Here is a 57,671-nt window from a genome sequence, read left to right as displayed (position 1 = left end):
TAAAGGTTACCTGAAAGTGTTAACGACTTTCTTTTTCGGGCAAAGACAACAGGAGCACCGATTGTAAGTCCTAGCATTGTTGCTGGCGCGATACCTGAAGATTCAATTGTTAAAATTTTAGTGATTATTTGATCTGAGTAGCGATTGGCGAATTCATCACCAATTTCTTTCATTAATAGTGGATCAATTTGATGATTTAAAAAGGAATCTACCTTTAAGACTGTGTCTGATAGAACCTTGCCTTCTTTAAGAATTTTGTCTTTTAATAGTTGCATGCTACAGTTTCCTCTCTTTATGTTTTTTATGATTAGATACAAAAAAACTCGAAAAACTTATTCCGCTATGAGGGAACAAGTCTTTCGAGTTGCGTTCGAAAGTTAATAGAATACGAAATAACCTATAGAACAACGGACATTCGTTTCTAAACATTGTTTCTCTCATAGTCGACTTATTTACGGTAAGTCGGTAGAAACTTGCGAGCCATATTCTCGCTATTATATGAGTGAATATAAAAGCTGTTGTTAACAGCGAAATGTTAAGTTTTCGTTAAGAATGTCCTCATTATAAACAGTGATGGATTTGTTTGCAATAACATACCAAATAATAAAACGATTCTAATTATTCGGAAATTAGCTATTTATTTAAAAAATATCAAGGTTAACGTTCGTGTTTATTTCCAATAACTATCATAATTCATATAGGATATCACAATAGTTGAGTTAATTTTTCTTTAAACTCCCCAAAAGTTTTTCCTTCCTTACCGAAGGCCCCCATACTTCTACAAACTAAGATATTCACATTACGACCATTCTTTAGGGGTAATTTCGCTATTACTCCACTATTTTCCAAAGTCTGAACTGACGCAGAGATGTTATCTACTTCAATATCTATCAATTGCTCCTTGTACTGCTCCAAAAAGAGTTTGTATGCTGCAGATCCCTGAATGACTAAAAATTCCGGTTCAAATTCATTGATTACTTCTTTGAAAATTTCAAACCCCCTCAAGTACAGAGGATCCTTCCCCTTTTTTAACTGCTTTAAATTTTCATTTTCTAGATTAAGACCGTTAAGACTTGAAAGGACGACCTGTTCTCTTAAATTTTCATTTACCCAGGAGGCAAAATGTAATGATCCCTTGTATTCTCGAGAGGCTTCAGCAATTTCATCTTGAAACAGATCACTGAATAAAGCTGAATCCACTAATGTTTCCGACAAAATTTGAGAATCAGATGCATCTACCTCCAACAATGGCTCTGGATTTGCTCCCACGAGTATTACCCTAGCTTTATATGGGTTGCCGAGTGTTTGAAAAGGTAAATATAAAATTTCCCCTGAATGTTCATCTATTATCCATCGCTCAATTTTTTTCAAAAAGCCCGCTGAAACTGCCATTTTCACTACTCCCTTTATCTTTCGTACTTTATCTATGTCCATTATAGCAAGGACAGCTTTCAAAAATAAAAAAAATCGGTAAAACTCATTATGCTGAATTTTACCGATTTAGTACTATCTATGTGTTTCAACATCGCACTCTTCTAAAGGTACAATTTTAGTTTTATGCTTGATTTTATAGCCTAACCATAGAGCGATAAAGAGTGGAATCCCAATATATGAAACGGCTACTCCATACCAATCGATTGAATCCAGAGAAAATGCTGTATAGTTTTGCCCAACAATTACAATGATACAGACGATTAACGCAAATAATGGCCCGAATGGATAAAATCTCGCTTTATATGGAAGCAGGTTAATATCATGCCCTTGTAACAAGTACGCTTTACGGAAACGATAATGACTGATTGCAATCCCAACCCATGCTATAAAGCCTGATAAACCGGATGCATTTAATAGCCACATATATACGACTCCATCACCAAAGAAGGACGACAAAAACGCAAGACATCCCACAGCCAATGTTGCAAGCAATGCATAGACTGGAATTCCTCGTTTAGACAGTTTCGCAAAGATTTTTGGCGCCTTGCCATCTACCGCCAGCTGCCAAAGCATACGAGATGATGCATAAAGTCCAGAGTTCCCTGCAGAAAGCATCGCCGTTAAAATAATGGCATTCATCACAGATGCAGCAACTGCAATTCCCAATTTATCAAATACTAAAGTAAACGGTGAAACCGCAATATCTTCAGATAATAATCTTGAATCTGTGTATGGAATTAATAAGCCAATTGCTAAAATAGCTAAAATGTAAAATAACAGAATACGCCAAAATACGGAGCGAACAGCTTTTGGGATGTTTTTCCCCGGGTCATCTGTTTCCCCTGCTGTAATCCCTAATAATTCTGTTCCTTGGAACGAAAAACCTGCTGCCAGGAAAATACCGAAAATCGCAAGGAATCCACCATTAAATGGAGCATCTCCTACAAAGAAGTTTTCAAATCCAATTGGATCATGCCCTCTTAAAATCCCGAAAATCATTAAGAAGGAAACAATGATAAAAATAACTACCGTTGCTACCTTAATCATCGCAAACCAATATTCACTTTCCCCATAGGCTTTTACAGATAATAGGTTAAATGTTAATACAACAACAATAAATAATACTGTCCAAATTGCGGAAGAGCTATCAGGGAACCAATATTTCATAATAAGCGATACTGCGGCAATTTCTGCGGCAATTGTGATTGCCCAGTTATACCAATAATTCCACCCCATTGCGAATCCAAAGGCAGGGTCTACGAATTTTGTTGCATATGTACTAAATGACCCTGATGTTGGCATGTGAGCTGCCATTTCCCCAAGACTTGTCATAAGGAAATAGACCATAATCCCAATTACTCCGTATGCAACAAGAGCACCACCTGGTCCAGCCTGTGCAATGGACGCACCACTAGCTAAAAATAAGCCTGTCCCGATTGTTCCGCCAAGAGAAATCATCGCAATATGACGACTTTTTAAGCCCCTTTTTAGCTCGGGTTGATTATTATTACTATTTTTGTCACTCATGCAAAAAAATCTCCTTTAAAATACACTCAGTTTTAGTATGTCCAATCTTTCCAACAGAAACATATACCCTGAAAAAATAAAAACCATCACAAATGCGATGGTATGTTAACTTAAATGTGTAAATGGACACTACTTTAGTGTTAGAAGTGCCTTGGAAGGTTACATGTTTTTATCTCCTAGATACTTATCAAAGAGCATAAAGTTAACACCTTATGGCATACGTTTTTCTATGAAAGTTTACCTGATTTTTTAAAATAAAAGCAGGCATACATACATCGAAGCCTATGTGATTTTATTGAAATCACCACTATCCCAAAGTTACATATAGATGTAAGATAGAAGTTGGTTTAAATAATAGTTTAACACGAAAAATTCTATTTTTTAATTTGTAGAATTTTCACATACATTAGATGGAGGAGAAAAATGACTACTACAAATGCCACTCATAAAAGTAAGAGGCTGCCCATTACATCCTCTACATTACTTTTCGTTATTGCGATTATTTTCTTAGCTAGCACACTTAGAACACCGTTAACAGGAGTAGGAGCTGTTATTTCTTCTATTCGCGATGGACTTGGAATTTCTAATGTCCTTGCAGGATTTTTGACTACCATACCTTTACTTGCATTTGCGGTCGTATCACCATTTGCACCGCGCATTTCTCGAAGAATTGGCATAGAAAAGACTTTATTTTATTCGGTTATTTTACTGACGATAGGAATTATTTTACGTTCACTTGGAACAACATCATTGTTAATTTTCGGAACGGCTTTAATTGGCGTTGCTATTTCTTTCGGCAATGTCTTAGTCCCAAGCTTTTTTAAACTAAAGTATCCATTACAAATTGGATTATTAACCGGTATTTACACAGTATCAATGAATATCTCGGCAGCAATAGCCGTTGGAATTAGTAATCCAATTGCCACAAATACTGCTTGGGGCTGGCAGGGTGCTCTTTGTGTATCGGTTATCTTAACCCTCATCACATTAGTCGTTTGGACGCCACTTCTACGTGGTGAGAAGGTGAATTTAGCTACACTTTCAAACAGTACAACTGATGTACCAGAGATAAAAATTTGGAAAAAGCCTTTAGCATGGGCTATCGCAATTTCAATGGGATTCCAGTCTCTATTATTTTATTGTTCCATCTCATGGGTGCCAGAAATTTTGGTTTCACAAGGCTATAGTGCAGACAAGGCTGGTTGGTTGACCTCCATGATGCAAATGGCTCAAATCCCAATGACGTTTCTTATTCCGATTATTGCCGAAAAGCTACGTTCTCAACGCCCAATCGTGTATATGTTTACAGCACTCTATATCATTGGTTTTAGTGGATTACTGTTAGGACTTACGGATTTTACTGCAGTTTGGATGATTTGCATTGGCTTAGCGGCGGGAGCCTCATTCGGGATAATTATGATGCTCTTTACACTTCGTACAAAGACTGCATACGAAGCAGCTCAAATTTCTGGATTTGCTCAATCAATCGGTTATTTGCTTGCTGCAGCTGGTCCTGTATTGTTCGGACTCTTACATGACACGACAGGAAGCTGGAACACACCGAATATTTTGTTTATCATATCCGCGATAATTTTATTCTTTACTGCCTTCGTAAGTGCTAAAGATCGGTATTTATAATTATTGAAGGTTTAAAAGCAAACATATGTACCCTTTTTGTGCTATAATATTATAAATTGTACGCAAAAGGGGTTTACCTTGTTGGGAAAGAACAAAGAAGAAAAAAAATCACGAATTCGATTAATTCCTATACTCGGACTGCTTTCTGTTGGTTATTTTGGCTGGCATTATACAGGGAACATGAATGGTGCCATTGTTGCAATGGTTGTTTTCCTTTTCCTGCTGCTCATTTTTAAAATTTGGCTAAGCACAAGAGGCTCTGCCCGTTTAAGAAGAGCGGGTATAAGAGAAATTGATGAAATGACAGGTGAAGAGTTTGAAGAATTCTTAGGTCACCTTTTTGATAAACGCGGCTATGACGTTTCCTATACGAAGGCTTCTGGAGATTATGGAGCTGATTTGATTTTAGAAGACCGTGACGATATTATCGCAGTTCAGGCAAAACGCTATTCTGGAAATGTTGGGGTAAAAGCCGTTCAGGAAATCATCGGTGCCCTCAAGATGTACGAGGCAACTCAGGGCTGGGTTGTGACAAACAGCTATTTCACTAGACAGGCCGAAAAACTGGCCGAGTCAAACGATGTCTATTTAATCGACCGCGATGAATTAATTGATATGATTTTGAAAAAACGCTAGTTCAAATCATGTGAATGCGGTATGCAAAAAGGAGCTTCTCGGTTTGGAGGAGCTCCTTTTGTTTATTTAAAAGGACTTTTTTGATAAAAGTAGTTCGGTTTTTTTATAAGGTTCTCAATCGGTTTGTGGAAAATATGTGTAGTCGCCGGGGAAACCGGTGGAATTAACCACGTCCAATTTCCTGTTACCTGACGCTCTGCATCTACCTCTTGTTGTTCAAATAGCTTGAACTGCTGTGCTGCCGTGTGATGATCGACAATACTAACCCCATCCTCTTTAAAGGAATGAAGGACAGCCAGATTTAACTCAACAAGAGCTCGGTCCTTCCAAAGTGTAATATTCGATTTTGTATCAAGCCCTATAATTTGCGCCACCGCTGGCAATAAATTATAACGATTTGTGTCCGCTAAATTCCGCGCTCCAATTTCAGTTCCCATATACCAGCCATTAAATGGTGCCGCATTATACTCTATCCCGCCGACGCTCAGCTTCATATTCGAAACCATTGGCACTCCATACCATTTTAGATTCAACTGTGACAGTTCCTCATAGTGTGGATGGCGGATTGCCACTTCTAGTATATGTTCTTTCGGTATTTCAAATAGTGTTGGCTCGTTCTGTCCCATTTGAATTACTAACGGCAATACATCAAAGGGTGTTCGCTCCCCTTTCCAACCAAGTTCCTCACATATTCGTGTAAGTTCTATAGAATCAGGGTCACCAATAATCCCTTTCTCAGTTTCATAGCCCGCATAGCGAATCAATTGATAATTCCAGATTCTAACTGAGTTCGGCTTAAAAACTGTGATGGTTGGGCGAATCTTACCGCCATTTGTTGCGAAAGCAATATGTCGTAAAAGTGCTTCATATATTTCATCGGCAGTTTCTAAATGACGCTCATCAAATACCTTTAGCGAATTCCAAAAAAGCCGCCCGATACATCGGTTACTATTTCGCCAAGCAACCCAAGCTCCAAAGGTTAATTCCTCAGTCGTTGGAGTGTACTCTCCCGTTTTTGCGACTTCATCTAATCGATCGCTCAGCCATTGATCAGGTAAAGCGTTTTCATTCTTATATAAAGTTAAAAACTCAATCGTTTCTTTTTGTTGTTTATCATTTTGCTCGTGTAATAATGTCATGGTTAGTTCCTCCATACCTCTATTCTATAGGAATGAAATTCGGGAACTCAACGAATTCGCTGTGGGATAAAAGATGTACTTTATATATATGACTAAGAATGGACAAAATTGAGGGATTAGTGTGAGGTGGTTGAGCTCAATTGGGATTGATTTTGGAATACTCAGAGTATGGTGGAGGTTTGATTTGCCTGGTTTAACTAAAATTATTACTAATATGGTTTTATTTTAAAATTGTATTAATGCTTGATTGTGGAATGCGTTTTGATTAGCTTTGTTCTTTTTGATGCGTTTCATCTCACTACTGAAACGCGACTCACTTCAATTTTACTCCTTTAATGAGTTTCATTTCGCTTATGAAACTCATTCCGATACAATTTTCCATCCCTTATGCGTTTCATTCCACCTATGAAACGCATCCCGATCCAATTTCCCATCCCTTACGCGTTTCATCCCATCTATGAAACGCATCCCACTACGATTCCCACTCCCTTACACATTTCATCTCACCCCATCCAAGCACTTCCCCAGCTAGAAATCCTGCAATAGGATACGTCGGAACGCTTCTTCAATTCCACAAAACTTCCACCCTATTTTCAAACAATCTAATTTCTTTCCAAATTTTATGTTTATCTTATATAATAATAGATAGAAAGAATGCCCGAGAAAAATAATTCCCCGCTATTTTCAATTAGAACATCCTATTTTCAATAAGAGTGATTTTTATCACATCACAATTAGCTACTATTGTATTAAAATGATTACAAATAACACTTGTAAATACGTACAGTCCAAATCACCATAATCATTCACAGTGTTGCGTCCGCTCGCTTTTCATACTCCATAGTTACCACCTAGCACTCTCAATTCTGCAAAATTTAAATATTACAAATTGTTCATTAAATATAAAGATTTCTTAAAAAGAATAATTATAATTTAGTAGAAATTATGATGTGGTTTTGATATACTCATTTTTGAAGAGTTTAATTTATTTTAGGAGGTACAAACATGACAAACAATAATCAACGTTTGACTACTACTACTGGTACTCCAGTTGTAAGCAATGACGATGCATTAACAGCTGGTCGTCGTGGCCCAATTTTATTACAAGACGTTTTCTTAATTGAGAAATTAGCAAACTTTAACCGTGAAGTTATCCCGGAACGTCGTATGCACGCTAAAGGTTCAGGTGCATTTGGTACTTTCACAGTAACTCATGACATTACTAAATATACAAAAGCAAAAATCTTCTCTGAAGTTGGTAAGAAAACAGAAATGTTCGCTCGTTTCTCTACAGTAGCTGGAGAACGTGGTGCAGCTGACGCAGAGCGCGATATCCGCGGATTTGCACTTAAATTTTACACTGAAGAAGGTAACTGGGATTTAGTTGGTAACAACACACCTGTATTCTTCTTCCGTGACCCATTACACTTCCCAGATTTAAACCACGTTGTTAAACGTGACCCAAAAACTAACATGCACAACGCTAATAGTAACTGGGATTTCTGGACTAGCCTACCTGAAGCATTACACCAAGTAACAATCGTAATGTCTGACCGTGGTATTCCAGACGGCTACCGTCATATGCACGGATTTGGTTCTCACACATACTCAATGATCAACGCTGAAAATGAGCGTGTATACGTGAAGTTCACTTTCCGTTCTGAACAAGGTATCAAAAACTTATCTGGTGAAGAAGCTGCACAAGTAATCGGTCAAGACCGTGAATCTTCTCAACGTGACCTATTCGATTCAATCGAAAAAGGCGATTTCCCTAAATGGAAAATGTACATCCAAGTGATGACTGAGGAACAAGCTCGCAATTCTAAAGATAACCCATTCGACTTAACTAAAGTTTGGTACAAATCTGAATACCCATTAATTCCAGTTGGTGAATTCGAGTTAAACAAAAATGCAGAAAACTACTTCGCTGATGTAGAGCAAGCAGCATTCGCTCCATCTAACGTAGTACCTGGTATTGGTTTCTCTCCTGACCGTATGTTACAAGCGCGTCTATTTGCTTACCAAGATGCAACTCGTTACCGTTTAGGTGTGAACCATTACCAAATTCCAGTTAACCAACCACGTTGCCCATTCATGGTTTACCACCGCGATGGTCAAGGCCGTGTTGACGGAAACAACGGTAGTGCTTTAACTTACTATCCAAATAGCTATAATGCATTACAAGCTCAACCACAATATAAAGAGCCTGCTTTAGCATTAGACGGTGGTGCTGACATCTACGACTTCCGCGAAGATGACAACAACTACTTCGAGCAACCAGGTAAATTATTCAACTTAATGTCTGCAGAGCAAAAAGAAGTTTTATTCCAAAACACTGCAGAAAACTTACAAGGTGTAGAAGAATTCATTCAACGCCGTCACATCTTACACTGCTACCTAGCTGACCCAGCTTACGGTGAAGGTGTTGCAAAAGCTCTTGGCTTAACTTTAGATGGTATGGACCTTTCAAACCCTTACTTAGCTACAGTAGGTCAATAATTGTAAATTAGATAAGCCTATTTGCTTGCTTGTCTACTTATCATTGATATCCAATCCAATAATAAAAGCTTCGTAATTTCAATGAATTACGAAGCTTTTTTATTTAACCAAATAGCACGTCTGAAAGATAAATTACAAAGGTTACTGTTAAGCAGCTGACAATGGTAGAAAATAATACTGTTTGTGCAGCAGTATTTGACTCTACATCATATTCAAGAGCCAAGCTTGAACTATTTCGAGAAGTTGGGAAAGCACTTGCTATTAAAAGGGACTGTGCAACTACCCCATCGATTTTTAGCAGATAAATAAAAAGCAAGGCAGCAAGCGGACCTACTATTAATCTTGTAAAACAGCTTATAAAAACGGTTCTATTCATCATGGTCTTTAATTCGATTTGAGAAAGCTGTGCACCTAGTGTTATTAAAGCGACTGCCACAAATCCACCCGCTATATGGTCAAGAGGGATTCTAAAGGTTTGTGGGATTTGAATATCGAAAACATTCAGTAGAACACCTAAAATCAGTGCATGGACAATTGGCATTTTCAAAAAGTCTTTGACAATCTCTGCACCGGATTTGGTAGCTGAAATTAAATTATACAAGCCATATGTATAAGTCGTTACATTTTGAAATATTACAAGTATCACTTGAATGGCTACACCTATTGGCTGAGTTGCAAATACCATTTGGGCAACAGGAATCCCATAGTTTCCTGAGTTTATAAGGACAACACTATTTTTGAAAACAGCTGACTCACTTGTCTCGAGTCCTAGTAGCTTGGCAATATAGTGACTTAAAATCATCTGGCTCCCTATAAATATTGTTATAAATAATGCTACCTGTCCAAGAACTGTCATTTCGATAGAAGTTTCATAGATATTAAGAAATACAGCTACCGGCATGAAGCAGTACGCAATCAACTGTGACATCGCTTTTAAATTAAATTGAAATTTCTTCTGTAATCCTGCACCAATTGCCAGTAATACTAAAATTGGTGCAACGATTTGGTAGAATATCATCGCTAGATAGGTCATCGTTCACTAAATCCTTTCTGTACATACGATCTAATATCCTTATTTTACCTCTTTACGGTTTAATATGAAATGTTTGAAAATATCCAAGCTGAATTTATTATAAGCGTGACAATTCAGCGAACAATGGACGAAACAATTGCCAGCACTTCTTTTGCTCTGTTACCATCAAGGTAAATACATTTAAACGAGGTTATCTATGAAATCACGCAATAAACGACATTTCTTTATATGCCTATTCATCTCTGTCCTATTTACGATTAGTTTAATAAGAACCTATTCAAATACTGGCGAATTACCGATTGGAAGCATCATATTTACAGCCGCTGTTTATATCGCAACGATTTTATCGGCCTTCACTTTAAAAGAGAAGCCGAAAAAGAAATAATAAAACGTCTAAAAAGGAGTCCCCTATCCCTCCTTATCTAGACGTTTTTTTCTTTAAAATGAGCATTTTAAAATTAACAAAATTAGGTAAATCGGATTTTTTCGTACAATAAAGCAAAATTATCTGATATATTTTGAGTATGATTTTTCTTTGGAAGGAAGATTGCTATGCTAAAAGTTGATGAACAACTACTGAATGCCACTAAAGGAATAATTGGAGAGCCCCTTGAAGATGCTATTTTGAATCTTACTCACAGTGAGGCATTTCATCATGAGATTTTTGGCGCATTACTTCCACTTGATTCAATATTAGTTACAAAAACTAGAGCCCAAAATCTCATTATTACATTAGCTCAAAAATACTGGGGAAATGTGGATTTATTTCTACATGCAACTCTACAGGAAACAAAGATTGATCTTGAAAATGCAAATGATCGCTTAGAAGCATATTTTTCATCAAATTCAGGAAAAAAAGCTATTCATGACTATATCACTATACATAATCGATTAGAATTCGAAAGCTTGATTGGGCTTGTTTTTGGGAAAGAGGTTAAGATCGCGAAATCAAAATCAGTTGGTGGCTTAAGACAAATTTACGTCTACCAGGTAGGCAATAAATACTTTGTACATACTATTCTTAATGATAATCATGAATTTTGGGATGTTTTATTTATCAAAAAAATTTACTCTCTTTTTATGCAAACGTCCTTAGCTACAATTCATAATGCCAATGAATTAATTAAGCATTTCAAATCATTATTAGAAAGCCATTTCACCTTAAATCAATCCGTTATTATTACCAATCATCTGATTTCGTTTCTAGATCAAGAAAATATTCGTTCCTATCATTTGAAGGAGCTTCACCTTTATAATTTAATCTCTCATTTTAATGGTGGAAAACGGCATTTTAGAAAGGTCGATTCCCTTATAGAAGAAATTATTTCTTCATGGGGAAATGGAAAATGGGCTTTGTCTGAGAAGGAGTATACGCTATTATCATATATTCAAGCGATTACTGCTGCTGAGCATAATGATACTGCAAGAGTAATTGAGTTTGGAAAATACCTTATTGAAAATGATCGTTTAGTCAATCATGCCATTGAGTTATTTTTAGAGTATAGTGATGTTTTGCCGAATTTTAAGCCAGAGCCGAATACTCTTGTAAAACGCTATGACAATAACTATCTAGAGCAAATCTTTTATATTCTTATCGATGCATTGGTGCAAAACCACAAATACTATGAGGTTGTGGAGCTTCTTAAACAGCATGAAATCGCCTCATGCATTAGTTTATATGAATACTTTAATCGTGAGCAATTTGACGAGGATGCCATTTTTAAAATAGAGGCAACTGTACAACGAGATATTGCTTATATTGTCCATGACTCGCCTCAGCATGTTGTACAGTCGATTGAAATTTGGTTGCAAAATTACCCAGAAGAAAAAAGCCCTTTTTTCGAAATAGCCTATATGACATCAAAGCATATATGCAACGTTCTAAAAGCGCTTTTTGTAACAGAACACTATGAACTTTTCGAGAAACTCATGGAAGTCTATAAGAAGTATTTAAAAATAGATACTCATTTTGCTGATTTAAGAGACTTTGTTTCTGCCCATGTAAAGAGCTGAAATTGCAAAAGCGTGTATTGTGGAAAGAGATCTTCTTTTCTTCTGTATTTCTCGTGCTTCACCGATATAATCCTCTATCGTTCCCTTATAAATAAAAGATAAGTAAGGTAGATGGACGAAATCATTCGGCTGCATAAAATACGGACTTTTTCCATACAGGGGCAAGCCGGCCTCTTCAAATAGAGTAGAAATGAATTGAGAGCAGAAAAAGGCTCTCTCTCTTTTTATTTTCACACGACATGCAACACCAAACAAGCCTATGAAATTATACTTGTACTCATTTTCATTTTTCTTATAATAAGTAATTCTATTTTTCAGTAGCGTATACTGCTGATTGGTAACTGGACAAGCAAGAATTACACAGTTAGATTCTCTTAGCAAGGTGGAGGATGGATTTTCATGCACAAAACCACCAATCCAAGGGTTATTGATATTTTTTCTCCCAAAGCTATACATCTCTTTTAATTTAGGATCAAAGGAGATCGAGACATGATTAAAATCATGCTGTGTATAGATTTGGATTGCCTTTGATAATACAGTTTTTGTTTTTGTCAGCACAATATAAATCATCTTGCTCATCTCATCACCTCGCAAACTAAATTTCTCTCTCTATAATAACAAGAAATCGTGAAGATTAAATTATTAAATATATGAAGATTTCCTTAATTTTGGTTCTTCTCTATGAAAATATACGTTTATTAGTGGAAAAAGTTTCAAAAATAGTAAAACGTACACGTAATTCTAATTATTCTTTGACAATTATAGGCGTTTTATGAAATCCACAGCTACCAATTTTACATCCACTTAAAGAAGGGTGTCCAGATATTAATACTTCTGAAACCCTTCATCGTTGTACATAAGTGAATTATTCTAAAACGCCACTTTCATTGAAGTGAATAATTTGTTCCTCTGAATAACCCATTTTTGTTAAGATTTCTTTTGTATGCTGACCTAACTTCGCCCCAACAAAGTTATATGTCGGCTCGATTTGGTCAAACTTAATAGCTGTACCAATTTGTTTTTGCATTTTCCCTTCAGCATCAGGTACTTCAACTACCATCTGTCTAGCTCGAAGCTGTGGATGATTAGAGGCTTCTTCAAAGGTTAAGACCGGCTCAACACAGCCATCGAAATCTTGAATAGTTTCAAGCCACTCGTCAAAATTTTTAGTTAGGAAGGCATCCTTAATGGCTTCTTTGAAACGCTTTTGTGTGTAAGAAGAATCATTAAAAGTACTTTGAATGAGCTCTGGTATATCAAGTGCCTCACATAGTAGCTTTCTAAATTGCGGCTCTAGACTGCCAACAGAGAAATAGCGACCGTCCTTTGTTTGATAGTAATCATAAAAAGTCCCACCATTCAAAATCTCCTCTTCTGGCTTTGCTAATTGTCCACTTGCTAAAAATGAAGTTCCATATAAAGCATTTAAAGTAAAAGCAGCATCTGTCATAGAGACATCAATATACTTGCCTTCACCCGTTTGTTCACGATGTAAAGCTGCAGCAAGCACCCCTACTGCTGCATGCAATGTCCCACCTGCAATATCGGCAATTTGAATGCCCATTGCAACCGGCTTTTTACCCTTAAAGCGAGAATGATCGAGAACCCCTGCAATGGAAAGGTAGTTATTATCATGGCCTGGCCGATGCTGATAAGGACCAGTTTGTCCATATCCTGTGATCGAACAATAGATAAGCTTTGGATTTACTGCTTTTAGAGACTCATAATCGATACCTAAACGCTCCATCACCCCTGGTCGAAACCCTTCAATGACAATGTCGTATTCCTGTATCAATGACTTTACGATTTCAATTGCTTCAGGTGTTTTTAAATTGAGTGTAAGTGATTTCTTAGAACGGTTTAAATGCTGATGAATATAGGACTCCTTCTCCTCATTATATGGAGGCATAATCCGCATCATATCAACCCTTCGTGAAGATTCCACATGGATAACATCTGCTCCATAGTCCGCAAACATCATCGTCGTAAATGCACCAGGCAATAATGAAGAAAAATCGAGAATTTTTAACCCCTTTAAAATTGTCATTTCCCATCCCCCTAAGTACAAAATGAATTGTACAATGTACACATCTATTTACCTTATCCATTTTGTTATAATACAGATTAAAATAAACATAACAGTATTATAACAGGTATTTCCATTAATTTGTATATCATAAAAACATTATAGTGTAAATTATCTGAAAATTATATGGGGTAAAAGGGATAAATATGTACAAGTTTACGGTAGAACGTACATTTTCATTATAATTATACTTTAAGAATGAAAATTTTAAATTTCCTATTAACATTTTTTTACATAATAACACCGATTAAAGAAAAGAGGCATCCAACAAAACTAGTAAATAAAAAGAACCCCACCCTTTATTGGATGAGGTTCTTACAATTGTTTTTTAAGCTTACCAATCTGGTCCATCATTTTCATCGCCCACTTTAATAGTGAAGGCATTCGGATCTAAATTATTTTTATCAACTAATTCAAAGAAGATGGACTTCACCTTCTCTTGCTCGGCCTCTGTTGCTTCTTTATCGACTAAGATGAATTTAAGCTGAATATTCTCTTTCGAATAAAAGGCTAGTGCTGTTCGAGTCTTATACCCATTTTTCAACAAAACATCAGAGACTTGCTCCATAATGCCATTATCATTGAATAGGTAATCCTCCATCTCCTCTAGCATCTTTCTGTTTTCTTCCTGTATCTCAGGGCTATCTGAATAAGGAACATCCGCTATTTTGCCCTCAGCCATTGAAATGTTGAGAAATAATGCAGAGACTAAAGCTACAAATACTGAAGTAAGTCTTTTGTAAGTCATGTTGTTCAATCCTTTTTACTTATTCATTCGCATAGACTCATTTTGTTTGAACTACAATGAGTTAGGAATAAAGATATTATTAAGCTTTAACTTTGATATTATGCACGAAAAATTTTATTTAATTCAAAAGGCGATCATTAACCTAATTTTTTAGTCAGTTTTTTTATTTAGTCATTTTTTTATTTAAGAGATAGGTTCCTAATAAAAGAATCATCAAACCTATGCTCTTATAGAATAGCGTTCTATCAGGATTACTTGAAGTAATATTTAAGAATAACAAGCCAAAAAAATTACTATAAATCCTTATATCCCATTTACTATTTTCAAATAATTCCCCACTTCACAAGAAACTCTAACTTACTCCCTTTTTTTAAGTTTTACAAAATGGATTTCGTGGTGCAGTTTAGTATTTCTTGATAGAAATCATTCCATTTTGAGTAGTATGTAGACACATCATTTGGATTTATAAAAATACGTTGTGTAGATTCGTATTTGCCATCGAATGCATGCAGTTTCGTTATTTCCATTTTATAAAACACTTGGAATCCGATTTTCGGGTAAGGGCTACTTTCTGTCCATGCAGGATTTTCACTATGGTCAACGGTAATGTAGCCTAACAATTCACAATCGCCCTCCACATACCCTTCTTCCATAGTCTCCCGTTTAAAGCACGCTTCTGGTGTCTCACCAAATTCGATATGACCACCTGGAAAATCCCAGCCTCTATGATTTAAATCCACTAGCAATAATTGATTATCCTGAAAACAAAAGCCATGTACACTTGTGATTAACTGTTTTTTAGGAAGCTCATTGCTCTTTTCCCAAGTTAGTTTAATTATTGATTCTCCCCAATTTACATAAGTAGAAGTCAATAGAATCCCCTCCATACGATTACTAGTTGGTCAAATTTACCCTAATAAATTGCATTAGCCAAGTCCCACTTTATTTCGTTTCTAATCGAAAGCCATCAAATAACCGTCCTCCAAAAGGCGATAAGATATTATCTACTACATTTACGATTCCCATACCAAAAAGTTACAATTTAGATAGAATTATATGTTAAAATTTTATAATAATCTAATATTTTACATACAGTTGAAAGGAATTTTAAATTATGAAGTTTAGAATCATACTGCTTCTAATGCTTGTGGTTTCTATTTTATCTGCTTGTGTTGAGGATAAAAATGAGGTGGAGGATAGTCCTCTGTATGATGGTAAGTCCTTAACGATTGCTGTTGTGGGAAAAGCGCCAGAGGTTCGAGAGGAAAATATCCAATTCAAAGAGATTGATCTAGAAGAGATTAACCTAAAAAATCTTTCTTCGGCCTATGATTCAGTATTTATTATGAAGGAGCATTTATCTGAAGCCGCAACCGCTCCTTATGCAAAAGTCTATAAAACTGCAAATATTCCTTTTTTCTTTATTGAATCGGAAAAGTCGTACTATCCATTTATACATGAAGATATAGATTACGAGGAAGCTTACGATTTGGATTCAGGAGCTTATGCACTAGGATATTATCAATTAAGCGAAAAAGGGCAATATTGGGGATTCGGGCTGTATAACGATACGGTCAATGACACCAACGTTTTAGATGTATACTCTCGAATTTTTGAGACAATTGAGTCAGTTGATAATGAAAGTTAAGAAACCAAGGATTAAAATAAGCTCCTTCACATGACAATTTTCTTTCTTAAGGAGGATAAAAATTGCCTATATGCAATCGAGATCTTTCACTTATTCTAAGTGCACAAAGAGCACTTTTTAATAGGGTCACTAAAAATGTAAAAGCAATCTATTCAACAATCGTTGGTGATAAACTAACGTGGATTGTTTATTACGATACCGAACCTACAGAAGATGAAATTGAGTTACAAAGAATAGCAACTACTGAAATTGTTTGTGATTTTCCTGAGATAATGTCTATGGACTAGCAATTTTTATATCATCCGGAACCTATTCCTATGGAAAATACAAAATACTATAACTGGATTTTTTCAAGGTACGAGGGGGATTTTAGTGAGTTTTCTAATAAAATATACTAGAAAATTTAGCTGCAATGACAAATGCTCTGATTGTAGGAAAAGGTGTCATGTTAAATCCACCCGACGAAGGAAAATTGGGGATTACCTTTGCCTATCCAGAAGCAATTAGTGTTGAGCAAGAGGAAGAAATAAAGGATGTATTTTTAAAGAAACTAAATGTCTTTTTCCAAATGAGTAATTTAGAATTGATTGCTGAGATAAAATAATTAGTATGTGAATCTTTGATTCTATAGGAATTAAGGCTTTTTTATTTATCGCTTGAAGAATAACAGGAGCTGTTAGACCTGGCTTATGTGCGTTCAGCCTTTTTTGCGTGCGCATAGACCATTTCATGTACGTTAAGTTTTATGTTCATACAAAAAACGATTACGTTACATCGTTCTTCTCACGTCATTTCTTTTGCTGCTTTTCAAACGGAATATCGTAAAGGTGTGCGCGTTTGGTAATCTCGCTTGAAACACCCGATGTAAATTGACCTGTTTCTATTATAGTTACTACGTTTTCTCCAGAGTAGAAGCTGTAGGTACCTGGGAAGCCAACCTCATATTCATAATAAATTTTCTCAATGTCTGGCCATGCAAATTGTTGTTTGTTAAACGCAGATTGTACCCTGACGTATTCATCATGAATGACAAAATGACCGATTGTAGATGCGTAGTACAGCGCGACAAACATAAGGAGGCTAAGTGTGAATAGAGTATAGGTAACAAATTTTCGCCGCCATGCTAAAATGGCTAAACCTATTATTAATACGACAAATGATAAGGTTAAATAGATGTAGTTCTCGGTTACCGGGGAAATCACAATATTATTACTATCAAAATAAAAAATAGAAAGTACAAATAATGGACTGAAAAAAATAGTAAATCCACCAAGCAAAATGATTACTATAATCGCTATGAAAATACCCATCCTAAACGAAACTCCATCGTACATAACTTTATCCCCTTTCGCTAATTACCCCTTCCTTTTTTATACGTTCATTTAGTATTTTCGTTTCATTTTTTTCCATTTTAAACAATAAGTGCATTACACGCTAATTTCAATTGAAAACCTTTCTTTTGGAATTATTAATTTTATTAATTATTATTAAGACTTTGTAAAAACACCCTATTTTTTACAGAATTAAAGTATGATTAATATCGAGCTAGAAGCTATCCTTCATAGCATTAGCTCCCTTTATACGTGAGATAGCCTGGTGCCCATTTTGGTAGCTAGGCTATTTGTATGTAATAAGGAAATTAGTAATCTTTTAACTTAATAATTTCGATGCTATCATTCCACTCTATTTCAATTACTATTTCTTCGCCTGAACTTATAAAAACAACTTGTCTATTTTTCAAAAATCCATTTCCCCTCTCCTTTTTCGTACATCTAACATATCCCAAATAAAGGAAAAAAGCACCCCGATAAAATCAGGATGCTTTCTAACTTATTATTCTACTCGATATTTTCTTTTGTTAGCTCTTCCTTGCAGAAGTTTAGAATCATCGCTTCTTCATCTTCTTCAAGCTCGAAATCTAAATAGGAATTATCGGCTTTGTCGATTATGAAATAATTTAGGATGAAAATTTCATTATCTGCTTTTTGACCAACTAGCGTACGAATTTCAATACCAGCTTCTGTATATAGCTCGTCTTCTTCATCGACTTCAATATCTAAAAGGAATTCAAAACGTTTTCCTTCGATAATGTTTGTTGGATCTTTAATTTCTTCTATTGAAAATTGTGTTATCTCCATACATCAAACTCCCTTACGCTTCACTTACAAGTACTATAAACGTTTTTGTATATAGTTTTATAATACACATACCTTTATTAAATTGTAAATTTAGATAAACGCATTTGTAATTCTTCTGCAAGATTTGCTAGTGATACTGCTGCACCCGAGATTTCTTCCATAGAGGCTAACTGCTCCTCAGAAGTAGCCGCTACTGATGTTGAGTTATCAGAAGTCAGTTTTGAAACCTCTGCCATTTCTTTGGCATGAGTCGATACTTTTGAAACCTCTACTTCAATTTGAGTTGAAATCGTCGTGATATTGACTACCTGTGTTTGAACTTGTCCCACTGCCTCTTGGATTTCACCAAAGGTAGTTTGTGTATCTGAAGCAATTTCCAATCCTTTTTGAACGCGTTCCTTTACGTCATTGATAGAAGTTACTGTTTTTTCTGTATCCACATCAATTTGTTTTGCGATTCCAGTAATATTTGCTACAAGCTGTCTTGTTTGATCAGCTAATTTTTTCACTTCATCGGCAACAACTGCAAACCCTTTTCCTGCTTCTCCAGCTCGTGCTGCTTCAATCGATGCGTTTAATGAAAGTAAGTTTGTTTGGTCTGCAACCTCAGTGATTTGAGATAAGACTTTAACGATTTCTTTTGTTTGGTTGTTTAGGACTGATAATGCGTGATCTGTTTCTTCAACGGATTCATTAATTCTTTCCATTTGAGAAACCGTAACTTTCACATAATTTGACCCTTGTTCTGTTTTCTTACCTGTTGAGATTGATAATTCCTGTGCTAAGTTAGCATTCTTCGAAATTTCATCCACATAAGATTTACTCTTATCTGCCGACTGAACAGATTCCACTGACATATAAGATTGCTTTTCTGCTCCACTTGAAACCTGTTGAATCGAGTCTGAAATTAGCTCAGCACCCTTCATTGTTTCATCAGCACTTGCCATTAACTCCTCAGATGAAGCTGCAACCTGACTTGAACTATCTTGTACATGGGACAAGAATTCTCTTAAATTCAGAGACATCTTCTTAAATGCTAATTGTAGAGAACCTACTTCATCCTTTGATGTTACATCCTCTAATTCGATTGCTAGGTTCCCGTTTGCGATTTCTTCCGCATTACGTGTCACCTGTTCAATACGACCAACAATTCGATTTGTTAATATTAGTACTGTTACAATACTTCCGATTAATAGTATCGCAATTAATGCAATCGATATATTAATAATATTTGTGATATTGCTTTGTAGATCCTCTTGCATTTGTTGATATTCAGCTGATATATTTCGCTTCAACTCAATTACATCATTGATTAACCCTTTTGTTCTGAATGATTGTCTTTTAATTTCAGCTTGGTTATTCGCTTCAACCGCTGGAGTAGACTCATTCAAAATTTGCTCATACTTACGTGTAATATTTTGAGCAAAGTTTTTTTGTTCATCACTTGTTAGAAATGGCTTCAATTGATCGAAATTTGTTTTAACTGATTCTAAATCCTGATTGATATTATTTTTATTGCTTTCAGAAATATTAAAAGCATAGCTATCTAAAGACTTTTGTAAGCTTTTAGCAGAGCTATTTAATTCTTCAACATCTATTAATGAGTCTACGATTTCTTCTGTTGAAGATTGTAATGTAAATAACTGACTAATATTAAATCCAATAATACCTGTAGAAAGTAGTAGAGGAATAATTGATAGTAGTAATAATCTTTGTTTTAACTTCATATTCATCATCCTCTATTCTAGTATTGTATTGTTCCATTAGAGATGTCTTCGATATACTGATCGAGCTTATCCTGCTCTGCTTGAGTAAGGTTAATTACTCGAATAGGTGCAATAGCAACGCCATTTTCTTTTAAACCTAATTGCTTATTTTTTTCACTTAGAGAACCATTTTCAACTAATTCTTTAACCGTATCATAGATTGCTACATCTACCTGTTTAACCATTGAAGATACAACAGAGCCTTCAGCAAGGTAGAACTGGTCACTATCTACACCAAAAGAATAAGTACCCGCTCTTTGAGATTCAAGAATAACCCCAACGCCAGTAAATCCAGCTGCAGGATAAATATAGTCTGCTCCACCTGAAATCATTTCTTTTGCAATACTTTCACCCAATTTATCGTCACCGAAAGTTCCAGCATAATTTGTTAAAACCTTGGCCTCTGGATTTGCTGCCTTAACTCCAGCTGTAAATCCATCTTCAAATTTGTGAATCAGTTCTACATCTTCTCCACCAACAAACCCAACAACATTACTTTGAGTTTTCATACCTGCCAATAGCCCAACTAAAAATGAGCCTTCATCTTCTTTAAAAGTAATATTATAAACATTCGGTAATTCCGATTGTGAATCGATTAATAAGAAAGAAACATCTGGATTTTTTTGTGCAACTGTTTCTAGTGCTTCTTGGATTGAGAAACCTAGACCGATAACTAAATCATTTCCTTGCTCAACCAATTCTTCTAAGCCTTGCTCGTAAGTCTCTGTATCTTGTAGCTCACGATAATCAAAGGAAATTCCTAATTCATCCCGTGCTTGTTCAAGGCCTGCAAATCCCATATCTGAGAAGGATTGATCTCCTAATCCTGCGTCTGAAAGCATAATTCCAACCTTAACATTCTCTGATTCTTTATTTTCTTCACCATTGTTCGAGCAGGCAGATAGAATTACTGCACAAATGCTCAGAAGTAATAAAATGGTATATTTTCTCATAGTACCAACTCCTACTTATGTATATTTTATTCGTTTGTATTATTGAAATTTTGTGAAAATTGCACGATTTTTAATAACTATGTGCTATCTCAGTGTACACGATGGTATTTACTATGGAAATAGTAAAATCTCAAATTGAAGATAATTTTTTTATGCAAGTGACACTTTTTAGGTAGTATGCAACAATAAGGAAAAATAGTTGCTTAGGAGAGGAAAAATTTGTTTATGAGAGAGTTATTTTATTATCAAAATTCTATGACGAGCCAATTTACAGCACAGGTTGTACGAACAGGTACTGAAGAAGCACGACCTTATATTGTTCTTTCAAATACAGCGTTTTACCCAACTGGTGGAGGTCAACCTCATGACACAGGAATGATTGATGAGTTTAAGGTAGTTGATGTAGAAAAAGTAGACGATGAAATTCGTCATTATATTGAAGGAAATATTGATAATCTAACTGGTGAACATGAAGTCACAGGGTACGTCGATTGGAACCGTCGTTTTGACCATATGCAACAGCATACTGGTCAGCACATTTTAACAGCTGCATTTGTGGAGTTATTCGATTTTCCAACAGTTAGCTTCCATCTAGGAACAGAGCTTGTCACAATTGATATTGCGACTGCTCAAGTTACAGAGGAACAACTTGCCCAGGTAGAAAAACGTGCCAATGAGATTGTTTTAGAAAATCGACCAATTGAAACGAAGTGGGTTTCAAAAGAGGAGCTGTCTAATTATCCTTTACGAAAAGATGTTTCAGTTGATGAAGATATTCGTCTAGTAATCATCCCTGATTTTGATTACAACGGATGTGGCGGAACTCACCCGACTTCAACAGGTCAAGTAAGCTCCATTAAAATTCTGAGTACCGAGAAAATGAAAAAAAACACGCGAATTTCCTTTGTTTGTGGAAACCGCGTGTTAAGTCAGCTAGCAATGCGAAAGCATGTATTATCAAATGTTGCCCGTCAATTAAGCGTACCTGAAGAAAACGCAGCCGATGCTCTGCGCAAACTTTTTAATGATATAAAAGCAACAGAAAAATCTCTAGATGATGCACAAAATCAGCTGCTCGAATATGAGGCGAGGGAACTTGTTGAAGCTGGTCGTGCTACAGAAGTGGTGGCGGCTTCCTTTGAAAACCGCACCGTACAAGCTTTACAAAAGCTTGGTCGCGCAGTCGTTTCCCAAATGGAGGAAGGCATTTGCCTTCTTGTAGCAGATAACGGAGATAAACTACAATTTATCGCAGCTCGCGGTAGTCAGGTGGATAAAAGCATGAAGGACATTTCGGGTGCTGTTTTACCCTTAATCAATGGAAAAGGCGGCGGCAACGACGCATTTGTTCAAGGTGGCGGCGAGAAAAGTATTTCTGCTAATGAGTTATTGATGGAGATGCAGAAGTTGGTTTAATAGGGATGGGCTTGTGATACGAGGTGGTCAGCTGATGGATTTTTTTTCGAAGTGGCTTTCATCTGGTTGATGAAGGTCACTTTCCTTTGGCTTCGTTCCTGATGTGGCTTTCATCTGGTCTATGAAGGTCACTTTGCCTTGATAACTTGCTCACACTGTCCTTCATCTACTTTATGACGGACACTTTTCTCATCCCTCATATTCATACTGTCCTTCATCTGCTTTATGACAGACACTTTTCTCACTCCTCACATCCATACTGTCCTTCATCTACTTTATGACAGACACTTTTCTCATCCCTCATATTCATACTGTCCTTCATCTGCTTTATGACAGACACTTTTCTCACTCCTCACATCCATACTGTCCTTCATCCACTTTATGATAGACACTTTTCTCATCCCTCGTATTCATACTGTCCTTCATCTGCTTTATGACAGACACTTTTCTCACTCCTCACATCCATACTGTCCTTCATCTACTTTATGATAGACACTTTTCTCATCCCTCATATTCATACTGTCCTTCATTCCCCTTATGACAGCACTTCTCTCAAAATTTTACTGATCATAAGCATCAATTATTTCCCAAGAAAAAAAGCGAGCTCATCGCTAGCTCGCTTTTTATTTCCACTCTTCTTTTAGCATTCCGTAAACTACATGATCGACATATTGACTATATAGCCATTCAGCACTTCGAATCGTTCCTTCTTCTTTGAAGCCTAGTCTTACAGGGATGCTGCGGCTTTTTGTATTGCCTTCTGCTGCGTGGATTTCAACTTTATTTAGCCCGTATTCCTCAAAGGCTATATTAACCATAGCTTTTGTTGCTCTTGTCATGATGCCCTTTCCTTGGAAGGCTTCATCTAGCATGTAGCCGATATAGGCAGTTTTGTTTGCTTTGTTGATTTTATTGAATCCGATTTTCCCTACGATTTTTCCATTAAAAACAATGGCCGTATCCAGTCCTTCTTGAGCTACAAACTTCAACAGGTTCCCCTTGATGTTATCGACCGTATCCTGAACCTTTGTTGAATAGTCTAACCAGCCCAACCATTCACGAAAATATGTACGGGAGGAATCAATCATTTGAAAGACTTCTTCTGCATCTCTTTCTGTAACAAGCTTTAAGCTAATTTCTTCATCTACTGGATAAATAAACATACTTCCATTCCCCCGTTTTCATCAATATTTATATTATGTTGATTTTAACTCGACGACGATTAGCTGTGGAAGATTAAAAATTCGGTATGGCACTGTGCTATTCCCTAAGCCACGACTAACATTCATCGTTGTTTCCCCATCCTCAAAGGTGCCTGCAGTATATTTCGGTAAGAAGCCTTGTCCTGGAGCAATAAGCCCCCCCACAAATGGGATTCGAATCTGTCCCCCATGTGCATGGCCGGAAAATACCAAATTTATATTGTTAGCAACATACGTATTAAACTTTTCAGGTCGGTGCGCTAGAAGAACAGTCAACTCCTCTTGATTCACTCCAGCTAAAGCCGTACTTAACATATTTTGTGTTTCGTGACCATTAAGTGGATCTTCAATACCTAAAATCGATATACTTTCCCCTGCTCGCTCCAGCTTAACCGAGGTATTTGGCATGACGTGAACACCTATTGCCGTCAATGCTTCATAGATTTCTTGAACTTGGTTGGTAGCCACCTCATGATTTCCAATGACATAGTAAACATCTGCTATATTTACAAATTGTCGTACTGCTTGTAAGCTCTGTTCAAGGTCATAGCGATTACTATCAATGACATCCCCCGTTATAAAAATCACATCTGGATTTGTAGCTGCTACTTTTTTTACGAGTTTATCCTGACGATCTCCAAACACTGCATCGTGTAAATCTGAAACTTGGGTAATTCGAAAGCCGTCAAAGCTAACAGGAACCTTGTCAGATTTATATTCATGCTGGGTTGTAATAATCCAATGGTTGTTTATATATAAAAATAAATAGATTGCTATTATAAAAAGGAAAAATTTTAAAAGTTTTTTCAACGCACTCGCTCAATTCATTCAAAGATTATGGGTAAAATCGAAGCTTACCCTCATCAATAATAGTAACATGATTTGGAACATTCAAGTAAAGATAAGTTGAACCTGTTACAGAGTTTTCAACTACATAATCTTTTGAATGGAGCCTAGGCACACTCCACTCCAGCATTTCTATTTTTGGATTAATGCTGTTAAATATCAATTGCTTTTCAGGCGGTTTCTTCACAATAAGCGTATCGTCCGCAAACTCGAATTGATTATTTGTTACCTCTTTTGTTAAATCAATCCCTCTATTTACATGTGGAATTTGATATGTTTTTACATAGATTTCATTTGAACCTGCATCATCCCGCCAATCAATTAAGACATAAATCCTTCCATAAGTATCCTCTGATTCTCGTAGTAAGGTTACCTCATCTGATGAAAGCTTCATAGACCATTCATCAACTAAGTATCTTTCGTCAAACTGGTCTCCCTGCTTTTGAGACAAGGAACTACTAAATTGATTTTCATCTATCATAATTCGTTCAATTTCCTCAGATGAAAGAGTCTTATATTCATTATTACCAGTTAAAGAAAGAGCTAAGTACATATATGCAATTAAGCCTAACCCGATATATCCTGTGATTATTATACTTATTCTTTTAACTGTCCAAAAATTCTTTTTTAATTTCTTTCCAATTGACACTGCGAAATAGGGAGAGAACAAAAGAAAACTCATAAGTATTAAGACCATAAACAATAATGGAGTCATCCTCGAACCACCTCTTTTCTATTAAGAAAAACAACTGGGAGTGTAAAAAATAGGGAGGCAGTTATTAATGCTTTTACAATAAATAATAAATAGCCTGCTTCAAAATAAAATCTCATGATTGTTAATAGCTGTTCATCAAAAACACGGAAAAGGAACAAACCAAAGAAAATTACAAACAGCCCTCCAAGTATTTTTGAGAGGTTAAATAGTGAAGACAAAAAATACCCACTGGAGGCAGCAAGTAATATTAAGCAAAATGAAACAAGGAAATGCAAGAAGTTAAACAAGCTTACATCTGGAAACATAGTTATCCCTTTTACTAGCTGTATAAAAGCTACTAAAATATATAGAGACATATGAACAATAATTGTAGCGATAAAGCTATAAAAAACGAGAACCAAAGCATTTGCAATATTTCCCGTTACTCGGTTGCTTACTATCGAAAGATTCGTCTTCCGATAGTCCTTTGTTTGGATTAAATAAGCCGTAACAAACGACCAAAGACATGTTGAAATAACAAATCCATCTAAACTGTAAAAATGAGTCTGAAGTGACAGTAATCCATTTCCTCTGGTAGACATACCGCTCCCACTGTAATTAAAGTAGTACATTACAATCTGCAAAATCAAAAGAGTTATCAAAGCCTGACTATACGCCATTACCTTCCATTTCACCTGTGTCAAAACAACTTGGGGAAAGGTTTTATGAGTTAAAGACATCATCAATACCACCCTTCGATTTATTCGTTAGCAGTTTACATACTTCAGTCGCAGATACAGATTGAATCAGAGTTTTTGACTGCTTGTCATAGGTTTCATCGAGCTTATTTCTTTCAATAATCACCTCGTAGCTCACATCCTGCTTTTCATAAAGTACATCCTGATACCCTGTCATTTCTTTGACTTCATTTACTTCCCCTTTAATGCGGACTAACATTTGACTTACTGCTTCTAGAGGTAAATGCAACACTACTTCCCCATGGTCAATTAGCATAATTTCCTCCAGCAAATGTTCAATTTCTGCTAGGTGATGGCTTGAAATAATAATTATACGTGGGTTCGCAATGTACTCCTTTAAAATCGCTCGGTACATATCCGTTCGAATTCCCTCATCCATTCCATTCATCGGTTCATCTAGTAAAGTAATTGCACATCTTGTAGCAAGACCATAGATTAGGTTAAATGTAGATGCTTGACCCTTAGATAGTTTATGATGATAGTTATTCAATGGAATATCAGCATATTTCAGGAGCCCTTCAGCAAGCTCACCTTGCCAATTCTGATAAAAATCGCCTGCCATTTTTAATAGCTCCCTAATGTTCAGAAATGGTGGAAAGGTCATTGTATCCTCTATTAAAATCAGGTTAGACGCAACCTTTAAACTGTTGAAGGGATTTTCACCAAAGATTCGAATTTCACCATCTGTCGGTTTTAAATGACCCGCCAACAGTTTTAGCCATGTAGACTTCCCCGCACCATTGCGTCCGATTAAACCAATAATTTTTTCCCCTTCGATTGAACAAGATAGCTTGTTCAAAGCTTTCTTATTGCGATAATTTTTATCAAGCAGATTGCAAACGATGTCCCCCATGCCTTCACTCCTCCCTTTGAGCCTTTTTTATAAGCTCGATTAATTCCTCATCCTGTACAAATAAACGTTTTGCTTCTTGTACAATTTCTTTTGCAAGCTTTGACAGCTTTTCATCCCGTCTTTTGGCTAATATCAATTCCTTTGCCCCTACCTGTACGAACATTCCAAGTCCCCGTTTTTTATAGACAATGTCATTTTCAAGCAAGATTGTTAAACCCTTGCCTGCTGTTGCTGGGTTAATATTAAAAAGCTCCGCTAATTGGTATTGGGAATACACCTTCCCGGCTTCTTGTAAACGCTCTGCCAATATTTCGTTCTCGATCCATTCTGCGATTTGAATATAGATGGGAGCTGTGGAGTCATTGCTTATATTCAAAAAAGCTCCTCCTTTCTTATAGACTATTCCGAATCATCTTTAGTGCATTACTGTTGTAATGTACTATATTCTACCCGCCCGAAATTGTCAATATTATACATTGTTATAAATTTCCACTATCATCTTCAGTAATCTTCACTTCATAAAAACCTTATCCACAATTCTCTTATATCTATCAACTTGACTCGACTTACTCCACAGCTTTATCCCAAGAAGACTCACTTGTCCACATTGAAAATTAAAATTTCACCCTAAAAAACACAAAAAGTTATCCACATAAAAAAAAACATCCACTTCATTAAAAAAGTGAATGTTTTCTATGTGGATAACTATTGGTTTTCTTCTGACTTTTCTTTTTCGATAGTTTGTACTGTGGTCGCTGCAATATCTCCATCAAATAAAATGGATTTTAACTCATCCTGCCCCGAGTTTCTAGCTAAAGGGACACGAGATCTGTAGGCAGCTCGACATATTAGATGCCCAGCAACAGGAGCAGTTATAAAGACGAAGATTATCCCCAATATTAAACGAATACTAACATAGCCATCATGGCTCCAAAAATAGATAAACGCTCCTAATAAACAAGCCATTACTGCTAATGTTGAGCTTTTCGTTGCCGCATGGGATCTAGTATATACGTCAGGCAATTTAATAAGTCCAAACGCACTAATTACACTAATAATCGAGCCTATTAAAACCAAAATCACGGCTACCCACTCAAGAATCTCCATTGCGATCAACGATAACCCCCCTCTCGATATATTTTGAAAAGGCGATTGTTCCGATAAAGGCTAAAATTCCTAAAATTAGAATTGCCTCTAAAAATGCTTTGGTTGATAAAACAATGGAAACTATCGCAATGGCGGATATTAAATTCACGCCGATTGTATCTAATGCGATGGCACGGTCTGGCATGGAAGGACCTACAATTACACGATATAGTAACAAAGCAATGGCAACCATGAAGAATACAAGCGCCAATAACAAAATCGTTTCTTTCATCTATCGTGTCACCTCCAAAATAGCTTTTTCAAACTTCCCCATCGATCGGATAATCGATTCCTTTGACTCCTCTATATCCATTGCATGAATATAAAAGACATCACCGCTTTCAGATACTTCCATTACTACAGAACCTGGTGTAAGCGTTAATAGTAAAGCTAAGGCTGTTATCTCCCATTCTCCCTGTAGACTAGTTTTATAAGTAAAGATACCCGGTGTAATTTGTAGATTTGGCGTCAGCACTTGTTTGATAACTAAGTAGCTTGATGACAGCAGTTCTTTTATAAACAGCAGCATTAAATATAATATTTTCATTACTCTTCGAAGGTAAAATTGTGTTCCAAAGAATCGATGCATCACATATAAAATCCCAATCCCAACTACAAATCCAGTAAAGAATGTCGTTAGCTGCGGAACCGGTTCATCTACTAATAACAGCCACAAAAGTGCAAGAAATAAATTCAATAAAAATTGTGCGAACATCTACTCACCCCTTCAAAATGGCATCAATGTAGATTGATGGATTCATTAGTGTTTTGGCTGCATCCTTTACATATATGGCTAGAGACTCCGCTCCAACTCCGACACATACAATCGATAGTGCTAGTAAAACGAAGGCTACATATGCCCCTCTAGGAATTGGCTTCCGATCTTCATAGCTAATCGTCGTTTCTCCATAAAAGGAGGCAAGGAAGATTCTAAGTAAGGAATAGAGCACGATAATACTTGATGCAAAGCCTATTGCAAGTAATACATAGGAGCCGTTCTCGATGGCGCCTTGTCCGATTAACACCTTCCCCATAAACCCACTAAGAGGTGGGATTCCTGCAAGTGCAAGCATAACTAGGAAATAAATCCAGCCAAATAACGGATAGTTTTGAATAAGTCCGCTCATTTTCTTTACAACAGACTCACCACTAACATAAAACATCATACCGACTAACAAGAATAATAGCGCTTTTGCTAGCATGTCATGAATTAAATAATAGATTGCCCCTGTTAGAGCTGACTCTGTCCCAACAGCTAACCCTATTAAAATAAATCCAACTCCAATAATGACGTTATATGTAGCAATCGTGTATATATCTCGACCTGATAGAGCACCCATACAGCCTGCTATGAGGGTAATACCCGCCATAACGCCGATAATCGTATGAGTAACATCTTGGTTGAGTGGAAACATCAGTGTAAAGGTACGGATGAGAGCATAGATGCCGACCTTTGTTAAAAGTGCGGCAAATAGGGCCTGCACAACAGTCGGCGGAACACTATAAGAGCCTGGCAACCAGAAGAATAATAGCAGCCCTGCTTTTAAACTAAATACGATTAAAAAGAGAATCGCTACTGTTGTCAGTACGGGATCTTGGCCAACCTCTGCAACACGCTGTGCAATATGAGCCATATTTAATGTTTTTACTGTCCCGTATAAAAAGGCTAGAGCGATTAAGAACATCCAAGAGGCAACGACATTGATGATGACATATTTAAGTGATTCCCTTAGCTGTCTCTTTTTTCCGCCAAGAGCTACCAATACATAGGAAGCTAAAAGCATTACCTCAAAACAAACAAATAGATTAAAAACATCCCCTGTTAAAAAGGATCCGTTAACACCAGCTATTAAAAATAGAACAAATGGGTAGAAGAACATTTTTTCATGTCGTTCCCCTATTGTAGAAAATGCGTATAGTAAACAGATTGTTGTTAATACATTAGCCGTTAAGACTAATAGCAATGAAAATGAATCGGCTACAAAAAGAATGCCAAATGGAGGGATCCATCCTCCGAAATCTAAACGAATAATTCCATCTGTTTGTACAAAATTTAATAACAAAAACGAAATGATGCTTATAAAAATCATCGTGATGAAGCTAATAATACGCTGCAGCATAATTTGTTCGCGTAAAAAAACAAGAAGAACTGCAGTAATAATGGGAATAATTAGTGGGACAACGAGTAAGTTATTCATCAGACATTCCTCTCAATTCCTGTAAATCATCAGAACCGTTCGTCTTGTATGTCCGATATGCCAAAACGAGTAGAAATGCCGTTGTTGCAAAGCTAATTACAATTGCTGTTAAAATCAACGCCTGTGGCAAAGCATCAGTAAAAGGTCCTTCAGATTGACTTAGTAGTGGGACGGCCCCCTTTTTCAGACCGCCCATTGTTAAAATCAGCAAATGAACAGCATGGGATAATACGGCCGTTCCCAAAATAACGCGTATTAAATTTCGAGAGAGGACTAAATAGGTGCCAACAGTCACGAGAACACCGATCAATATCATCATTAAAGATTCCATGCTATTCATCCTCACTTATACTTAAAATAATCGTAACAAGCGTCCCAATTACGGTTAGGGCGACACCTGCTTCAAAAATTGTAACGGTAGTTAAATGTTTTTCACCTAAAATTGGAAAGGTGTAGTAAATATCTGTTTGCGATAAAAATGGCGCATCAAAAAAGATAGCCCCTATTGCTGAGCCTGTAGCTAATAGAACACCCAGGGCTGCTACCTTTTTAAAATCAAAAGGCATTTTTCTATGAACGGTTTCAAGGTCGTAGGTAATATAAAGAAGAACAATCCCCGAGCCTAGAACAAGACCACCTATAAACCCGCCTCCTGGGGCATTATGTCCGGAAAAGAAGAGGTAAACACCAAGGGTTAAAATGATGAAGACAACCCCTTTAACGACTGTTCTTAAAATTACATCATTAATTTTCAAGTGTCTGCATCCCCCTTCTTCGCTGCTTTTAGCTTAATGAGGGTATATATTCCTAAGCCAGCTATTAAGAGAACGACCACCTCAAGCATCGTATCAAAGGCACGGAAGTCCCCAAGAATAGTATTTACTATATTTTTACCCCCGGCTAGTTTATATGAATCTTCAAAGTAAACCGAGATTGATTCGAATTTTTCATAGTTGATAACGGCTAAACCAATTAGAGTCACTGTAGATCCAACGAGAATTGAGATTATTCCATTAGAGAGTTTAACTCGTTTAGAAGTCTTCTCTGGCTTTAGCTCTGCTAAATATTTAAAGCAGATTAAATATAATGCCGTTGTTACCGATTCAACAACTAGCTGCGTAAGAGCCAAATCTGGTGCTCTGAAAATAACGAAGAAGAACGCAATCGCATACCCCAATACGCCGTTTAATAAAACAGCTGTAATACGCGACTTCGCAAAAATCAGTGCACAGCTTGCAAAAATCATGATAAATACTAGGAGTAATTCATAATTTTCGACTGGAGCATCTAAGCTTGGAGTCCAGGAAAATGCCTCAAGTGTCAAAAAGGTGCCCGCAACAATTACCACAAAGCTTACATATATATAAATAAAGTAATGCATTAAATTACCATTCATATAACGATTCGTTATACTTTCCGAGATATTCTCGCTCGAGGTAATGACTCTTTCATAGATTGCATTAAGAGTCCATTTTTGAGGGAATAGACGGTAAATTTTAATCCAATGCTTCATGTATCGATATAAGAGAAGTCCAACAAGAATAACACCTATCGTCATAAACAGCTCTGGCTTAAATCCATGCCAAGCGTAAATATGCGGTGTCATTTCAGCTGTAGCTGGGAATGTTGGATATACACTGGACATCGCTGGCTTTAAAATATAAGCGCCTAAAGTATTTGGGAAGAAGAAAATAGCAATCACAAGCCCGATTAAAATAAATGGAGAAATTAACATCCCTACCGGTGCTTCATGTGGATTTTTTTCTAAAATATCCGGCTTAATCTTCCCTAAGAACGTTTTGCTTACAATAATTGCACAATAGATAAATGTAAAAACACTCGCAATCCAAGCTATAACAGGCACTAATATCCCGATGCTGGCGATTGAGAAAATATCCAAATTTGTAATACTTACTGTCGCTGCAAAAAACATTTCCTTACTCAGGAAACCATTAAAAGGCGGTAAACCAGCCATAGAGAAGCAGCCAATTAAAGCAATTGTAAATGTAAATGGCAGGATGGACATTAAACCACCAAGTCTTCTAATATCCCGGGTTCCGATTTCATGATCGACAATTCCGACCATCATAAATAATGCACCTTTAAAGGTTGAGTGGTTAATTAAATGGAAAAGTGCAGCAAAGGTTGCTTGCGTATAAATCACCGAGCTTGTTGAATAGCCTAAATGAACCGCAACAGATCCCAGTCCTAATAAACTCATAATTAAACCGAGCTGGCTAACTGTTGAGAAAGCTAATATCGCTTTTAAATCAGATTGACGCACCGCATTAAATGCGCCCCAAAACAGAGTAAGCAATCCGACTCCTGTCACGGCCCAGAACCATACTACCTCTCCTCCAAAAACTGGTGTGAAGCGTGCGACTAAATAGATTCCAGCCTTAACCATTGTTGCCGAATGTAGATAGGCACTAACAGGCGTTGGAGCCTCCATGGCATCTGGAAGCCAAATATGGAAGGGAAACTGTGCCGATTTTGTAAATGCACCTAGTAAAACTAAGACAAGTGCAGGAATAAACAATGTCTGTTCACTGATTTCGTCCACATTTCCGATAATCTCTCTAATACTAAGTGTTCCAGACATAGCATAAAGCATTAAGAAGCCTACCAGCATGGCCACACCACCTGATACTGTTATCGTCATGGACTTTCTGGCACCTGCTCTAGATGCTTTCCGGTGATGCCAAAATGCGATTAAAAGGAAGGATGAAACACTCGTTAGTTCCCAAAATGCATAGAGCACCATTAAATTATCTGAGAAGACAACACCTAGCATTGCTCCCATAAACAATAGTAAATAACAATAGAAATGATGTAGAGATTCTTTTATCGATAAGTAAAAGATAGAATACAAGATTACTAAACTTCCGACACCAGTTATCAACAAACTAAATATCAAGCTTAAGCCATCTAGATACGTCGTGAAATTAATATTGAACGAGGGGATCCACCAATAGGTATGGGAGAAAGTTTCACCCTTTGCTATACGAGGGATATATGTAGTCAGTATAAGGAATAAACTAACAGGGATTACGAGAACGACCCAACCTATAAAACTTTTTTGTAGTCGCCTATTAAATAAGGGAATCAGTGCTGCCATTATAAATGGAATTAGTATGATGGCAATTTCGATTGTCACAAGCTAATACCTCCTAATTTTGTAACATAGCAGTATAAAAATTATAGAAATCACTCTACCCACTTGACTTACAAAATGACTCACTTCATAATAATGTGTCATAAAGTTAAATTCCAAAATCTCAACTATTTACAAAAATGTTAATTTTGAAGTTTTAATTGAAAATAAAGATTAAATATTACAATAATAAGTATACAATAGGGATGGACTAGATGCACTCAATTCGCATTTACTTTTGCTTATTTATACAGTTTTTTGCTTAAAAAATTGTTATATTTTAATAACAAACTACTATTAAGAGGAGCAAACTATCTATGAAGCATTTGAAAAGAATGGATGAAAGTATATTAGTTTGTGTATATTACGGACTTAATGGTGAGCGTCTTATACGTAGAGGACATAAACTAGCGACGTTATTAGATTGTCCACTTTATATATTAACGGTTGACGCTAAAGCAGTTGATGCCTTCGATGCTGAGAAATCCGGCTATATTGAAAGCTGGACAGATCTTTGTAAAGAGCTGGAAGTTGAAGAGTTTATCGTTCGAGATGATGAAAAGCAACCCATTCAAAAAGTAATCGGTGAGATTGCCCGTGAAAAGAATATTACGCAAATCATTGTTGGCCAAAGTGCTCAAAGTAGATGGGAAGAAATAACAAAAGGATCCTTTTTAAATGTTTTACTAAAAGAAGTGCCATTTGTTGATTTTCACATTGTTGCTGTAAAGCGCCCGATTGAAGAAGAGGCTCACGGAACATATGAAAAGGGTGTCCGTGCATACGTTATGCAAGATTTAGAGAACTATAAAATTGTCTTCACCTGCCCGAAATCAGTTTCCATCGAGGGAATTTTCTTTAAGGAAATTGGAACAGATTTTGATAATGGTATTTTTAAATTTTCCTACCAAAATAAAATGCATGAGGTTAGGATTAAAGAAGGCTTTGTAACTAATCCACATCTCATTCATTCAATTTATGGCATTTCAAACGTCTAAAGCTTTTAAAAAAACTGTACCCCAAAGGCTAGAATTTCTCTAACCCTTGAGGTACAGTTTTTTTATTTCCTCTTTTTGCTCAATTTGCATACAGTTCCTTCCTTTTGACCATGCTAAAAGTAATGTCGAAAGGGGAAATTCGTGATGGACGGTTTTAGTAATATTCATTTGGGAGAAACGATTTTAAGATCCATACTATCCTTCTTTACTATTCTAGTACTAGCACGGTTCATTGGAAAAAAACAACTTAGCCAATTAACCTTTTTCCACTACATAACCGGAATCACAATCGGGTCCATTGCCGCAGAGGTTTCAACACAGCATGACACTGACTTCTTTGATGGATCGATTGCATTAATTTGTTGGACTCTCCTCACTCTTTTAGTTAGTTTTCTCACTTTAAATTTTTCGAAAATCCGTATTTTGATTGATGATCGACCTACTATCTTAATTCAAAATGGAACCATCCTAAAAAAGAGCATGAAAAAGGCTCGGCTTCATCCTGATGAACTTGCGATGCTATTAAGGGAACAAGGAATTTTTTCATTCAATGAAGTGCATTATGCTGTTTTCGAAACAAATGGAGAGCTTAGTGTGTTAAAGAAACCCACCTTCGCTAATGCAACAAAAGAAGATGTAAACACAAGTCTCACTCTCCCAGCTCATTTGCCTACGGAGATAATTAGAAGTGGAAAAATCATTCGGAAAAATTTAAAGGAGTTAGATGTAACCGAAGATTGGGTCCTGGGAAAACTGAAAGAACAAAATATTGAGATCGATAAAGTATATTTTGCTCAAGTGCTTCCTGATGACTCGTTTTATATTAGTTTAGATGAATCGGATGAAGATTAAATGACAGGGCTTTGGAGATTCCCAGTTCTGCAGTCTACACTAGCTACTTATTCTTTTATCCATACAAAAAACCGACAGCATGTTAGCTTGCTGTCGGTTTTATTATTAAACCCACTCTTTTATTTCATCATAATGTGGCAGGGCTGTTAAGGCACCTGGTTTCGTTGCTGCGAATGCGCCTAAGCGGTTTCCGAAGCTTACACATTTGACTAACTCATCGTGAGTTGTTGGTAATCCATTGAAGTGGACAAAGCGTAATACACCTGCCATGAATGCGTCACCTGCACCTGTAGTATCAACTGCCTCTACTTTTTCGGTCGGAACATGAATGACTTCACCATTTAATACGGCATATGCGCCGTTTGCTCCTACAGTAATAAGAACTATTGGTACCAGGTATTGATTCATAATTTCAATTCCCTCTTCGATACTAGTTGTTTCTGTTAGGAAAAATAGCTCTTCATCTGTTAACTTTAATATGTGAGCATCTTCGAAAAATGATGTGATGGTTTCACGACAGAATTCTTCACTGCTCCAACGTAGCGGGCGGATATTGGCATCAATTGCAATGATAACACCTTTTTCCTTTGCCATATCTACTGCTGTTCTAGTTGTAGCAAGAGCTGTTGGATGGAACATAGTTCCAGAACATACATTAAATACCGAAGCTTTTTTAAATGCTTCTTCATTTAGTTGCTCATCTGTTACTTGTAAATCTGGTGCCTCATCAACGTAATCCTTGAAAATACGCTCACTTTCTTCTGTTAAGTGAACATACACTCCACTGACACGTTTTTCTGGCGTGATAATGGCATAATCCATGTTCACACCTTCTTTATTTAGTTCGTCGCGAACAAATTGAGAGGTCTCATCGTCACCAGTAATTGTAATTAAAGATGAGGGAGCACCGATTCGACTAATTCCGGCTGCAACATTAACTGTTGCCCCGCCTAAAAATGTCGTAAATGATGTATTGGTTCTATCATTGGCTATATAATCAACAAAAGCGTCTCCGTATACTAATACGAAATCTTTATTAGACTCACTCATGAGTTGTTAGACCTCCGAATATTTACTTAACTCAGCGTAACATAAAATTAACGAAATCTTAAAATTTAAAACTATTCAGACAGGGGAAAAGGACATATCTTCCTTCATGAATTTGTTAAAATTTTTGCGAAAGGAAAGATTACTCATGACATTTTACATAAGACAAGCTATATTAGAGGATGCCCCTAAAACTGCTCCACTTATTTTTGAAGCAATTGGGGACATTGCCATACGTTTGACAGGTGAAACTGAACTACCTCAAATTCTCACGTGTCTCGAGGTACTTTTTAGAAGAACTGACAATCGTATCTCTTACTTCCATACTTATGTTGCAGAAGATGAAGTAACGAAAGCGATTTTAGGCATACTAATTGTATATGATGGAGAAGAAGGTGCAAAATTAGATGCTAACCTACAACGTTGGCTAGAACAAAAAAATGCTCCTATTACTTCCATTGATGTGGAAGCTAATCATGACGAATTTTATGTCGATACACTTTGTGTTCACAAAAATGCTCGTGGTCAAGGTGTCGGAACTGCACTTTTACACTTTGCAGAAGAAGTTGCTCTTTCAAATAACTTCACTAAAATTGCATTAAATGTTGAAACACAAAAGGTAAAAGCAAGAAAATTATATGAGCGACTAGGCTATGCTGTGACAGAACCCTGGACGATTATCGATGAACCATTTTTTCATATGGTTAAAACAATTATTTAGAAATGCAGGTTATACAACATGAAATTACAACTATTTTATCCATTGCTGATCATCATTGCATCGAGTAGCTATGGGCTTTTATCAACAATTATTAAAGTGGCGATGGGTCATGGATTTACAACTAGTGAAGCTGTTACAAGTCAATATTTAGTAGGATTTGTACTGGCGCTTATTTTATTCCTTTTTACCCAAAGATCTATACCCAAAATTAATAAATCCGGCATCATCACAATTTTAGCAGCTGGAGCACTAACTGCTAATACTGGAATGGTTTATGGACTTGCCCTAAATTATGTAACCGCTTCACTTGGTGTTGTGCTATTTTTCCAATTTACGTGGATTGGCCTGTTTATTGACTGTGCCCTGCATAAGAGATGGCCAAACCGTTTTGAAGCATTTTCATTACTGTTTTTATTCGGCGGAACAATACTTGCTGCTGGCGTATTAGATACCGACCTTTCAACAATCCCATGGCAAGGCTGGGTATACGGCTTATTAGCAGCAACAAGCTTTGCGGTATTCATTCAAGTGAACTCAAGACAAATAGAAGGAATGTCTACAATTACACGTACCTTCTTAATGTCTCTAATTGCAGTAATCGTGATTTCAATCTTTTTAGCACCAGAAATTATCTGGAACGGTACATTATTTAATACGAATTTATGGATTTTCGGGATTATCCTTGGTGTCTTGGGGATTATTTTACCGATCCTGTTATTTTCAATTGCTGTTCCAAAGGTTGGAGGCGCCCTTTCATCTATTTTAAGTGCAATGGAATTACCTGTTGCAATAATCGCTTCAGTTATAATATTACACGAAACCCTTACTATGCTTCAGTTGTTTGGAATTGTACTAGTTCTTGTTGGTATGGTATTACCAACTGTCCTAGCCCAAAGGAAAAATGCTGCCTAACATTTAATAGTAATACGTAGTTACAAAGGTCGATTAAGCTGTCACAGTTGAATCGACCTTTTGTTACTTTTAAATAGAGTAAAGCAAAAAATCTATGGAATTTTTGCGAAAGGCGTGTTTTTATGTTTCAGAATTATAAAGACCGAATAATTGACCAAGAGGGAAACCATTTCCCTTCTAATACCTACCGTGAGCTTGTGCTACAACCTGCCTATGATGAAGCAAAAGTGAATTTTTTAACATCCATGCTTCATATCCATATCGCTCATTTAAAAATGCTGGAAGAGCAAAAGATCGTAACTGAAAAAGAAGCAAAGCAAATTGGTCAAGCGATTGCAAAGTTAGATTTAAACTATTTTAAGCAACAGGATTATACTCCACAATTTGAAGATTTATTTTTCCGTATTGAAGACAAACTCATCGAACTAGCAGGCGATGTTGCAGGTAATTTACACATTGGTCGCAGTCGAAATGATATGGGTATTGCCATCTACCGCATGACTATACGAAAAAAATTACTTTCCCTAATGGGAGAGTTACTACAATTGCGTTCCTCACTCATTGCCTTTGCCAAAGAACATAGCGATACGATTATAATCGGCTATACCCACACACAGCAGGCACAACCAACAACCTTTGCCCATTATTTAAAAGCAGTCATTGATCAACTGACTAGAGATTTTAAGAGAATGCAAGCCGCCTTTGAAACGATTAACCAAAGTAGTATGGGCGCCGCAGCATTAACAACGACAGGCTTTAAGATTAATCGTGCACGTATGCAGGAGCTACTTGCATTTGATGGCGTGATTGAGAATGCCTGGGATGCCGTTGCAGGTGCTGACTATATCGCAGAAGCTGCCAGCGTTATACAGCTCGCTGCATTAAATCTAGGTCGTACATCACAGGATTTTCTGCAATGGGCAACACAGGAATTTGATGCTTTCCGTTTAGCCAGCCCTTATGTCCAGATCAGTTCAATCATGCCACAAAAACGTAATCCAGTTTCAATTGAGCATACACGTTCTATCTTATCTTCAGTTATAGGGGATGCTTCAACAGTTTTACAGATGATTCATAATACACCTTTTGGAGATATTGTTGATACCGAGGACGATATGCAGCCTTATATATGGCGAGCAATGGAGAAATTAAGTGGTATTTATAGACTCTTCGGAAGTCTCGTTGTCACGATGGAGGTAAACAAAGAGAAGCTTTTAACACGGGCAAAGAACAGCTTTGCAAATGTCACAGAGCTCGCAGATACCCTAGTTCGTTCAGAAAGCATTTCATTTAGACAATCGCATCAAATCGTTAGCAGCTGCATCAAATCGCTCCTAGAAGCTAAAAAGGAATCACTCGAGAGCCTAACGTGGGAGCTAGCAAATGAGAAGTCACTTGAGGTAACTGGAAAACCATTAAAAATTACAAGTGAGCATTTTTATAACGCCTTAAAGCCCGAGTATTTTGTTAAGGTACGTTCTCTTAAAGGTGGACCTTCACCCGAAACAATGCTTAAATCTCTCGAACAATCTGAACAAGTTACACCATTATTAGTACAATGGTTAAAAGGGAAAAATGAAATAATCGATAGCAGTGAGGAGCAGCTTCAAAAATTTCTTGAAGGATGGACGAAAAAATGAAAGAATCAATCATTCTAGCAGTAGATGGCGGAGCAACAAAAACAACTTTAGGAATACAAACTTCAGGTGGAGAGCGCCTTTTTGAAGCAACGGCAGCTGGCTCTAATTATCAAACAATTGGTGCTAATGCTGTGATTGAAGTGCTAAGTGATTTACTCCAAAAGGCAAATTTTGCGACCAAGCTTGAAACGATAGATGTAGCGATTTTCGCTATGGCTGGTATCGATACTCAATCTGATTTTGAAGCTTTAACTCATATTGTACAACAAGCCTTGAATAGTACCCATTTTAATATAAACAAAGCAATACTTGAGAATGATGTTCAAGCAGCCCTTCTTGGTTTAGTAGGGCATCAGCCAGGAGTATTATTAATCTCCGGGACAGGATCAATTGCATTGGCGACAGACGGGAATGGAAATGTGGTTCGTACAGGAGGCTGGGGACACCGCGCAGGCGATGAAGGCAGCGGCTATTGGATTGGACGCCAAATCTTAAAAGCTATTTTTAGAGCAGAGGATAAGCTAGAAGCACCAACCATACTGAAAAAGCTTGTATTTGAAAAGCTTCAGATTGATTCTATTGACCAGCTTATGACCTGGCTATATCAAGCGGATTATACGAATGCTCAAACAGCTAGTTTGAGTACTGTTTTACAGGAGGCCGTTTCCCTTAATGATGAAAAGGCCATCTCAATTGCTGAGTTAGCTGCCAAAGAGCTCTTTTTGTTAGTTAAAGCTTCACTTAATAAGCTTCGCTATAAGGGGGAGCCCTTCAAGGTTTTCTTAAATGGCGGGATTTTAAAGTATCATCCATTGATTTTAAATAGTTTACAGCAGTTAATTCGCGAAGATTTCCATCACATTTCCCTCTCATTATGTGATGAAAATCCTATTGAAAGCATTGTGAAAAGGGCACAGTACGCACTCTTACAATAATAATGAAAAGGAAGCCGCCTCAAATCATAAGAGACGGCTTCTTTTTAGTTTATAATTCCATTTTCTTTAATCCATCATCAGTAGAGAAATATAGATAGCCATCCTCTACAAATAAGTTGTTCACTTCATCATGGTATAAGATGGACTCGTCAGTTCCGTCTGTCCGGATTTTCGATAGATATGCACCATTGGAGTAATTACTAAAGTATAACCAATCCCCAAATCCAACGATAAATTGCGCACGGCTATCTGTTAGACGTGTTGAATCACCCGTACTTACATCCATTCGATATAAAATATTATTGTCATCTACATTACTATAGTAAATCAAGCCATCCTGTTCATAGGCATGGTCAATTTGTGCCATAAAATCAAAATTCGAATTAGATGCTTCCGGATAATCCGCTTGAATCCAAGTATGATCAAGTCCTATTTTTGCATCATCAATTAAAAAATATTCATAACGAACAACATTTTGACGGTCTGGTGTTGGATCATTCCAAGTAGTATCGAGATGATACCACTTCCCATCCACCTTTACTAAATTCCATGCATGTCCACCCGTATAAACTTCCCCAACAACATACTGAGTTTCAACACCCAAGCCCTGAAGCATCTTTAATGCTAACAAAGCATAGCCCTGACAAACTCCTTTATGCTCTTGTAGTACAGCATAGGCGCTATGGGCACTTGCTGTTGTTTCTGTACTATAGGCAGTCGATTTTACAATATAATCGTTGACGAACTTCACCTTCTGAAAATCGGTCATTTCATCTGGCGAGACAGTAGCAAGAATACCTGCCACTTTTTCATTCACAATTTGCTCTTGTGCCAAATTCGTTAAATAGGTTTGATTGACCCTGATTTTCGCATCAAAACTGTTATACTCATATTCAATCTTACGATCTGCTAGATGACCAAGTATATAATGATCCCTGCTTGCAGCTTGACTGACTGCCGTTTGAATAAGGTTTTCAATATCAGATGTACTACCTACATAATGGATTTCAAAATTCGTTTCCCATCTACTTAGATAATAGTAAAAGGAATCCTCTAGTTCCTCTAAGGTTTGAACACTATCTGGTAAATCGACATCCATCGTAACCAATGTATCTGCTGCAGTACTTACAATGTTATCCTTTGCGGAGTTGACTGTCGATAATACATCCGATGTTGCATCTTGGATAGTTACTTCATTGTTCTTGAGGAACTGTTGTGCCGCCCCTAGCCATTGTGAGCCGAAATCATATATCGGCTTCGCAAGTACAATAGCTATGACGAGAAAAGTTATTCGTTTTAACAACGTACATCACCTCTACATGATTTCTGGACTTCAATGTTATAAATAGATTTAAATTTCGTATTCAATAGAAGGGTGATATTTGTCTCCAAATATTTTCTTTAACACTTCATGTGCTTCTTCCTTCATTTCATCCGTAATAGATGAATAAATGACTGAAATCGCCTTTGTGATAATCACGATATCATCAGCCAAGCCTACAGCTGGCAGCATATCTGCAATCAAATCGATTGGCAAAATAAAGTAACCTAATACCCCAACAATCATTAGTTTATGTTCCTTTGGTAAATCCGGGCTTTTTAAAGCACAGTATAAAATGGCCACACTGTATAATGCTTTAAATCCCATATTTATGCCGTATTTTTTCACCTTATTTAGGAATTTATCAGGAGAATAATGCTTTTCTTTCCCTCTGATTGTTGTTTCTAAGTGTAAGTTCTCATTCATATGACTTCCTCCTCTAATCCCATAAACAAATATATGCTCCATACTATCATTACCAATTAATCAAAAAAGTACTACATATAAAGGTTATTCTATAAAAGAAATCCTTTTCCTTTTTACAATACGAAATTTAAAAAGTAAAAGTTTCAGCTTACTTATGAATCTTGCGCCTTTTCGTATAGATAGTAATCATTTGTTCGATTAGTTTTTGTGTATTGGTTATTTCATCATAATGGATAAGGGAGTTCTTTTTTAAGCCCATATGTCCTATTGGAATTTCATAGATGGGGATATTTCTTTTAATAGCATCGATAAGCATATTGGAATCATAACTATAAGATTCTCCTGGTACCTTCATTAGCCAATGGAGCTCTTTTCTCGGAATACACCGTAAGCCCGTTTGCGTGTCAAGTAATCGTTTATGAAATAAAAGTGCAAATAGTAAGGAAGTAGCATGATTTCCAAGCCTAGTTTTTAAGGATACCTTATTTGAATGAAAGTTTCGTACGCCTAATATAATTCCATTAGAAAATAGATGTGCATTATGTATGAGCTGTTCTACATCTCGAAGCTGATGCTGTCCATGTGCCCCAACCGTAATCACAGATTGAACCTTAGGCAGCTTCCTTAAAATATAGCGAAACCCTGTCTTTAATGCCCGTCCTTTTCCCAAATTCTTGTCATGCTCTATAACAATACATTTCTCTAACTTCTCTAGTTCTAGGAAAATCGCTTGATACTTTCCATCACTTCCGTCATTAACAATAATAATCGATTCAATTTCTAAGGAAATCAGCTCTTTTATAAAGCCGATCAGTGATGGTAGTGGATTTAAAGCAGGTATAATGACTGTTATACGAACCACATTTTTTCTCCTCAACCTATCTTTCATTAGATTTTATGTGTTTTCATTTCTTAGTTCAATGGTAAAATACATGAAGCTGTCCTATAAGCTTTGCTGCCTATAGAACAGAGAAGTTTATCCCAGGACTTTATTTTCAGTTACTTCTACGGGAATGTGCTCGAAAGTTTTCACATTAAATAAGCCCGTATCCGTTAATTTTAGCTCTGGTATTACAGGTAAGCTTAAAAACGAAAGCGTTAGGAAGAAATGGAAGTAAAGATCAGGGTGAATTTCATGAAGTGCAGTATGTGTTTCTTCAATTTTTTTGACGGCTGTTGCTGCGTCAAGGGTTGTCATAAGTCCTGCGATTGGTAAAGCAAGTTCTCCAATTACAGCACCATCCTTCACTACAACAAGTCCCCCTTGCATTTCTTGAAGAGCATTTAAAGCACAGAGCATATCCTCATCATTTGTTCCAACAACTATGGCATTGTGTGAGTCATGTGCAACAGTTGTTGCTACCGCTCCTTGTTTTAATCCAAAGCCATGAACAATTCCTAAACCGATTGTTCCAAGTGAATGGTGACGTTCAACCACTGCTATTTTTAACAAATCCTTTTCAACAGAGGGCACAAAGAAGCCCGCTTCAATATCCACTTCTTTTTCGAGATGCTGGGTCGTAATTTGGTTTGGCATAATGCCTACTACATTTGCCAGATTTCCTGCCTTAAATCGAATAGCTAAGTCAGCTTTAGTTAAATTTGGGATATGAACAGAATTTAAAATTGCTTCATCGATGGTCGCTATACCCTTTGCCTCATGTAGCACCTCGCCATCTTGCGCAACCTTTTGTCCATCTTTCCAAACAGATGCAATTGTCATCTTCTGTAGATCCTCTAGCATGACAAAATCTGCCGTATAGCCCTCTGCAATCGCCCCTTTGTCATATAGACGATAGCATTCAGCTGCATTTAAAGTCGCCAGTTGAATCGCCTGTAATGGATTCATTCCATTTTTTATAGCAAGGGAGATAGCAAAGTTAATAGTGCCTTCCTTCATAATTTCATCTAGATGTTTATCATCGGTACAGAAGGTAAACCGACGAGCATTAGCTGGAGTTACAGCGGGTAACAAATCAACTAAGTTCTTTGCAGCTGAACCTTCTCTTATAAACACATACATACCTTGTTTAACACGTTCACGGGCCTCTTCTGCCGTTATACATTCATGATCTGTTCTAATTCCAGCCGCTCGATAGCCACGAAGCTGATCCTTATTAAGTCCTGCACCATGGCCATCAATCAGCTTATTCGCTTGTTGAACAAGTGTTAGCTTATCTAGCATGTCAGAATCTGAGCCTAATACTGCTGGAAAGTCCATTACTTCAGCAAGCCCTAAAACTTCTTCATATTGAAGAAATGGTGCTAGGTCCTTTGCCTTCATCACTGCCCCTGAATGCTCAAACGAAGTACAAGGCACACTTGATGGCAGCATAAAGTAAATATCCATTTCTACATTTTTAGCATCGTCTAGCATATATTGCATGCCTTTTCGACCTGAAACATTCACAATCTCATGTGGGTCTGTAATAACTGAAGTAATACCATGGGGTAAAAGGATTTGACTAAACTGGGATGGAGGTACCATAGAAGATTCAATGTGAATATGTGCATCGATTAACCCTGGTATCACATATCGTCCATTTGCATCCTCTTCGATTTTTGCTGTAAATTCACCCTTCTCATCGAGAGCTATTATTTTCCCATCAGCAACAACGATGTTCGCTTTCCTCCAGCATAAAGAAAAAACATCAGCCACATAGGCATTTTTTAAAATAAAGTCTGCTTCCATTCTCTTTTGAGAGATATTAATAGATTTTGTCATTGCTTCTTTCTTCAAGTTTCACAGCCCCTTCCCTATCAATCTATTTTTATTTTCACCTATCATATACTATATTTTCTAAAATTTCTTATTATAACTACTGATATAAAAAAAACTCTTTGAACTTTATGAGTTCAAAGAGTTCGGTAAATTTTAAAGTTCACTTACTGACACAGCTACCCAGTGGTTTGGTGACACTTCTTTTAGAACTGAGCTTTCAACATCGTATTTAGCTGCAATCAATTCCTTGTCTCGCATTTGAGTCTTCATTCTTTCGATAGCTGGGTCCGGAATTGGAATAGATTTTAAAAGAGCTTTGGTGTAAGGATGCTGAGGGTTTGAGTATAATTCCTCACTTTCCGCAAGCTCTACAATCTTTCCACCGTACATCACTGCTACTCTATCACTTATATGCTTTACCATAGACAAATCATGAGCAATGAATAAATAAGTCAATCCAAGTCGATGCTGTAAATCCTTTAGTAAATCCACAATTTGTTTTTGAATGGATACATCTAAGGCAGATAATGGCTCATCGCAAACGATAAATTCCGGGTCAACTGCTAATGCTCTCGCAATGCCAATACGTTGACGTTGCCCACCTGAAAACTCATGTGGATAGCGACTTGCATGCTCTTTATTTAGACCTACTAATTCTAGTAATTCCTCTACTCGTGATCTACGTTCCTCTTTATTCTTGGCAAGACCATGCAAATCTAATGCTTCGCCAACAATATCTAAAACTTTTTTACGAGGATTCAAAGAGGAATAAGGATCCTGGAAAATGATTTGCATATGTCTTCTCATTGTTTTTAACTGTTTTTTAGAAAGACGTGTGATAGGAATCCCCTTATAAAGGACATCCCCATCAGTGGGCTCATGTAACTGTAAAATCGTACGTCCTGTAGTAGATTTACCAGATCCCGACTCACCTACTAAGCCAAGCGTTTCTCCAGGGTAAATTTCGAATGATAAATCATCTACTGCCTTTAAAATATCCCCATGTCCAATATCAAAATGCTTCTTTAACGACTTAATTTCAAGAAGTGGCTTAGATAAATCTAGGTTTGCACTTAATAACGGCGCTTTTTTGGGCGTCTTTTTTTCATGTAGCTTTGGTAAGGCATTTAAAAGCCTTTTTGTATAGTCATGCTTGGGATTGTTGAAAATCTCATCTGTGGTTCCTTCTTCAACAATTTCCCCTTCCTTCATGACTATGACACGATCACACATACCTGCTACTACACCCAAATCATGGGTGATTAAAATAATAGAAGTTCCCAATTTCTCTTGCATGCTTTTCATTAAGGATAAGATTTGTGCTTGAATTGTTACATCTAAGGCTGTTGTTGGTTCGTCCGCTATAAGGAGGGATGGATTACACGCCAGTGCCATGGCAATCATTGCTCTCTGACGCATTCCACCAGAAAATTCATGCGGGTATTGTGAATATCGTTTCTCGCTATTTTTAATTCCTACTTGCTCTAACAATTCAATAGTTTTCCTGTAAGCTTCACCCTTTGATACTTGTTGATGCTTTTTCAAGCTTTCAGCAATTTGTTCACCTATTCGAATTGTAGGATTTAAAGAAGTCATTGGATCTTGAAAAATCATACTAATATGCTGACCGCGTACTGATTCCATTTCCTTTTCTGATTGCTCAACTAAGTTCTTCCCTTGGAAATTAATTTCCCCCGATTTCAAAAAACTAGGTGGGGATGGCAGCAAGCGCATAATCGATCTAGCGGTTACGCTTTTACCACTACCTGACTCTCCAACAATCCCTAATGTCTCGCCTTTTTCAACATGAAAGCTTATCCCCTTCACTGCCTCAAACTCTTTTTCATCCCCTATAAAAGAGACTTGAAGGTCCTTCACCTCTAATAATCTATTATTCATGCGTACCTTCCTTTATAAAAAAAGTAATTTACTGGTTATATTGACATATACATCTCCATACTTTACTATACCACTAGGAATAGTTTAATATAGAGAGGAACTTATTACAAGATGAAGATATTTATGTAAGAAAGGAGGCAATCGATGACTCAAAGCATAAATATTTATAAACCTAAAATATCCTCAATTTTTAGTAGCTCTTATCTGAAGGTAACAAACCGAGGTAAATTTTATAAAATTCTTTTATTTATTCTTGGTCTACCAGTTCATATTGTGACCGTCCTAACATTTTATTTTGGTAAAGGGCAAAATCAATATGGCAATGCATATAAGAGCTGCGAAGAACAACTTGTTTCAAAAGGTCTACTTGGCTCATGGAGAAAACAGTTTTTAGAACAAGAAAACACAAAAGCTACCTTTTTCCATGAAACTTTAACTGCTGAACAATTAAACAAAAAAGCAGATTTACTTGTTCAAGAGAAGCTGCAAAAAGAAATAGAAAGGCAAGTAGCTGCACAAGGATTAGAGAAATATACGTATCAGAGCTACTTTAAGCAGCTATTAAATAGTCGCAATTTTTTATTGATTTCAGTAATCCCGGGCGTATTGATGTATGTATTATTACTTCTATACAGTAATCCATTTGTTCAATTTATATTTGAACGTGTACTTCAAACACTGTTTGTCATCTTAGGTGTAGCGACATTAGTATTTACCATCCTTTATATTTCACCGTTGGATCCGGCACGTAATATTCTTGGAATCGAAGCTACATCTGAGCAAATCGAAAACTTTAACCGTCTTTACGGCTTAGACCAACCTTATTTAGCCCAACTATGGCAATCCCTATCGGGGTTATTTACCTTTGATTTAGGAACTTCCTTTGCAGGGAAGGAAGACATCATGGCTAGTATCGCTAATAAATTTCCGGTAACACTTCAAATTGCCATTCTATCACTAGTAATGGCTGTGATTATTGCAATTCCTGTAGGGATACTCTCTGCCATTCGTCCAAATTCATTTTTAGATTATACATTTATGATTGTGGCATTAATCGGACTTTCAATCCCTAGCTTTTGGCAGGGGTTAATATTTATTTTAACGTTCTCTCTTGAACTAAGCTGGTTTCCTGCAACCTATAATCCGCAAAACTGGTTATCTCTTGTTTTACCAGTAGTTGTTTTAGGAACTACCTTATGTGCCTCTATTGCAAGAATGACCCGTTCATCAATGCTGGAGGTTATCAATGAGGATTATATTATTACCGCAAAAGCAAAAGGATTAAATGAAAGAAAAGTAATTTCTAAGCACGCTATTCGAAATGCCATGATTCCAATTATTACTGTGATTGGACTTCTATTTGGTGGAATGTTAGGTGGCGCTTCTGTCACAGAGAAGGTGTTTAATATCAGTGGAATTGGAAGCTATATCGTAGATAAACAGTTTATCCCGGATATTCCTGCAATATTAGGTGGAGTTGTATATATAGCTATTACTATTTCTATTGTTAACTTAGTTATTGATATTACTTATGCATTCTTTGATCCGCGAATCCGCTCAAAAATGAAAAAGGAGGGATAATGTGAAAGTCATATCAAACCTTAAGCTTCTTTTGAAAATAACACAGGAATATGGAAATGCTCATTTCACATTATCCTTTTCTGCTATTTTTTCATTACTTTTTTTACTTTACAGTTATAATTTCAATACCCAAGCTGTTCGACCGATCGTTTTAGTGTTCTTTGTTGTGTATTTACTAACAACACTTTATGTTTGGCTTATCTCAAAATCTATTAAAAGAGATCTAGCAAATCACGGGAATATTCATATACGGACTCGAATTCTTGGCTATCCTTTGATTTTAACTGTACTCGTTGGGAACATTTTTGCTAGTAGCTTCGGGTTTTCTTTAGTTACAAAAAATAAAACACCTGAATATACATTTGCTACCTATGCATTTTTAACTCAGCTTTTCATAATTGGTGTTTCAGGATTTAATCTATTTAAACCTTATGTCATCGATAGCTTTTTACTAGTTATGGGGGCTTTTGTTTTACTAGCAATAATTTTTGCAGTAATGATTATTTTAGTCTCCAAATATGTTACTCAAGCTTCAGCACCAAAATGGATGCTACCAATCGGTCTGATACTATTACTACCGGTTTTAACTGGTAATCTATTTTCTTTATTACTAGGATATGGGCTTATCAAAAAGGCAAGACAAAAAGATGCTTCTTCTATAGAGAAATGGCAAAAGATGTGGAGTAAAATCCTACGTAATTCAATGGCCGTATTCGGTATGTTTTTTATCATTTTTATGTTTTCATTGTCAGTTATTAGTCCTTGGACATTCGATTATGACTTTGCAACACAAAATAATTATTCAGCAATCTTACAAACACCAACGCTTGAGTATCCTCTTGGAACAGATGACTTCGGTCGCGATTTGTTTTCAAGAATCGTATTTGGTGCCCAGATTTCACTAATTGTTGGGTTTTTCTCAACGATTATTCCCGCTATTATCGGTGGAACTCTCGGGGCAATTACTGGTTATTACGGCAAAAAGACAGATAACATCATCATGCGTTTACTGGATATTTTATATGCAATTCCTGGTATTTTACTGGCCATTGCAATTATTGCTGCATTCGGTGCCAATACCGTCAATTTAATCATTGCATTAAGCGTAGGTTCAATTCCTACTTATGCTCGCACAATGCGTGCAACCGTAATGCAAATTTCCAATTATGAATTTGTAGAATCGGCTAGAGCATTAGGTGCTTCCGACAGTACAATTATTTTTAAGCATATCGTACCAAATTCTCTAGCCCCTATGATTGTAAAAGCAACCTTAACAATCGGTGGTGCTGTTATTTCAACAAGTAGTTTAAGCTTCCTTGGACTAGGTGTTGAACCGCATATTCCTGAATGGGGGAATATTTTAAAAATCGGTAGTACGTATCTTGAAACACATTCATATTTAGCTATTTTCCCAGGTTTATGTATTATGCTACTTGTACTTTCATTTAACTTCTTTGGAGATGGATTACGAGATGCCTTTGACCCTAAAACAAACTAAAACACTAAATTTAGGAGGAATATTATGAAAAAGCTATTAGCTCTATTATTTGTTGCAGTCCTAGCACTTGCAGGCTGTGTACAAAAGAAATCAGATGTTGAAGGCGGCGGTAATGCCGACACATCTACTGGTGAAAAACCAACAATTGAAATTTTAGGTACCGCTGCAGGTGAAAATGATTTAAACATTTTACGCGATCAACTAACTAAAAACGGTTTTGAAGTAGTGTTAAACATTCAACCGGATTACGGTTCATTCTCAGCTCAAAAAGATGCAGGTAACTACGATGTTGCTTTATCAAGCTGGACGACAGTAACAGGGAATCCTGACTATGCTGTTCGTGGATTATTTAAAACTGGTGGAGATTACAGTGTTGTTAGTGACTCCAATTTAGATGCGTTAATCGACAAAGCAAGCACCTTAACTGGTGATGAAGCAAAAGATGCCTATGCTGAGCTTGAGCAGCTTTTAGTATTTGACCAAGCTTATATTGCTCCACTTTATATTTCGAAAAAAGCACAGGGTATCTACTCTGCAGAGGTAAACCCTGAAACAGTTTTACTTCCAAAATCTCGTGCTCAAGTTTGGGAAGCTATTTCATTTAATGACGAATCTTTAAACGCTAGTGAAACTTTAGTATTACACCAAGCTATTGCATCATTAACTTCTCTTGATCCAATCAAAGGAAATGACGGTTCTATCAATACATTAAATACTAATATGTATGTTCGTTTAGTAAATCTAACAGATGACGACCAAGTAGTTTCAGATGGTTCATTATCATATAACCATGTTATTGCAGAAGGTAACTCTGAATATTACTTCATCTTACGTGATGATATTAACTTTGCAAAAGTAGAAAATGGTGCTGCAGTTGATACTGGTGAACTAGTTTCTGCTGAAGATGTAGTTTTCTCTTTAAATCGTGCAAAGGATGAAAGCTCGGTTCCTGATCACCGCACATATAGTATCCATGAGAATATTGATACTGTAGAAGTTGTAACTGATTTAGCAGAATTAGAAAATGCTAAAGTTGCAGGAACAGAAGAAACTGTTTTAGATGCTTTATCAAAAGAATTACCTCAGGCTGTAACTGAAGTTGTAGAATCAGAAGATCAAGTTGATAATGCTGCAGGAAAATACCAAGTTGTGAAAATTACAACACCAAACCCATTCCCACAAGTGTTAAACTACTTAGCACACCAATCAGGTGGTATTGTTTCTGAAAAACAAGTAACAAGCATTAACACATTCGATGTAGCAAGCTATGATCCAAATACAGATGTTGCTTATGGTGACCAAGCAACTGTGACAGAAGGTAGTTCATACAACAATCACTTATATGCAAGTGGTCCATACATCTTAGTACAAAAAAATGACTACGAAGCAACTTTTGTGAAAAATCCAGCTTACCGTATAGGCACCGAGTATGAGCCAAAAATCACAAATATTTCTGTACGTTTTATCGATGATAACGACAGTGCATTATCTGCATTACGTAATGGCGAAATTCATGTATTACAAACAGTACCTGAAACAAAGCTTGATATCGTGAAATCCGATACAAACCTGGCTCTAAATGAAGCAGAAAGTAATGCCGTGACTTACTTACAATTCAACACTAAAGGTCGCGAAGTTTCAAACTCTGCCGATCTTCGTAAAGCTGTTCTTTACTCTATCAATCAAGAAGAATTTATTACTTACTACCAAGGATATAAACGTCCTGCTGTATCAACTGTAACTCCATTAGTTGATACAGGATTAAAGCTAGAAGCAAATCGCGATAAAGTAACAGAATTCTTAAACGCTTATAACGAAGGTAAATAATTCCACTTACACATAGCAAAAGCTCTAGTATGCAAAGGCATACTAGAGCTTTACTTTTTAGTTTAATTTGAAACACTTTGTGATAATTCTTCTCTAAATGCTACTATAGCAGCCTCTGGATTTACTTCTAATCCTAATTCCAGCAGTACTTCTCCAATATGGCGGATTGCACTCTCTAGCATTTCTGCAGTTGTATTCCCCATATGGCCAATACGGAAAGCATTTCCTGTTAGATGTGCCAACGCTCCTGCTACAATCACACCTTTATGTGAAAGACGTGCTCGGAAGGAAGAGTCATCAATGCCTTCTGGATATAACATGCAGCTTAAGGTTGGTGCTGCTACTTCCTCTGTTGCTAAAGATTCCATTCCAAAGGAGCGAAGAGCTGAGCGAATTCCACGACCAAAAGCAATATGACGCTGCTCCCGCTGTTTAATCCCTTCATCTAATACGATTTTCAACGCAGTATTATAGGCATAGATTAGATTTACTGGTGGTGTTGCAAAATATTTAGATGGATCTTGCATAATTGGTATCCAATTTTTAATGTCACTATAATACGCTGGAATAGTGCCTAGAGCTTCTCGTGTATTAAGAGCAGTTTGGTTAAAAGCAACTATAGCCAAACCCGGTGGTATTCCAATTGCCTTTTGCGAGCCAGTTAATACTACATCAATTTTATAATCCGGATGCCCATAAGTTTTGCTCATGTTCTCATCAAGCGCTGCAGTTGCTACTACTCCGTCTAAAATAACCAGTGCACCAGCTTGCTTAATAATCGGAATAAGTGCATCTAAATCGGATATAACCCCTGTGGATGTATCTGCATGAGTAATTGTAACAGCTTTATAATTATTCGTAGCTATTTGTTCTTGAACAAGTAATGGGTCAACTTGCTTTCCCCATTTAGCTTGTAAAACATCAACTTCAATACCAAATGCTTCAGCAAGTGGAGTGAATCGGTCACCAAAATAGCCGTGGCTAATAACCAGTAATTTTTCCCCTTTACCCACTGTGTTTACAATCGCCATTTCCATTGCTAATGTGCCCGAGCCAGCCACTATAAACACTTCCCCATCCGTTTGTAGCAATTCCTTTGTTTGCTTGATTGCCGACTTGAAGATGGCAGCAAATCGCGGATCCGTATGTCCCCTTGTTTCACTAGCTAAAGATTCATAGATTTCATCGACTACAGGTGTAGGTCCCGGTACTAAAAGCAATTCCTTATTTTTCATGACACACATTCCCCTTTTCGTATGTATTTTCTTATTTATTCAATTCTTTTTGTTGATGGTAAAATCCTTCTAAAAATTAAAAAGAATGCCTTACTAGCCCATCACAGCTAGTAAGACACCCCATCCCCATGTCTAAAAATATAAATCCCCTTGTTTGAAACAGTTTCAATTAGAAATATTGATTGGAGGCAACTATCTCTAATATGAATTAGCTAATCTTTTCGTAACCTGGTAGAGTTAAAAACTCAACAAACTCGTCATTCTCGATTAAAGTTTTAAACAGCTCAGCCGCTTCTTCATAGCGACCTGTGTTATATGCTTGTTCCCCAACAGCAGCTTTAATCTTTTCAAGCTCTTCTTTTAGAATTTCTAAGGTTAACTCTAATGTAACCTTACGTCCATCTTCGAGTACACCTTTATCATGTCGAATCCATTGCCAAACTTGGGTACGGGAAATCTCGGCCGTTGCTGCATCTTCCATTAAATTATTAATTGGTGCAGCACCATTTCCACGTAGCCATGATGCAATATACTGAACACCTACACTTGCATTGACACGAAGACCTTCTTCTGTAATAGTACCCTCTGGAACAGCGACTAAATCACTTTCAGATACATTTACATCCTCGCGTTTTTTATCAATTTGGTTCGGTGTTTTCATAACAGCATCAAATTGTTCCATCGCAACAGATACTAAACCAGGGTGAGCAACCCAAGTACCATCATGACCATCCGTAGCTTCACGAAGTTTATCTTCTGCAACTTTAGCAAAAGCAAGTTTATTTGCTTCCTCGTCATTTTTTACAGGAATTTGGGCTGCCATTCCTCCCATTGCCGGTGCATTACGCTTATGGCAAGTCTGAATACATAGAGATGTATAGGCTTTCATAAACGGAACTGTCATTGTTACTTGACCACGGTCTGGCAATACTACATTGGGCTGATTGCGAAGGCGTTTTATAAAGCTGAAAATATAGTCCCAACGACCACAGTTAAGGCCTGCTGAATGCTCACGTAATTCATAAAGAATTTCGTCCATTTCAAATGCCGCAACAATTGTCTCGATTAGAACCGTTGCTTTAATAGTCCCTTGTGGAATGCCCAAGTAATCTTGTGCATAAACAAACACATCATTCCAAAGACGTGCTTCTAAATGGCTTTCAAGCTTTGGTAGATAGAAATAAGGCCCTGTATTTCGAGCAAGTGCTTCCTTTGCATTGTGGAAGAAGTACAAGCCGAAATCGAAGAAGCTTCCTGACATCACTTCGCCGTCCACCAATACATTTTTCTCCAGAAGATGTAATCCTCTTGGACGAACAATAAGTACAGCGGTTTCCTCGTTTAACTTATATGTTTTTCCATTAGACTCCTGTGTTAATGTAATTGTACGTTGTACTGAATCGCGCATATTAATTTGCCCTGCAATCATGTTTTCCCACGTAGGTGTGGATGCATCTTCAAAGCATGCCATAAACATTTTCGCACCAGAGTTTAATGCATTGATAACCATTTTGCGATCCACAGCTGGTCCAGTAATTTCTACACGACGATCCTGTAAATCCTTAGGAAGTGGTGCAATTGTCCAATCACCTTTACGAATTTGCTCAGTTTCTGGTAAGAAATAAAGCTGTTCTCCACCATCTAGACGCTTTTGGCGCTCCTCACGTTTAATAAGCAATTCTTTACGGCGTTCGTTAAATTTCTCATGAAGAGAAACAATAAAATCAAGTGCTTCAGGCGTTAATATTTCTTTTGCTTGTTCTGTTAGTTCCCCAACAATTTTAAGCCTTTGTGATGTAGCCTGTTCCATTTTCCTTATCCCCACCTTATATAAAATTGCAGTTATCTTATTGCCTTGACCAAGACAGTTAAATTATCAATCACTACATAATTTAATAGTATTAGCCAAGGTACATTTTCTAGTTTTTATACGAATTGAGCTGTTTCAGTTGAACCTGCCATTGCTGTAGTAGAAGATGTACCTCCAGAAATTGCTTGAGCAACATCATCAAAGTAACCCGTACCTACTTCACGTTGGTGTTTCGTAGCTGTATAGCCCTTCGCTTCTAAGTCAAACTCTGCTTGTTGTAGCTTAGAGTAAGCAGCCATACCGTTATCTTTATAGTCAACAGCTAGCTCAAACATTGATTTATTTAATGAGTGGAAACCAGCTAGAGTTACGAATTGGAACTTATACCCCATTTTCGCAATCTCACGTTGGAATTCTGCAATCTCTTTATCTGAAAGTTTAGCTTTCCAGTTAAATGAAGGTGAGCAGTTGTAAGCTAACATTTTCCCTGGGAATTTTGCATGGATAGCTTCAGCAAATTCACGAGCTTCTTCAATTGATGGATTCGATGTTTCACACCAGATTAAATCTGCATATGGCGCATAAGCTAAACCGCGTGCAATCGCTTGCTTAATACCTGCTTTTGTACGGAAGAATCCTTCAGGTGTACGTTCACCAGTAATAAATTCAGCGTCACGTGGATCGATATCACTTGTTACCATATCAGCAGCATCAGCATCTGTACGTGCGATTAAAATTGTATCTACACCCATAACATCAGCCGCTAAGCGAGCCGCAACTAGGTTACGAACGGCATTTTGTGTAGGAAGTAATACTTTACCCCCTAAGTGACCACATTTTTTCTCAGACGCTAATTGGTCCTCTAAGTGAACACCTGCAGCACCAGCTTCGACCATTCCTTTTACTAATTCGAATACATTCAATGGTCCGCCAAACCCTGCTTCAGCATCCGCAACGATTGGAGCAAACCAATCAAATTCATCTTCGCGACCTTCAGCATGGTCGATTTGATCTGCACGTTGTAGCGCTTGGTTGATACGTTTTACAACCTGTGGTACAGAGTTCGCTGGATATAATGATTGGTCAGGATACATTTGACCAGATAAGTTTGCATCAGCTGCTACTTGCCACCCCGATAAGTAGATAGCTTTTAAACCTGCTTTTACTTGTTGTACTGCTTGATTTCCAGTTAATGCCCCCAATGCATTAATGAAATCCTCCTCATGTAATGACTTCCAAAGACGACTAGCACCACGTTTTGCTAAAGTTTGCTCTACTACTATAGAACCTTGTAATTTAACAACCTCTTCAGCAGTGTAAGCTCTTTCAATACCTTTCCAACGTGGATTCTCTGACCAATCTTTTTTAATTGCCTCAATTTTTTCATTTCTTGTCGTCATGAATATTCACACCTTCCCCTTTGTTTAAATACTCACTGTTAAAAAAGTAATTCTTTTCTGTTCCATAACAGAGGTATTTGCTGTAAATTAATATATAACAGACTATTTAATTTTTCATTATTTTCTGACGAATCGTTGGAATTTTAGGATGAAATGGTAAAATATAGTGATGAGTATTTGGATTTTGTTTAACACAAAAAGGGGGCTCTAAATATGGAAGTGGGGAATATTCGAGAAATGAAAGAAGAATTTAAAGGGCTTGAGCAATATAAAGTTATATTGGAGGATTGGATTCCAAAGGATGCTTCGATTGTAATTGCATTAGGTGATACCTATGTATATTACAGTCCAAGCACTACTCACTTTCATCTTAAGCTTAGTAAAGAGGTACATTCTAAAAGTACCGCTGCACAGGTTTTGGAGAATCGTCATAAAACCGCAATCCTTATAGATGAAACAATTTTTGGTACAGCTTTCTATGTCATTGGTTATCCAATTATTATTGAACATCAGGAAGCGGCTTTAGTTGTTATTTTCCCTTCCTCCTATGTGCCTGAAAAACAAGAGCAATACAAGTTTCTAACTGGAAAGCAAGACGAAGATTGGGTACCAGTTCCAATTGAACAAGTTTCCCATATTGAGAGCCTACAAAAACGTACTTGGTTTTACGCTGCAGATGATCAGTATAAAATTAACTGTACCTTAAAGGAACTCCAGTTAAAGCTACCCGAGTATTTTTTACGTATTCATCGTTCTTATATTATCAATATCTATTTCATAAAGCGTATCTCAAAGGATTTAGCTTCAAATTTTTTTGTCGAGCTTAAAAATGGTTCAGAGCTTCCTATAAGCCAGTCTTATATTAACGATTTAAGAAAGTTTTTAGAGTTTTAAAAAATATAAAAAGAAGTTCTCTAAAAACGTGAGAACTTCTTCTTTTGATATAAATTGCTTTTTTTATATAAAAAAACCACTGAATACTCAGTGGTTTAGTTGCCTAGCGACGTCCTACTCTCACAGGGGGAAGCCCCCAACTACCATCGGCGCTAAAGAGCTTAACTTCCGTGTTCGGTATGGGAACGGGTGTGACCTCTTTGCCATCATCACTAGACTTATTTAATTTGAGACAAGATTTATTATACTACTTAAATTGCTAAATGCAAGCTTTTTTAAATAATATTTTTTGTTCTCTCAAAACTGGATAAAGACATTGATTGCATTCAAGATTTTGGTTAAGTCCTCGATCGATTAGTATTCGTCAGCTCCATGTGTCACCACACTTCCACCTCGAACCTATCTACCTCATCGTCTTTGAGGGATCT

The 57,671-nt window shown here is 36.9% G+C and carries 54 protein-coding genes, 2 rRNA genes and 1 riboswitch (1 of these 57 running past the window's edge); of the genes, 19 read left to right on the top strand and 37 right to left on the bottom strand.

Annotation, left to right across the window (positions count from 1 at the left end; all coding sequences use genetic code 11):
* The 3 genes from BJ095_RS09410 to BJ095_RS09400 all read right to left on the bottom strand — a co-directional run.
* A protein-coding gene (locus BJ095_RS09410) for a xanthine phosphoribosyltransferase (RefSeq protein ID WP_107935164.1) crosses the window boundary here: on the bottom strand, positions 1-275 show its beginning. Its footprint begins 298 nt before the window's first position; the window shows 275 of its 573 coding nt (coding positions 1-275); it begins with the start codon at positions 273-275; the stop codon falls past the left edge of the window.
* A gap of 145 nt (positions 276-420) precedes the next feature.
* A riboswitch (purine riboswitch) is annotated at positions 421-522 on the bottom strand.
* A gap of 183 nt (positions 523-705) precedes the next feature.
* Positions 706-1,392: an RNA 2'-phosphotransferase gene (locus BJ095_RS09405; RefSeq protein WP_107935165.1), complete on the bottom strand. Its 687-nt coding sequence runs from the start codon at positions 1,390-1,392 to the stop codon at positions 706-708.
* A gap of 114 nt (positions 1,393-1,506) precedes the next feature.
* Complete coding sequence (locus BJ095_RS09400; protein WP_107935166.1) at positions 1,507-2,961, bottom strand: amino acid permease; 1,455 nt, start codon at positions 2,959-2,961, stop codon at positions 1,507-1,509.
* A gap of 423 nt (positions 2,962-3,384) precedes the next feature.
* Here BJ095_RS09400 and BJ095_RS09395 point away from each other — a divergent pair, with 423 nt between their 5' ends.
* Both BJ095_RS09395 and BJ095_RS09390 read left to right on the top strand, forming a co-directional pair.
* Positions 3,385-4,599 carry a CynX/NimT family MFS transporter gene (locus tag BJ095_RS09395; protein WP_107935167.1) on the top strand — a complete coding sequence of 405 codons (1,215 nt, stop codon included), beginning with the start codon at positions 3,385-3,387 and terminating at the stop codon, positions 4,597-4,599.
* Between the two features lie 81 nt (positions 4,600-4,680).
* Positions 4,681-5,235, top strand: coding sequence for a restriction endonuclease (locus BJ095_RS09390; RefSeq protein ID WP_235867623.1), 555 nt, complete (start codon positions 4,681-4,683; stop codon positions 5,233-5,235).
* Positions 5,236-5,297: 62 nt separating this feature from the next.
* On the opposite strand, the gene BJ095_RS09385 is transcribed toward BJ095_RS09390, so the two are convergent.
* Positions 5,298-6,374, bottom strand: coding sequence for a nitric oxide synthase oxygenase (locus BJ095_RS09385; protein WP_107935168.1), 1,077 nt, complete (start codon positions 6,372-6,374; stop codon positions 5,298-5,300).
* Positions 6,375-7,379: 1,005 nt separating this feature from the next.
* Between BJ095_RS09385 and BJ095_RS09380 the strand changes: the two genes are divergently transcribed.
* Complete coding sequence (locus BJ095_RS09380; protein ID WP_107935169.1) at positions 7,380-8,873, top strand: catalase; 1,494 nt, start codon at positions 7,380-7,382, stop codon at positions 8,871-8,873.
* A gap of 103 nt (positions 8,874-8,976) precedes the next feature.
* On the opposite strand, the gene BJ095_RS09375 is transcribed toward BJ095_RS09380, so the two are convergent.
* On the bottom strand, positions 8,977-9,906 hold the full coding sequence (locus BJ095_RS09375) for an AEC family transporter (protein ID WP_107935170.1): 930 nt from the start codon (positions 9,904-9,906) through the stop codon (positions 8,977-8,979).
* A gap of 196 nt (positions 9,907-10,102) precedes the next feature.
* Between BJ095_RS09375 and BJ095_RS18850 the strand changes: the two genes are divergently transcribed.
* Both BJ095_RS18850 and BJ095_RS09370 read left to right on the top strand, forming a co-directional pair.
* Positions 10,103-10,291, top strand: a complete 189-nt coding sequence (locus BJ095_RS18850) for a hypothetical protein (RefSeq protein ID WP_146223209.1) — start codon at positions 10,103-10,105, stop codon at positions 10,289-10,291.
* Between the two features lie 167 nt (positions 10,292-10,458).
* Positions 10,459-11,919, top strand: coding sequence for a hypothetical protein (locus BJ095_RS09370; protein ID WP_107935171.1), 1,461 nt, complete (start codon positions 10,459-10,461; stop codon positions 11,917-11,919).
* Here the strand turns inward: BJ095_RS09370 and BJ095_RS09365 are convergent.
* The 4 genes from BJ095_RS09365 to BJ095_RS09350 all read right to left on the bottom strand — a co-directional run bounded on the left by BJ095_RS09365 (position 11,884) and on the right by BJ095_RS09350 (position 15,625).
* On the bottom strand, positions 11,884-12,498 hold the full coding sequence (locus BJ095_RS09365; protein ID WP_146223208.1) for a C40 family peptidase: 615 nt from the start codon (positions 12,496-12,498) through the stop codon (positions 11,884-11,886). The two genes, BJ095_RS09370 and BJ095_RS09365, sit on opposite strands and share 36 nt — an antisense overlap.
* A gap of 286 nt (positions 12,499-12,784) precedes the next feature.
* A complete protein-coding gene (locus BJ095_RS09360) occupies positions 12,785-13,966 on the bottom strand; it encodes a CaiB/BaiF CoA transferase family protein (protein WP_107935173.1) in 1,182 nt (393 codons plus the stop codon).
* A gap of 373 nt (positions 13,967-14,339) precedes the next feature.
* On the bottom strand, positions 14,340-14,753 hold the full coding sequence (locus BJ095_RS09355) for a hypothetical protein (protein WP_107935174.1): 414 nt from the start codon (positions 14,751-14,753) through the stop codon (positions 14,340-14,342).
* Positions 14,754-15,130: 377 nt separating this feature from the next.
* Complete coding sequence (locus BJ095_RS09350; protein ID WP_107935175.1) at positions 15,131-15,625, bottom strand: NUDIX hydrolase; 495 nt, start codon at positions 15,623-15,625, stop codon at positions 15,131-15,133.
* Positions 15,626-15,867: 242 nt separating this feature from the next.
* Between BJ095_RS09350 and BJ095_RS09345 the strand changes: the two genes are divergently transcribed.
* The 3 genes from BJ095_RS09345 to BJ095_RS09335 all read left to right on the top strand — a co-directional run bounded on the left by BJ095_RS09345 (position 15,868) and on the right by BJ095_RS09335 (position 17,005).
* Positions 15,868-16,401 (top strand): hypothetical protein, encoded by a 534-nt coding sequence (locus BJ095_RS09345; RefSeq protein ID WP_107935176.1) that lies wholly within the window; start codon positions 15,868-15,870, stop codon positions 16,399-16,401.
* A gap of 62 nt (positions 16,402-16,463) precedes the next feature.
* Positions 16,464-16,688, top strand: coding sequence for a hypothetical protein (locus tag BJ095_RS09340; RefSeq protein WP_107935177.1), 225 nt, complete (start codon positions 16,464-16,466; stop codon positions 16,686-16,688).
* A gap of 125 nt (positions 16,689-16,813) precedes the next feature.
* Positions 16,814-17,005: a hypothetical protein gene (locus BJ095_RS09335; protein ID WP_110561294.1), complete on the top strand. Its 192-nt coding sequence runs from the start codon at positions 16,814-16,816 to the stop codon at positions 17,003-17,005.
* Positions 17,006-17,189: 184 nt separating this feature from the next.
* Here BJ095_RS09335 and BJ095_RS09330 read toward each other — a convergent pair whose 3' ends face one another.
* The 4 genes from BJ095_RS09330 to BJ095_RS09315 form a co-directional block, all read right to left on the bottom strand.
* Entirely contained in the window at positions 17,190-17,711 is a 522-nt protein-coding gene (locus BJ095_RS09330) for a hypothetical protein (protein ID WP_146223207.1), read from the bottom strand.
* A 528-nt stretch (positions 17,712-18,239) separates the two neighbouring features.
* Positions 18,240-18,539: a DUF6509 family protein gene (locus BJ095_RS09325; protein ID WP_107935179.1), complete on the bottom strand. Its 300-nt coding sequence runs from the start codon at positions 18,537-18,539 to the stop codon at positions 18,240-18,242.
* 77 nt (positions 18,540-18,616) lie between these two features.
* Positions 18,617-20,266 carry a methyl-accepting chemotaxis protein gene (locus BJ095_RS09320; protein ID WP_107935180.1) on the bottom strand — a complete coding sequence of 550 codons (1,650 nt, stop codon included), beginning with the start codon at positions 20,264-20,266 and terminating at the stop codon, positions 18,617-18,619.
* 17 nt (positions 20,267-20,283) lie between these two features.
* The gene (locus BJ095_RS09315; RefSeq protein ID WP_107935181.1) at positions 20,284-21,258 is read right to left on the bottom strand and encodes a BMP family lipoprotein; all 975 of its coding nucleotides are present in this window, start codon (positions 21,256-21,258) and stop codon (positions 20,284-20,286) included.
* A 225-nt stretch (positions 21,259-21,483) separates the two neighbouring features.
* On the opposite strand from BJ095_RS09315, the gene BJ095_RS09310 reads away from it, so the two are divergent.
* On the top strand, positions 21,484-22,674 hold the full coding sequence (locus tag BJ095_RS09310; protein ID WP_107935220.1) for an alanyl-tRNA editing protein: 1,191 nt from the start codon (positions 21,484-21,486) through the stop codon (positions 22,672-22,674).
* A 623-nt stretch (positions 22,675-23,297) separates the two neighbouring features.
* Here BJ095_RS09310 and BJ095_RS09305 read toward each other — a convergent pair.
* From BJ095_RS09305 to BJ095_RS09245, 13 genes are all read right to left on the bottom strand, one after another.
* Positions 23,298-23,837 carry a GNAT family N-acetyltransferase gene (locus BJ095_RS09305; RefSeq protein WP_107935182.1) on the bottom strand — a complete coding sequence of 180 codons (540 nt, stop codon included), beginning with the start codon at positions 23,835-23,837 and terminating at the stop codon, positions 23,298-23,300.
* A gap of 33 nt (positions 23,838-23,870) precedes the next feature.
* Positions 23,871-24,686, bottom strand: coding sequence for a metallophosphoesterase (locus tag BJ095_RS09300; protein WP_107935183.1), 816 nt, complete (start codon positions 24,684-24,686; stop codon positions 23,871-23,873).
* Positions 24,687-24,711: 25 nt separating this feature from the next.
* The gene (locus BJ095_RS09295) at positions 24,712-25,437 is read right to left on the bottom strand and encodes a hypothetical protein (protein WP_107935184.1); all 726 of its coding nucleotides are present in this window, start codon (positions 25,435-25,437) and stop codon (positions 24,712-24,714) included.
* A complete protein-coding gene (locus tag BJ095_RS09290; RefSeq protein WP_146223206.1) occupies positions 25,434-26,066 on the bottom strand; it encodes a hypothetical protein in 633 nt (210 codons plus the stop codon). The genes BJ095_RS09295 and BJ095_RS09290 overlap by 4 nt, the downstream gene beginning before the upstream one ends.
* 73 nt (positions 26,067-26,139) lie before the next feature.
* Positions 26,140-27,027 (bottom strand): ATP-binding cassette domain-containing protein, encoded by an 888-nt coding sequence (locus BJ095_RS09285; protein ID WP_107935186.1) that lies wholly within the window; start codon positions 27,025-27,027, stop codon positions 26,140-26,142.
* Positions 27,028-27,031: 4 nt separating this feature from the next.
* Complete coding sequence (locus BJ095_RS09280; protein ID WP_107935187.1) at positions 27,032-27,403, bottom strand: GntR family transcriptional regulator; 372 nt, start codon at positions 27,401-27,403, stop codon at positions 27,032-27,034.
* Positions 27,404-27,732: 329 nt separating this feature from the next.
* Entirely contained in the window at positions 27,733-28,134 is a 402-nt protein-coding gene (locus BJ095_RS09275; protein ID WP_404427953.1) for a Na+/H+ antiporter subunit G, read from the bottom strand.
* Complete coding sequence (locus BJ095_RS09270) at positions 28,121-28,405, bottom strand: Na(+)/H(+) antiporter subunit F1 (RefSeq protein WP_107935189.1); 285 nt, start codon at positions 28,403-28,405, stop codon at positions 28,121-28,123. The genes BJ095_RS09275 and BJ095_RS09270 overlap by 14 nt, the downstream gene beginning before the upstream one ends.
* Positions 28,406-28,888: a Na+/H+ antiporter subunit E gene (locus tag BJ095_RS09265; protein WP_107935190.1), complete on the bottom strand. Its 483-nt coding sequence runs from the start codon at positions 28,886-28,888 to the stop codon at positions 28,406-28,408.
* 4 nt (positions 28,889-28,892) lie between these two features.
* Positions 28,893-30,371, bottom strand: coding sequence for a Na+/H+ antiporter subunit D (locus tag BJ095_RS09260; RefSeq protein ID WP_107935191.1), 1,479 nt, complete (start codon positions 30,369-30,371; stop codon positions 28,893-28,895).
* Positions 30,364-30,702: a Na(+)/H(+) antiporter subunit C gene (locus BJ095_RS09255; protein ID WP_107935192.1), complete on the bottom strand. Its 339-nt coding sequence runs from the start codon at positions 30,700-30,702 to the stop codon at positions 30,364-30,366. The genes BJ095_RS09260 and BJ095_RS09255 overlap by 8 nt, the downstream gene beginning before the upstream one ends.
* Before the next feature lies 1 nt (position 30,703).
* A complete protein-coding gene (locus tag BJ095_RS09250) occupies positions 30,704-31,126 on the bottom strand; it encodes a Na(+)/H(+) antiporter subunit B (protein WP_107935193.1) in 423 nt (140 codons plus the stop codon).
* Positions 31,123-33,528: a Na+/H+ antiporter subunit A gene (locus BJ095_RS09245; protein ID WP_107935194.1), complete on the bottom strand. Its 2,406-nt coding sequence runs from the start codon at positions 33,526-33,528 to the stop codon at positions 31,123-31,125. The genes BJ095_RS09250 and BJ095_RS09245 overlap by 4 nt, the downstream gene beginning before the upstream one ends.
* 314 nt (positions 33,529-33,842) lie before the next feature.
* On the opposite strand from BJ095_RS09245, the gene BJ095_RS09240 reads away from it, so the two are divergent.
* The gene (locus BJ095_RS09240; protein ID WP_107935195.1) at positions 33,843-34,523 is read left to right on the top strand and encodes an adenine nucleotide alpha hydrolase family protein; all 681 of its coding nucleotides are present in this window, start codon (positions 33,843-33,845) and stop codon (positions 34,521-34,523) included.
* Positions 34,524-34,667: 144 nt separating this feature from the next.
* Positions 34,668-35,375 (top strand): DUF421 domain-containing protein, encoded by a 708-nt coding sequence (locus BJ095_RS09235; protein ID WP_107935196.1) that lies wholly within the window; start codon positions 34,668-34,670, stop codon positions 35,373-35,375.
* 105 nt (positions 35,376-35,480) lie between these two features.
* Here the strand turns inward: BJ095_RS09235 and BJ095_RS09230 are convergent, their stop codons facing one another.
* Positions 35,481-36,425, bottom strand: a complete 945-nt coding sequence (locus BJ095_RS09230; RefSeq protein WP_107935197.1) for a carbohydrate kinase family protein — start codon at positions 36,423-36,425, stop codon at positions 35,481-35,483.
* Between the two features lie 145 nt (positions 36,426-36,570).
* Between BJ095_RS09230 and BJ095_RS09225 the strand changes: the two genes are divergently transcribed.
* From BJ095_RS09225 to BJ095_RS09210, 4 genes are all read left to right on the top strand, one after another.
* Positions 36,571-37,143: a GNAT family N-acetyltransferase gene (locus tag BJ095_RS09225; RefSeq protein WP_107935198.1), complete on the top strand. Its 573-nt coding sequence runs from the start codon at positions 36,571-36,573 to the stop codon at positions 37,141-37,143.
* A gap of 18 nt (positions 37,144-37,161) precedes the next feature.
* Positions 37,162-38,055 carry an EamA family transporter gene (locus BJ095_RS09220; RefSeq protein WP_107935199.1) on the top strand — a complete coding sequence of 298 codons (894 nt, stop codon included), beginning with the start codon at positions 37,162-37,164 and terminating at the stop codon, positions 38,053-38,055.
* A gap of 122 nt (positions 38,056-38,177) precedes the next feature.
* Complete coding sequence (gene argH, locus BJ095_RS09215) at positions 38,178-39,695, top strand: argininosuccinate lyase (RefSeq protein ID WP_107935200.1); 1,518 nt, start codon at positions 38,178-38,180, stop codon at positions 39,693-39,695.
* Positions 39,692-40,630, top strand: a complete 939-nt coding sequence (locus tag BJ095_RS09210) for an N-acetylglucosamine kinase (protein WP_181418015.1) — start codon at positions 39,692-39,694, stop codon at positions 40,628-40,630. Before argH ends, BJ095_RS09210 begins: the two co-directional genes overlap by 4 nt.
* A gap of 49 nt (positions 40,631-40,679) precedes the next feature.
* Here the strand turns inward: BJ095_RS09210 and BJ095_RS09205 are convergent, their stop codons facing one another.
* The 5 genes from BJ095_RS09205 to BJ095_RS19395 form a co-directional block, all read right to left on the bottom strand.
* Positions 40,680-41,933, bottom strand: a complete 1,254-nt coding sequence (locus BJ095_RS09205; RefSeq protein ID WP_107935202.1) for a DUF5050 domain-containing protein — start codon at positions 41,931-41,933, stop codon at positions 40,680-40,682.
* Positions 41,934-41,981: 48 nt separating this feature from the next.
* On the bottom strand, positions 41,982-42,377 hold the full coding sequence (locus tag BJ095_RS09200; protein WP_107935203.1) for a YkvA family protein: 396 nt from the start codon (positions 42,375-42,377) through the stop codon (positions 41,982-41,984).
* Positions 42,378-42,525: 148 nt separating this feature from the next.
* Positions 42,526-43,239 (bottom strand): glycosyltransferase family 2 protein, encoded by a 714-nt coding sequence (locus tag BJ095_RS09195; RefSeq protein WP_107935204.1) that lies wholly within the window; start codon positions 43,237-43,239, stop codon positions 42,526-42,528.
* A gap of 114 nt (positions 43,240-43,353) precedes the next feature.
* Entirely contained in the window at positions 43,354-45,102 is a 1,749-nt protein-coding gene (gene ade / locus BJ095_RS09190) for an adenine deaminase (protein ID WP_107935221.1), read from the bottom strand.
* 150 nt (positions 45,103-45,252) lie between these two features.
* Positions 45,253-46,998: an ABC transporter ATP-binding protein gene (locus BJ095_RS19395; protein ID WP_107935205.1), complete on the bottom strand. Its 1,746-nt coding sequence runs from the start codon at positions 46,996-46,998 to the stop codon at positions 45,253-45,255.
* Between the two features lie 144 nt (positions 46,999-47,142).
* On the opposite strand from BJ095_RS19395, the gene BJ095_RS09180 reads away from it, so the two are divergent.
* The 3 genes from BJ095_RS09180 to BJ095_RS09170 are packed head-to-tail and all read left to right on the top strand — an operon-like array spanning position 47,143 to position 51,904.
* On the top strand, positions 47,143-48,579 hold the full coding sequence (locus tag BJ095_RS09180; RefSeq protein WP_107935206.1) for an ABC transporter permease: 1,437 nt from the start codon (positions 47,143-47,145) through the stop codon (positions 48,577-48,579).
* Position 48,580: 1 nt separating this feature from the next.
* Positions 48,581-50,077, top strand: a complete 1,497-nt coding sequence (locus BJ095_RS09175; protein WP_107935207.1) for an ABC transporter permease — start codon at positions 48,581-48,583, stop codon at positions 50,075-50,077.
* Between the two features lie 24 nt (positions 50,078-50,101).
* Positions 50,102-51,904: an ABC transporter substrate-binding protein gene (locus tag BJ095_RS09170; protein WP_107935208.1), complete on the top strand. Its 1,803-nt coding sequence runs from the start codon at positions 50,102-50,104 to the stop codon at positions 51,902-51,904.
* Positions 51,905-51,966: 62 nt separating this feature from the next.
* On the opposite strand, the gene BJ095_RS09165 is transcribed toward BJ095_RS09170, so the two are convergent.
* The 3 genes from BJ095_RS09165 to aceA all read right to left on the bottom strand — a co-directional run bounded on the left by BJ095_RS09165 (position 51,967) and on the right by aceA (position 56,349).
* Complete coding sequence (locus tag BJ095_RS09165; protein WP_107935209.1) at positions 51,967-53,139, bottom strand: pyridoxal-phosphate-dependent aminotransferase family protein; 1,173 nt, start codon at positions 53,137-53,139, stop codon at positions 51,967-51,969.
* Between the two features lie 208 nt (positions 53,140-53,347).
* Positions 53,348-54,949: a malate synthase A gene (gene aceB / locus BJ095_RS09160; protein WP_107935210.1), complete on the bottom strand. Its 1,602-nt coding sequence runs from the start codon at positions 54,947-54,949 to the stop codon at positions 53,348-53,350.
* Positions 54,950-55,065: 116 nt separating this feature from the next.
* Positions 55,066-56,349 (bottom strand): isocitrate lyase, encoded by a 1,284-nt coding sequence (gene aceA, locus BJ095_RS09155; protein WP_107935211.1) that lies wholly within the window; start codon positions 56,347-56,349, stop codon positions 55,066-55,068.
* A 213-nt stretch (positions 56,350-56,562) separates the two neighbouring features.
* On the opposite strand from aceA, the gene BJ095_RS09150 reads away from it, so the two are divergent.
* Positions 56,563-57,243, top strand: coding sequence for a LytR/AlgR family response regulator transcription factor (locus BJ095_RS09150; RefSeq protein WP_107935212.1), 681 nt, complete (start codon positions 56,563-56,565; stop codon positions 57,241-57,243).
* 101 nt (positions 57,244-57,344) lie between these two features.
* Here BJ095_RS09150 and rrf read toward each other — a convergent pair.
* Positions 57,345-57,460: ribosomal RNA gene (rrf, locus tag BJ095_RS09145) — 5S ribosomal RNA — on the bottom strand.
* Between the two features lie 117 nt (positions 57,461-57,577).
* Positions 57,578-57,671: ribosomal RNA gene (locus tag BJ095_RS09140) — 23S ribosomal RNA — on the bottom strand; the annotation flags it as partial.

This window comes from Ureibacillus chungkukjangi, assembly GCF_003217295.1.
Classification (GTDB): domain Bacteria; phylum Bacillota; class Bacilli; order Bacillales_A; family Planococcaceae; genus Ureibacillus; species Ureibacillus chungkukjangi.
This window is presented reverse-complemented; position numbering and strand designations above follow the sequence as displayed.

Coding starts and splice junctions, on each gene's coding strand:
- BJ095_RS09405 (WP_107935165.1), bottom strand. CDS start 1,392: ATGGCAGTTTCAGCGGGCTTTTTGAAAAAAATTGAGCGATGGATAATA.
- BJ095_RS09400 (WP_107935166.1), bottom strand. CDS start 2,961: ATGAGTGACAAAAATAGTAATAATAATCAACCCGAGCTAAAAAGGGGC.
- BJ095_RS09395 (WP_107935167.1), top strand. CDS start 3,385: ATGACTACTACAAATGCCACTCATAAAAGTAAGAGGCTGCCCATTACA.
- BJ095_RS09385 (WP_107935168.1), bottom strand. CDS start 6,374: ATGACATTATTACACGAGCAAAATGATAAACAACAAAAAGAAACGATT.
- BJ095_RS09380 (WP_107935169.1), top strand. CDS start 7,380: ATGACAAACAATAATCAACGTTTGACTACTACTACTGGTACTCCAGTT.
- BJ095_RS09375 (WP_107935170.1), bottom strand. CDS start 9,906: ATGACCTATCTAGCGATGATATTCTACCAAATCGTTGCACCAATTTTA.
- BJ095_RS18850 (WP_146223209.1), top strand. CDS start 10,103: ATGAAATCACGCAATAAACGACATTTCTTTATATGCCTATTCATCTCT.
- BJ095_RS09370 (WP_107935171.1), top strand. CDS start 10,459: ATGCTAAAAGTTGATGAACAACTACTGAATGCCACTAAAGGAATAATT.
- BJ095_RS09365 (WP_146223208.1), bottom strand. CDS start 12,498: ATGAGCAAGATGATTTATATTGTGCTGACAAAAACAAAAACTGTATTA.
- BJ095_RS09360 (WP_107935173.1), bottom strand. CDS start 13,966: ATGACAATTTTAAAGGGGTTAAAAATTCTCGATTTTTCTTCATTATTG.
- BJ095_RS09355 (WP_107935174.1), bottom strand. CDS start 14,753: ATGACTTACAAAAGACTTACTTCAGTATTTGTAGCTTTAGTCTCTGCA.
- BJ095_RS09345 (WP_107935176.1), top strand. CDS start 15,868: ATGAAGTTTAGAATCATACTGCTTCTAATGCTTGTGGTTTCTATTTTA.
- BJ095_RS09335 (WP_110561294.1), top strand. CDS start 16,814: ATGACAAATGCTCTGATTGTAGGAAAAGGTGTCATGTTAAATCCACCC.
- BJ095_RS09330 (WP_146223207.1), bottom strand. CDS start 17,711: ATGGGTATTTTCATAGCGATTATAGTAATCATTTTGCTTGGTGGATTT.
- BJ095_RS09325 (WP_107935179.1), bottom strand. CDS start 18,539: ATGGAGATAACACAATTTTCAATAGAAGAAATTAAAGATCCAACAAAC.
- BJ095_RS09320 (WP_107935180.1), bottom strand. CDS start 20,266: ATGAAGTTAAAACAAAGATTATTACTACTATCAATTATTCCTCTACTA.
- BJ095_RS09315 (WP_107935181.1), bottom strand. CDS start 21,258: ATGAGAAAATATACCATTTTATTACTTCTGAGCATTTGTGCAGTAATT.
- BJ095_RS09310 (WP_107935220.1), top strand. CDS start 21,484: ATGAGAGAGTTATTTTATTATCAAAATTCTATGACGAGCCAATTTACA.
- BJ095_RS09305 (WP_107935182.1), bottom strand. CDS start 23,837: ATGTTTATTTATCCAGTAGATGAAGAAATTAGCTTAAAGCTTGTTACA.
- BJ095_RS09295 (WP_107935184.1), bottom strand. CDS start 25,437: ATGACTCCATTATTGTTTATGGTCTTAATACTTATGAGTTTTCTTTTG.
- BJ095_RS09285 (WP_107935186.1), bottom strand. CDS start 27,027: ATGGGGGACATCGTTTGCAATCTGCTTGATAAAAATTATCGCAATAAG.
- BJ095_RS09275 (WP_404427953.1), bottom strand. CDS start 28,134: ATGGAGATTCTTGAGTGGGTAGCCGTGATTTTGGTTTTAATAGGCTCG.
- BJ095_RS09270 (WP_107935189.1), bottom strand. CDS start 28,405: ATGAAAGAAACGATTTTGTTATTGGCGCTTGTATTCTTCATGGTTGCC.
- BJ095_RS09265 (WP_107935190.1), bottom strand. CDS start 28,888: ATGTTCGCACAATTTTTATTGAATTTATTTCTTGCACTTTTGTGGCTG.
- BJ095_RS09260 (WP_107935191.1), bottom strand. CDS start 30,371: ATGAATAACTTACTCGTTGTCCCACTAATTATTCCCATTATTACTGCA.
- BJ095_RS09255 (WP_107935192.1), bottom strand. CDS start 30,702: ATGGAATCTTTAATGATGATATTGATCGGTGTTCTCGTGACTGTTGGC.
- BJ095_RS09240 (WP_107935195.1), top strand. CDS start 33,843: ATGAAGCATTTGAAAAGAATGGATGAAAGTATATTAGTTTGTGTATAT.
- BJ095_RS09235 (WP_107935196.1), top strand. CDS start 34,668: ATGGACGGTTTTAGTAATATTCATTTGGGAGAAACGATTTTAAGATCC.
- BJ095_RS09230 (WP_107935197.1), bottom strand. CDS start 36,425: ATGAGTGAGTCTAATAAAGATTTCGTATTAGTATACGGAGACGCTTTT.
- BJ095_RS09225 (WP_107935198.1), top strand. CDS start 36,571: ATGACATTTTACATAAGACAAGCTATATTAGAGGATGCCCCTAAAACT.
- BJ095_RS09220 (WP_107935199.1), top strand. CDS start 37,162: ATGAAATTACAACTATTTTATCCATTGCTGATCATCATTGCATCGAGT.
- argH (WP_107935200.1), top strand. CDS start 38,178: ATGTTTCAGAATTATAAAGACCGAATAATTGACCAAGAGGGAAACCAT.
- BJ095_RS09210 (WP_181418015.1), top strand. CDS start 39,692: ATGAAAGAATCAATCATTCTAGCAGTAGATGGCGGAGCAACAAAAACA.
- BJ095_RS09200 (WP_107935203.1), bottom strand. CDS start 42,377: ATGAATGAGAACTTACACTTAGAAACAACAATCAGAGGGAAAGAAAAG.
- ade (WP_107935221.1), bottom strand. CDS start 45,102: ATGACAAAATCTATTAATATCTCTCAAAAGAGAATGGAAGCAGACTTT.
- BJ095_RS19395 (WP_107935205.1), bottom strand. CDS start 46,998: ATGAATAATAGATTATTAGAGGTGAAGGACCTTCAAGTCTCTTTTATA.
- BJ095_RS09180 (WP_107935206.1), top strand. CDS start 47,143: ATGACTCAAAGCATAAATATTTATAAACCTAAAATATCCTCAATTTTT.
- BJ095_RS09170 (WP_107935208.1), top strand. CDS start 50,102: ATGAAAAAGCTATTAGCTCTATTATTTGTTGCAGTCCTAGCACTTGCA.
- BJ095_RS09165 (WP_107935209.1), bottom strand. CDS start 53,139: ATGAAAAATAAGGAATTGCTTTTAGTACCGGGACCTACACCTGTAGTC.
- aceB (WP_107935210.1), bottom strand. CDS start 54,949: ATGGAACAGGCTACATCACAAAGGCTTAAAATTGTTGGGGAACTAACA.
- aceA (WP_107935211.1), bottom strand. CDS start 56,349: ATGACGACAAGAAATGAAAAAATTGAGGCAATTAAAAAAGATTGGTCA.
- BJ095_RS09150 (WP_107935212.1), top strand. CDS start 56,563: ATGGAAGTGGGGAATATTCGAGAAATGAAAGAAGAATTTAAAGGGCTT.